Consider the following 55,557-nt stretch of genomic DNA (forward strand, 5'->3'; position numbering starts at 1 on the left):
CTCGGGCGGCATGGTGCGCCGCCTGGAGCTGGCCCAGGCGCTGGTCAGCGCGCCGCGCCTGCTGATACTCGACGAGCCCACGATCGGGCTCGACCCGATCGCGCGCACCGGCGTGTGGGACTACATCATGGCGGTCCGCGCCGCCAGCGGGATGACCGTGCTGGTCACCACGCACTACATGGACGAGGCCGACCAGCACTGCGACCGGGTGGCGCTCATGCACCAGGGGCGGGTGCGCGCGCTCGGCACGCCGCGCCGGCTCACCGACGACCTGCGCGCCAGGCTCGGCCAGGACACCTCCCCGACGCTGGAGGACGTCTTCCGCGACGTCGCCGGCGGCAGCCTCGACGACCCCGGCAAGGGAGGGGAGTTCCGCGATGTCCGGCGTACCCGCAACACCGCAGCCCGCGTCGGCTGACGGGGCGGCGCCCGCGGGAGGGCTCGGGCTGCTGCTCGTCCCGCCGCCGGCCCGGCCCGCCTGGCGCCTGATCCCGGCCAGGGTGGCCGCGATGTGCGTGGTGGAGCTGCAGAAGCTGCGCCACGACCGTACCGAGCTGTACACCCGCGCGATCCAGCCCGCGCTGTGGCTGCTGATCTTCGGCGAGACGTTCACCCGCATCAACGTGATCCCGACCGGCGGCATCCCGTACCGCGACTACCTGGCGCCGGGGATCATCGCGCAGTCCACCATGTTCATCGCCATCTTCTACGGCATCCACATCATCTGGGAGCGCGACTCGGGTGTCCTGACCAAGCTCCTGGTCACGCCGACCCCGCGCGCCGCCCTGGTGGCAGGCAAGGCGTTCGCCGCCGGGGTGAAGGCGATCGTGCAGGCCCTGGTCGTGGTGGCCATCGCCGCGCTGCTGGGCGTGGGGCTGAGCTGGAACCCGCTGCACCTGCTGGGCGTGCTGGCGGCGGTGCTGCTCGGCTCGGCGTTCTTCTCCTGCCTGTCGGTGACGATCGCCGGCGTCGTACGTACGCGCGACCGCATGATGGGCATCGGCCAGGCCATCACGATGCCGCTGTTCTTCGCCTCCAACGCGCTCTATCCGACGCAGTCCATGCCGGGCTGGCTGCAGGCCATCAGCACGATCAACCCGCTCACCTACGAGGTGGACGCGCTGCGCGGCCTGCTGCTGGGCGTGCCCGCGCACCTGCCGCTCGACTTCGCGGTGCTGCTCGTGGCCGCCGCCCTCGGCATCACCGCGGCCTCGGTGCTGCTGGGCCGGCTGGCCCGTTAGACCAGGATCGCAGAGCCCGGCGGCGCGTCGATCACCAGTACGCTGCTTGCGACGAACCCCGGCTCCCGAGGAGGCCTGCCCTGATGACCACCACGTTCGGCGCGATCGGCAGCGGGCGGCGGACCCGGTTCTTCCTGCGGCTGGCCGCGGCGCTGCCCGACCGGCTGCGCGTGAGCGGCGTCGTGACGCGCGGCGAGGAGCGCGGCAGGCAGATCACCGAGGAGTGGGGCGTGCCCGCCTTCCGCTCGGTCGGCGAGCTGCTGCGGCACGAGCGGCCCGACTACGTGACCGCCGCGGTGCCGTGGCCCGCGATGCCGGACGCGATCCGCTCGGTGGTCGAGCACGGCATGCCGGTCCTGGCCGAGACGCCGCCCGCGCCGGACCTGGACGGGCTGCGCGCCCTGTGGGCCGACGTGGGCGCCACCGGCCTGGTGCAGGTGGCCGAGCAGTACCTGCTGATGCCGGGGCACGCGGCGCGGCTGGCGCTCGTCCGCGAGGGCGTGCTCGGCGAGCCGACCTCGGTGCAGGTCTCCTCGACCCACCTGTACCACGCGGTGTCGATGATCCGCGGCCTGCTGGGCATCGGCTTCGAGGCCGCCGAGGTGCGCGCCGGCGCGTTCGAGGCGCCGCTCGCCAACCCGCTGGGGCCGGACGGATGGAGCGGCGACGGCACGCCGCAACGGCTGACCACCACCATCGCCACCGTCGACTTCGGCGGCCGGATGGGCCTGTACGACTTCACCGAGAACCAGTGGTGGAACCCCCTGCGGATGCGCCGCATCGTCGTGCGCGGCTCGATCGGCGAGCTGGTCGACGACCGGGTGGTCCGCCTGCTGGACCCGACGACGCCGGTGGAGTCGCACCTGATCCGCCGCGACACCGGCGTGGACCTCAGCCTGGAGTTCCGCGACCTCAAGCACATCAGCTTCGACGGCCGGGTGCTCTACCGCAACCCGTTCGACGGCTCGGGGCTGTCCGACGACGACCTCGCGGTCGCCGACATCCTGGAGCGTATGGGCGGGTGGGCGCGCCAGGAGGGCCCGGCGCCGTACCCGCTCGCGCAGGCGTGCCAGGACCACCTGATCAGCCTCGCCATCGGCGAGTCGGCCAGGACGGGCGGGCCTGTCACCACCGGCAAGGAGGCGTGGGCGGGGTGACGACGGGCTCCGGTGATCCGTTGAGGAGGCTGATCGCCCGGCTCTGGCACGGGATCCGCGGGTCCGTGCAGTGGCGGCTGCTGTACCTGTCGCAGGCCAAGTTCATGGTCGGGGTGACCGGCGTCGTGCGCGACCGCGCGGGCAACGTGCTGCTGCTGCGGCACCGGTTCTGGCCCGAGCACCGGCAGTGGGGGCTGCCGACGGGCGGGGCGAAGCGGGGCGAGACGTTCGAGCAGACGGTGGTGCGGGAGGTGCGCGAGGAGACCGGGCTGGAGGTGACCGTGGGGGAGCTGGTGCACCTGGGGAGCGGGTTCCGGCTCAGGGTCGAGGTCGCGTACGCGGCCACGTACGCGGGCGGCGGCACCATGCGGCTGAACCCGACGGAGATCCTGGACGCCCGCTGGTGCGCCCCCGATGACCTGCCTGACGGCCTGCTGGAGGCGCACCGCCTGCTGATCGAGACGTCAGGTGGGCAGCGCGGCCGTGGTGGAGAAGGCGGCGTCGAGGTGCGCGGTGTCGTTGAAGCGGCGCAGGATCCACCGGACCTCGGTCAGCACCAGGTGTGACACCGAGGCGTTGTCCGCGCCGAGGAACGCGAACGGCCGCGACCCGGTGGCCGCGGCCAGCGCCTCGGCGATCACTCCCCCGTGGGTGACCACCACGATCCGCTGGTCGGGATGGGCGGCGGCGAGCCGGCCGAGCACCTTGCGCACGCGCTCGGCCAGGGCCTCGGCGGGCTCCGCGCCCGGGATCACGTCCCAGCGCTCCTCGGCGGACATCCGCCGCGCGATCGGGTGCCCCTCGGCGACCATGCGCCGGAACAGCCCGCCCTCCCACTCGCCGAGGTGCACCTCCCGCAGCTCGGGCTCCACCACCGGCGTCAGGCCGAGGCGGGCGGCGAGCGGCGCGGCCGTCTGGGCGGTGCGCCGCAGCGAGCTGACGTAGATCGCGTCGATGCGCTCGGCGGCGAGCCGCCGGGCCACCCGCTCGGCCTGCTCGTGCCCCTCGGGCGCGAGGCCGGGGTCGCCCTGGCCGTCCACCAGCGGGAACGGCCGGTCCGGGCGTGCCGGCTCCGACTCCCCGTGCCGGACCAGCAGAATCTCGGTGGCGCCTGGCGGTGTACGGAACCGGCTCTGCCGGTACTCGACCGGCTCACTGCTCTCAGATCCCACAATTACCGAACATTACTCTACGACTGTGGGAGCCCCCGTCAGCGCTTCGTGCGCGTAGTCCCACAGGCGGTCGGCGGCGGCCCGGTCGACCGACCACGCCGCGACGCCGGTCATGCTCTCCGGGCCGCCCCGCACGACCTCGGCCTCCTGGTTGTCGTGCGTGAAGTACCGGCCGGTCACGCCGTCCATCAGCGGGGAGGCGGCGAGCAGCACGGCGGTGGCCGCGCCCTGCTCCGGCGTGGTGAAGTGGTCGGGGGTCAGCAGGTTGCCCTCGTCGTCCAGCATGCCCGCGCCCCGCAGGAACTCCTCGTCCAGGTGCCGCTGCAGGTTGGTGTGCACGTAGCCGGGCTCGAAGGCGTTCGCGGTGATGCCGTCACCGGCCCAGCGGCGGGCCAGGCCGACCGCGAGCAGCACGTCGGCGGTCTTCGACTGCGCGTAGGCGTCCCACGGGTCGTACGGGCGGCGCTCGAAGTGCGGGTCGTCGAAGTCGACGGGCGCGCGGAGCTGCGCGCCGGAGCTGACCGTGACCACCCGGGCGTCGCCGGCCTGGCGCAGGTGGTCGTGCAGGCCGGTGATCAGCGCGAAGTGCCCGAGGAAGTTCGTCGCCAGCTGCAGCTCCCAGCCGTTGGCGGCGACCTGCCGGGTAGGCAGCGCCATGATCCCGGCGTTCGCCACGATCGCGTGCACGGGCCCGTCCCAGCCGGCCACGAACGCGCGCACCGACCCGAGGTCGCTCAGGTCCAGCGCCCGATCGCCGGGTGCGGGGTTGCGGGTGGCCACCGTGACCTCGGCCCCCGCCGCCCGAAGGGCGCGGGTGGTCTCCAGCCCGATCCCGGAGGCGCCGCCGGTGACGATGATCCGGCGCCCGGTCAGCTCGACCCCGGCGAGAACCTCCGCAGCGGTGGTCTTGGCGTTGAAAGGGGTGGTGATGCGTGTCATGTCCACCACCGTATGCACCCCGATTTGGACTCGGAATACTTGTGAGTCCACTATGGTTGCGTGAACGTCCAGCAAGCTGATCCCCTGGAAGACGTGCTCACCCTCGTCGGCACGACCAGTCACCTGTCCGTCGGGCTGGTCGCCGGCGGCAGGTGGGCGCTGGCGTTCCCGCCGCCCACGGGGGTCAAGTTCAACGCGGTACGCCGCGGCCACTGCGTGCTCACCGTGGACGGAGTGCCGGAGCCGATCGAGCTGGCCGAGGGCGACTGCTTCCTGCTCGTCCGGCCGCGTGCCTTCACCCTGGCCAGCGAGCCGGGGGTGCGGCCCGTCCCGGCCCCTCCGTACTTCGCGGCGGCCACCGACGGGGTGGCCCGCGTGGGGGAGGGCGAGGACGTCGTCTTCGTCGGGGGCCGGTTCGGCTTCGGCGAGCGGGCCCAGGAGCTGCTGCTCGACGTGCTGCCGCCGGTCATCCACGTGCCCGGCCGCACCCCCGAGGCGGCCACTGTACGCTGGGCGCTCGACCTGATCGACGCCGAGCTGCGCGAGCGCCCGCTCGCCGCCACCCTGGTCGCCGAGCACCTCGCGCTCGTCATGCTGATCCACCTCCTGCGCCTGCACCTGATCACCGCCGGGCCCGGTGGCACCTCGGGCTGGCTGGCCGGGCTCACCGACCCGATCGTGGCCCCGGCGCTGCGCGCGGTGCACGCCCGCCCCGCCCACGCCTGGACGGTGTCCGAGCTGGCCGCGGTGGCGGCGGTGTCCCGATCGACGCTGGCCGCCCGGTTCAAGCGGGTGGTGGGGCAGGGGCCGCTGGAGTACCTGACCGGCTGGCGGATCGAGCTGGCGGCCGACCGCCTGCGCCGTGGCGACGAGACGGTGGCGGCGATCGCCTCGCAGGTCGGCTACGGCTCGGTGAGCGCGCTGAGCAACGCGTTCAAGCGGATCACCGGCGTGTCCCCGAGCGACTACCGCCGCTGGAAGTGCGAGGCGTCCCCGAGCCTGGCCTGAACGCACTGCCCGAAGCGGAGCAGGACCATCCTGGAGCCGGGCGCCAGCGGGTCCTCCTAGCCGTGGACGGGGACCTCCGCGGTGTGGTCGGCCCGGGCCGGCAGCAGCAGCGCGGCGATGACCACGGCCACCGACAGCACCGCCCCGATGATGAAGGCCAGGCGCATGCCGTCGAGGCTGGCGAGCGCGTCGGTGACGCCCTCCGCCTTCAGCGCGTCGGCCCGCGCGCTCATCACGGTGACCACGAGCGCGGTGCCGAAGGCCGCCGAGACCTGCTGCAACGTGCTCAGGATGGAGCTGCCGTGGGAGTAGAGGCGCGGCGGAACCGCCCCGAGCCCCAGGGTGAACACGGGGGTGAAGGTCGCGGCGAGGCTCACCATGAGCAGCGCGTGCATGCCGAGCAGCTGCCAGAACGGCGTGGTCATCGAGACCTGGGTGAACCCGGCGAGGGCGAGCATGATCCCGACGGCGCCGGGGACGACCAGCACCCGCCCGCCGAACTTGTCGAACAGGCGCCCCACGGTCGGGCCGAGCAGCCCCATCGCCAGGCCGCCCGGCATCACCAGCAGCCCGGTCTCCAGCGCGCTGAGCGCGCGGACGTTCTGCAGGTACAGCGGCAGCAGGATCATCGAGCCGAGCATCGCCATGAACGCCACCGACATCAGGATCAGCGCGACCGTGTAGGTGCGGTGCCGCAGCGTGCGCAGGTCCAGCAGCGGCACGCCGCGCTTCTGCAGCGACAGCTGCCGCACGACGAAGACGGCGATGGTGATCAGGCCGCCCGCCACGATCGCCGCGGCCAGCCGCACGTCACCGCCCTCGAACCGGCTCAGCCCGTAGACCAGGCCGCCGAACCCGGCCGCCGCGGTGACCACGCTGAACCAGTCGATGGTGCCGGCCTGCGGCTCCCCGACGTTCTTCAGTCGCTTCAGGCCACCCCAGGTGATCAGCGCGGCGATCGGCAGCACCACGGCGAACAGCAACCGCCAGGACCCGAACTGGAGGATCACCCCCGAGACCGTCGGCCCCATCGCCGGCGCCACAGAGATGGCCAGCGTGACGTTGCCCATCACCCGGCCCCGGTCCGACTCGGGCACCACCTGCATCAACGTGGTCATCAGCAGCGGCATCATCACGGCCGTGCCCGACGCCTGGACGATGCGGGCGCCGAGCAGCACCTCGAACGACGGCGCCACGATGGCCAGCGCCGTGCCGAGCAGGAACAGGCCCATCGCGGTGACGTACGCGCCGCGGGTGGAGACCCGCTGCAGGAACCATCCGGTGATGGGGATGACCGCGGCCATGGTCAGCATGAAGGCGGTGGAGAGCCACTGCGCGGTCTGCTCGGTGATGTGCAACGCGCTCATCAGCCGGGGGATCGCGTTGATCATGATCGTCTCGTTGAGAATGACCACGAACGTGGCCAGCACCAGCAGCCGGATCACGGCCGGGGTGCGCCCCGCGACGGCAGTGGGGTCGGCAGGCGGGTCGAGCTGTTTGCTGGGCACGGCACCTCGATCGGGGCTGTCGGACACTATGCGGTCATGGCCGGGCTCGCGGCCCTGTGTCTCGTATGAGGTTGTTGTCATACACAGACTGACCGGCGCCACCGACAAAACTCATCGACGACTCCCAACATTGCGGCAAGAGCTGGGATATGTCACCAGCTTTTCCCCCATGGTGAACGTCGATCCCGCGCCCCCGCGCGTCAACGATCTGTATAGCGGCCGGCCACAGGCCGCGGAAGAGGTGTCGGCGCGACCAGATCTACGATCGCCCGCGGCTTCCGCGCCGCGGGCTGACGCCCCTCATGCCCTCCTTGCCGGCGATCGGCCTCGCGGGCAAGGAGGGACCCATCACCTGAGATCCGAGGCGATGAAACTGTGCTGCCGGAACCGGGCCTCCCTTTCGGCGCGGTCGGTTTCCTCGGGGGTGAGCCAGCGTCGCAGAATGTGCGGAAAAAGGTCGATATCAATGGAGCTGGGGCGATATCCGCCCGGGTCGTCCACTCGCCGATAGCAGACCTGGGGGAGCGCCGAGGCGGTGGTGCCGGAAATCTGCGTGATCAGGCAGCGCGCGGGCCGATCACCGTGCTCGGAATCCGATTCCCATTCCAGCGCGTGTTCGAACCATCTTCCTTTTTCGGGGGAGGTGTCTTCCATCTGTTCATTATCTGCACAGGGCGCGCGGTGACGCACGGTAAACGCCCGATCTCGTATCGTTCCCCACCTTGTGCGGCGCTCAGTGCTCGGCCGGCGCCACGTGCGCGCGCTCTCCCTGCGCCCCGAACAACGTGAGCACCTCCGCCGGCTGGTCGCCGGCGCTGCCGATCCAGTGCGGTATCCGCGTGTCGAACTCCGCGGCCTCTCCCACGCCGAGCTGGAACTCCTGCTCGCCGAGCACGAACCTGACCTGCCCGTTGAGGACGTAGAACCACTCGTAACCCTCATGGGTCTGCGGCTTCGTCGTGGGCGACCGGCCGGCCGGCGGATAGATCACCTTGTACGCCTGGACGCCGCCCGGCCGCCTGGTGAGCGGCACCAGCACCAGCCCGGCGCGCCGCACCGGCCGCAGATGGATGCGCGGGTCACCGGTGGGCGGGGCCGCGACGAGGTCGTCGAGCGGCACGCCGTGCGCCCTGGCCAGCGGGAGCAACTGCTCCAGCGTGGGACGGAGCTTGCCGTTCTCCAGGCGGGACAGGGTGCTGGCGGTGAGGCCGGTCTCGGCGGCCAGCGCCACGAGCGTGGCGCCCCGCGCCCGGCGCAGGGCCCGCAGGCGGGGGCCCACTCCGGCCAGAACGTCTTCCGCAGGATGGTCCATGGCACCGATAATGCGGATCCGCAACTTTTCTTGCAAGCCCGGAACGGTGGCGGTGATGCTGCTGGTACGTGGCCGGGGCCGCCGGCCGTACGAGAAGGGCGACGCAGATGGACACCACCCGACAGGACAACGCCGACGCGGCGCCGGGCGAGGACGCGACGGGCCTCGGTCGCCCGGCGGAGGGCGAGGACGCCGCGGGGTTCTGGGAGCGGCTCTACCGCGCCCGCCCCGCCCTGAACCCGCGCGTCAACCCGCTGCTGGCCGAGACCGCCACCCCCCTGACCCCAGGCGCCGCCCTGGACCTGGGCTGCGGCGCCGGCGGCGACACGCTCTGGCTCGCCGGGCGAGGCTGGCACGTCACCGCCGTGGACATCTCTGCCACCGCCGTCCGACGGCTCAGGCAGCGCGCCGACACCCTCGGCCTCGGGGCCCGGATCACCACCGAGCAGCACGACCTCGCGGACACCTTCCCGGCAGGCGAGTTCGACCTCGTCTCCGCCCAGTACCTGCACACCCCGTTCGCGTTCCCGCGCGACCGCGTCCTGCGCACCGCCGCCCACGCCCTGCGCCCCGGCGGCCTGCTGCTGATCGTCGACCACGGCTCCACCGCCCCCTGGTCCTGGAAGCAGGACCCCGGCGCCCACTTCCCGACCCCCGCCGAGCTCGCCGCCGGCCTCGGCCTCGACCCGGCCCGCTGGCCCGTCCTGTGCGCCGACCTGCCCAGCCGCCAGGCCACGGGGCCCACCGGCGAGACCGCCACCGTCATCGACAACGTCCTGCTCCTCCAGCGAGGCGCCGCATGACCGCCCCGAGCCGCCCGCGCCGACCCACGGACACCGGGCCCCCGCGAACCGGCGCCGGCGAGAAGGCCACCCTGCGGGGCTTTCTCGACTACCTGCGCGAGTCGATCGCCGCCAAGGTCGTCGGCGTGCCGGAGCCGCAGGTCAGGACGGCCGCCGTGCCGTCCGGCACCAGCCTGCTCGGGCTGCTGAAGCACCTGGCGTCCGTCGAGCGGTTCTACCTCCTCGGCGAGGACGCCGGCGACTGGCAGGCGACCATGCGCCCGTCCGCGCACGACACGGTGGACGGCGTGCTCGCCGACTACCGCGCGACGGCCGAGCGCGCGAACCAGGTCATCGACGCCTGCCACGACCTGTCGGCCCCAGCCCCGCGAGCCCCGCGCCCCGGGCCGGCGCCGTCGATGCGCTGGGTGCTGGTGCACCTGATCGAGGAGACCGGCAGGCACGCCGGTCACGCGGACATTCTGCGCGAACAGCTCGACGGCTCCACCGGCCGCTGAACGCCGCCAAATGAGCATTATTCGCAACAAATAGCAGAAATGCTAGAAATCGGCGACAATCAAGTTGAATGTCTTTTCGGCGAAAAGTCGCTGATGCGTAAACTTCCGCTGCGCGCGGGAACGTGACTAATATTGGCGATCCTATGGTGAACCAGCATTCCCGGCGGCACGGCAATTTGCACTCCGAACTGACGACCTTCGTCGGGCGTGCCCGCCTGCTCGCCAACCTCAAACGGCACCTCGGCGGTTCGCGGCTGGTCACCGTCACCGGCATCGGCGGCGTGGGCAAGTCCCGCACCGTGCTGCATCTGGCGCACCAGGTGCGCCCGCACTACCCCGACGGGGTCTGGTTCGCCGATCTGGCCAGCTTGCAGGACGCGGGCATGGTCAAGCACACGATCGCCTACGCGCTGGGCATCGCCGACCAGTCCTCGCGGGCGGAGTCGGAGTCGTTGTCGGAGTGGGTGGGGCGGCGCAACATGCTGCTCATCATCGACAGCTGCGAGCACCTGATCCACAGTTGTGCCGAGCTGGTGCACGAGCTGCTGGAGGCGGCGCCCCACCTGAAGGTGCTGGCCACCAGCCGCCAGTCGCTGCACCTGCCCTACGAGCACGTCGTGCCGGTGCCGCCGCTGCAGGTGCCGGGCGACGACCCGGGCGAGAGCCTGTTCGCCAACGAGTCCGTGCGGCTCTTCGCCGCCAGGGCGGTCGCCGGTGTGCCCGACTTCGCGCTCGACGGGGACAACATCGCGCCGGTGGCCGAGCTGTGCCGCAGGCTCGACGGCATCCCTCTCGCCATCGAGCTGGCGGCGGTGCGGCTGCGGGCGCTGTCGGTGGAGCAGATCCTGGGGCTGCTGGCCGACCGGTTCAGCCTGCTGGCCGGCGCGAGCCGCACGGCGCTGCCCCGCCACCAGACGCTGCGGGCCACGATCAACTGGAGCCACGAGCTGTGCGAGCCGCCCGAGCGGCTGCTGTGGGCGCGGTTGTCGGTCTTCGCGGGCGACTTCCAGCTCGACGCGGCCCGATTCGTCTGCTCCGACGAGCGGCTGCCGCCGGAGCACGTCCCCGCCCTGCTCGGGGAGCTGGTGGAGAAGTCGATCCTGCTCTTCAAGAACGACCGCGACGGCGGGCGCTACCGGCTGATCGACACCCTGGCCGAGTACGGCGCCGAATCGCTCGCCCAGCTCGGCCAGTCCGAGCAGCTACGCCGGCGGCACCTGGAGTACTACCTGAGCCTGGCCCAGCGCAGCGAGGACGCCTGGTCGGGGGCGCGGCAGATCTACTGGTTCGTCCGCATGCGCCAGGAGCGCGAGAACGTCCGCGTCGCGCTGGATCACGCGCTGAAGTCGGCGGGCAGGCAGGTGCTGGCGCTGCGGCTGCTGTCGTCGTTGTGGTTCATGTGGGTGTGCTGCGGTTTCGCCCGCGAGGGCCGCCTGTACCTGGAGCGGGCGCTGGAGGCCAACCCTGCGGTGAGCAGGGAACGGTGCAAGGCGCTGTGGGTGCTGTCCTACGTCAAGTCCGCGCAGGGCGACAGCGCGGGCGCGCTGGCGGCGGCCGAGAGGTGCAACGCCGAGGCGGTCGAGATCGGCGACTGGCGGGCGGTCATCCTGGCCTCGAAGATGCAGGGCACGGCGGCGCTGCTGCAGGGCGACCTGCAGAAGGCCAGCGCGCTGCTGGGCATGGCGATCAAGTTCAACGGCGAGACCAGAGAGCTGAACCCCGGCCTGCTGCCCGCGATCGTCGAGCAGTCGATCGTGCTGACCGCGCAGGGCGAGCTGTCCGAGGCCGAGTCGCTGCTGCAGGACTGCCTGCAGTTGTGCGAGGAGTGCGGCGAGCTGTGGGTCAGCTCGCACGCGCACTGGGTGCTCGCGGACAACAGGCTCGCGACCGAACGGCTCGACGAGGCGCTGTTCAGCGTCAGGCAGAGCCTGCGCATCAAGCGCGACTTCCACGACACGCTGGGCACGCTGCTGGCGCTGGAGACGGCGGCGCGGATCTTCGTGGCGCTGCGGCACCTGCCCGTGGCCGCCCGGCTCCTGGGGGCCTTGCAGGACAACTGGCGCACGGTCGGGTCGCCGCAGATGGGCGCCGGCTGGATGGCGGGTCAGCACGACACGTGCGTGCAGGAGTGCCGGCGGCAGCTGGGCGAGCTGGCCTACAAGGACGCCTTCGAGGAGGGCGCCCGCCTCGACCTCGCCGAGGCGACCGCGCTCGCCCTCGGCGAGCGGGACGTGCTCGACTCCACCGCGCTGGAGATCAGGGTCACCGATGGCGACGACGACGCGTTCGCCAAGGTGGAGGACGCTGTCGTGCAGGTCGCCGGCGCCTTCGGCTTCGAGGTGCCCACGGCCGACCGGGCCCGCGACGACCGCTATGTGATGAGATCTCGGGCCGGCTCCACGGACCGCCCCGTCGATGAGCGGCTGGAGGAGCTGTTCCACGCCCTGCACGACGAGAGCCCGCGAGGCGAGCGGGCCTGGTCCGGCGTCGTCAGAGCCCTCGTCGCGGCCCTGGAGGAGGTGAACCGCGCGGCGGTGCTGGTCGAGCAGACGCTGCTGGTCAAGGTGAACGGCAAGCGGGTGATCAGGCGGCTGTCGGCGGCGGAGCAGGCCTACCTGGACAACCACCGCGTGCTGCTCAACGACCCCGCGGCCCTGCTGCACGAGCTCGACCAACTGGAGGCCGACGGAAGGCCGGTCCCGTTCCGCCGGGCCGTCCACGACGATCGCGAGCTGATGCTGGCGCACCTGGGGGAGCCGGCGGCGCGGGCCCTGGCCGGCCTGGCCGACCGCGACTTCGAGGTCTCCGTCAGCACGCCCCTCTGGGTGCGCAGCGGCCACACCGAGAGCCGGCTGCTCGCGCTGATCGTCAAGCCCCCGCCCGGGAGCGACGAGCGGACGAGCAAGGTCGTGGCCAAGACGTGCCCGCCCGGCCCGCCGTCCCGCGAGCCGGCGCAGCACGACCGGGCGTGGCGGGAGAGCCCCGTGAGGTTCCGCAAGGAGCACCTGGTCCGGCTCAAGCAGTTCTCGCCGCCCATGGAGGGCGGGGGACACGTGCTCCTGATGGACGTCGCCGGTGGCGGCTTCGCCACGACGTGCCAGCTCGCGGAGCTGGAGTCGGCGCAGGAGATCGCCGACGCCTTCGACGCGGTGGCGCACGGGCTGGTCCGCGACTGGAACGCCAGGAGGCGGCCGGAGCTCTGCTCCGATCTGGACTCGGGCGCCTATCTGCGGGGCGAGCTGCGCGGGAAGTTCGACGAGCGGGGCAGGTTGCGCGCCCTGGCGGAGGCGAACGGGCTGCTGCACCCGGATCGGCACTGGATCGCCTTCGGGGACGAACAGCACCCCCAGGTCCTGCCGAACCCGCTCGCCATGGCCGCGGGGCAGGTCGTCGCGCACTACGACGTCCAGCACCTGCGCGGGCTGACCCATGGCGACCTGCACCAGGGCAACATCCTCATCCCGCGCACCCGTGAAGGAGAGCTGCTGCCCCAGCAGTACAGGCTCGTCGATCTGACCACGTTCGACAGGAGCGCGCCCCTGACCCGGGACCGGGCCATGCTCCTGCTCTCCGTCGTCGCCGGGCACCCGCCGCAGGACGCGCACGCCGAGGAGGACCTGTTCGGCCTGATCGTGCTGGGCAAGGGGCGCCACGACCTCTTCGCGGCGCTGACGCGCACGGCCCGCGATCCCGGGGCCCAGCTGGTCGCCGACGGTTTCCGCGACGAGTGGCTGACCCAGCTGCTGCTGTCGCTGCAGGCCGCCGCGCTGCTGCACTGCTCGTTCGGCAACCTGGACGAGCGGCTGCGCTGGTGGTTCTTCCGGCTGGCCGCCCGGTGCGGCGCGGAATACCTCCGGTCCGTCAACGCGTGGCGACCGCCCGCCCGCAGCGTGCCCTTGCTCGCGCTCGCGGACGTGCGCGGCTTTCTGACGCCGCCCGCGCATCCGTGACGGAAATCAGTCGAACGCGCAGGACGGGGTAGAAACCGCCACATCACAAGGTCTACGGTGACCCGCGAAGGAGGCACCATGGCCACCCCCACCAGGCCGGTCACACCCGGCCCCGCCAAGGGAGCGCGAGACGACACGCGACTGGCGCTCCTGTTCATCCTTCCCGCGCTCATCGGCTTCCTGGTCTTCCTGCTCTGGCCGACGCTGCGGGGCATCTACCTCAGCTTCACCAAGTTCAACCTGCTCACCCCCGCCCGCTGGACGGGCCTGGACAACTACGTGCGCATGGCGCAGGACCCGGTGTTCTGGAACGCGCTGGGCGTGACCGTGTACTACGTGGTCGTCAACATCGCCGTCCAGACCGCGCTGGCGCTGGTCATCGCGGTGCTGATGCAGCGGCTGACGCGCCGGACCTGGCTGCGCGGGATGGTGCTGACGCCGTACCTGGTCTCGAACGTGGTCGCGGCGCTGGTCTTCCTGTGGATCCTCGACTACCAGCTCGGCATCGGCAACAAGGTGCTGGAGCTGGCCGGAGTGGGGCGGATCGCGTTCCTGTCCGACTCCGCGTGGGTCATCCCGACCATCGCGCTGATCAACGTCTGGCGGCACGTCGGCTACACCGCGCTGCTCATCTTCGCCGGGCTCCAGACGATCCCCGCCACCCTGTACGAGGCCGGCCGCATGGACGGCGCCAGTGAGCCGCGCATGTTCCGCAGCATCACGCTACCGCTGCTGCGGCCCGTGATGGCGGTGGTGCTGATCATCAGCGTGGTCGGCTCGTTCCAGGTGTTCGACACCGTCGCGATCGCGACCAGGGGCGGGCCTGTCGACTCCTCCAGGGTGCTGCAGTACTACATCTACGAGGCCGCCTTCAACCGCTTCCAGTTCGGCTACGCCTCGGCGATGTCCGTGGCGCTGCTGGTCGTTCTCATGATCATCACGTTCGTGCAGTACCGGCTCACCCGGGCCGGCACCTCCGACCTGGCCGCGGGAGGGTGAGATGGCGACCGTGACGGCGCCCGCCGCGAGCGACGCCCGGCAGACCGGCCCCAAGCCGCCGCCGAAGCCCCGGTTCGGCGTGGGCCGTGCCCTGGGCTGGGCGTTCATGATCCTGGTGATGATCGTCAGCCTGTTCCCGTTCTACTGGATCCTGCGTACCGCGCTGTCCGACAACAACGCGCTCTACGCGGGCGGCGACAGTCTGCTGCCCGTGCAGTTCTCGTGGGGCGGCTTCGAGCGCGTCTTCGGCATCCAGACCGGTCAGGAGGCCATCGACGCGGGCGGCGCCGGGCAGCCGATCGCGTTCTGGCGCTACCTGCTCAACTCCGTGCTGGTCGCCACGATGGTCACCGCCGGGCAGGTGTTCTTCTCCGCGATGGCCGCCTACGCCTTCGCCCGGCTGCGCTGGCGGCACCGCGAGCAGGTCTTCGCCGTCTTCCTGGCCGGCTTGATGATCCCGGCGATCTTCACGTTGCTGCCGAACTTCGTGCTCATCAAGGAGCTCGGCCTGGTGGACACCGTGCTCGGCATCGCGCTGCCCAGCATGCTGATGACGCCGTTCGCGGTGTTCTTCCTGCGGCAGTTCTTCCTCGGCATCTCGCGCGAGGTGGAGGAGGCCGCGATGGTCGAGGGCGCCTCGAAGACGCGGATCTTCTTCCGGCTGATCCTGCCGATCTCGGCGGCGCCGATCTCGACGCTGTCGATCCTGACCTACATCACCTCCTGGAACGAGTACTTCTGGCCGCTCATGGTCAGCTACACCGACAGGTCGCGGGTGCTGACCGTGGCGCTCGGCGTGTTCAAGTCGCAGAAGCCGCAGGCGGGCCCCGACTGGGCGGGCCTGATGGCGGCCACGCTGGTGGCGGCGCTGCCGATGTTGCTGCTGTTCCTCGTCTTCGCCCGCCGCATCGTCAACTCCATCGGCTTCAGCGGGATCAAGTGATGCTCAGACGACTCTTGCTGACCGCGCTCCTGCTGACCACCGCCGCCTGCGGCGGAGTCGGGAGCGGCGGCACCACCGGCACCATCGAGTACTGGCTGTGGGACTCCTCCCAGCAGCCCGGCTACCAGAAGTGCGCGGACGCCTTCCAGCGGCAGAACCCCGGCCTGCGCATCCACATCTCCCAGTACGGCTGGGACGACTACTGGTCCAAGCTGACCGCCAGCTTCATCGCCGACACCGCCCCCGACGTCTTCACCGACCAGCTCGCCAAGTTCCCCCAGTTCGTCGACCTGCAGGTGCTGCGCCCGCTCGACGACCTCGGCCCCACTAGCGACATCAAGGACTCCGACTACCAGGAGGGCCTGGCCGAGCTGTGGAAGGGCAAGGACGGCAAGCGGTACGGCGCCCCCAAGGACTGGGACACCATCGCCGTCTTCTACGACACCGCCGCGGTCAGAGCCGCCGGCATCGACCCGGCCACGCTGGACGAGCTGACCTGGAACCCGCGCGACGGCGGCACCTTCGAGCGGACGATCGCACACCTGACCATCGACCAGAACGGCGTGCGCGGAGACGAGCCCGGCTTCGACAGGACCAGGGTCAAGACGTACGGGCTGGCCGCGAACGGCGGCGGGGGCGACAACTGGGGGCAGACCCAGTGGTCGGCGTTCACCGGCAGCGCGGGCTGGCAGGCCACCGACAAGAACCCCTGGGGCGCCCGCTTCAACCTGGACGACCCGGTCGTGCAGGACACCCTGAACTGGTACTTCGGCCTGGTGCGCAAGGGCTACATGGCCAGCTTCGCCGCCATCGGCGGCAGGAACGCGATCACCCCTGACACGCAGATCCAGTCCGGCATCGCCGCGATGGGCCTGTCGGGCTCGTGGACGATCTCGTCCTTCACCAAGCTCACCGACGCCGCGGGCAGGAAGCTGGACATCGGCGTCGCGCCCACCCCGATCGGCCCGATCGGCAAGCGGGCCTCGATGTTCAACGGCCTGGCCGACTCCATCACGACGTTCTCCAAGCAGCCGGAGAACGCGGCGAAGTGGGTGAAGTTCCTGTCCGGGGAGCAGTGCCAGAACATCATCGGCGAGTCGGGCGTCGTCTTCCCCGCCCGGCCGGCGGGCACCGAGCTGGCCATCCGGTACAACGAGAAGGAGCGGGGCCTGGACGTGTCGGCGTTCACCGACCACATCAGGAACCGCACCACGTTCCCGCTGCCGGTGACCTCCAACGCGGCCGACGTCACCGCGCTGATGACGCCCGCGCTGGAGGCGATCTTCCTCGGTGAGGCCCCGGCCGCCTCACTCACCCGCCTCAACGCGCAACTCAACCAGCTCTTCGAAGTGGCCGGCTGAGAACGCGCTCTCTCAGGTGGATGGTGATGCGGAGAACGCCCGCCGGGGTTGTCGCCCCGGCGGGCGTTCTCATGTCAGGAGCGGGTCCACCGCTGGTTGGCGCCGCCCGAGCAGTCCCAGATCTGCAGCCGGGTGCCGTTGGCCGAGCTGACCCCGGTCGCGTCCAGGCATCTGCCGGACTGCGGGTTGACGATCTGCCCCGTGCCCTCGAACGTCCATCGTTGCGCGCCGGTGCCGTTGCAGTCGTAGAGCTGCACCTGGGCCCCGTTGGCGGTGGCGCCGCCGGTCACGTCCATGCACTTGCCGAGCGCCCGCACGGAGCCGTCGGCGTTCCAGGTCCAGCTCTGCGCGGCGGTGCCGTTGCAGTCCCAGAGCTGGACGGCGGTGCCGTTGGCGGGGTTGGCGCCCGCGACGTCCACGCACTTGCCGCCGTAGCCGGTGATCCGGCCGCCGGTGCCGCTGGTGGGCGGGGCGTAGACGCGCACGTAGTCGACGGTCAGGGCCTGCGGGAACGTGGTGGTGGCGTCGGGGTAGCCCGGCCAGTGGCCGCCCACCGCCACGTTCATGATCATGAAGAACGGGTGGTCGAAGACCCATCGGTTGCCGCCCAGGTCGGCCGGGGTGCGGCGCTGGTACTCCACGCCGTCGACGTACCAGATGATCAGGTTGGGCGACCAGTCCACGGCGAAGGTGTGGAAGGCGTCGGCGAAGGGGCTGCCGATGGTGTAGCCGGCGCCGATGCCGCCGGCACCGGAGTAGCCGGGCCCGTGCAGCGTGCCGTGCACGGTGTTGGGCTCGCGGCCGATGTTCTCCATGATGTCGATCTCGCCGCTGTTGGGCCAGCCGACCGAGCCGAGGTCGTTGCCGAGCATCCAGAACGCCGGCCAGATGCCCTGCCCGCGCGGCAGCTTCATGCGTGCCTCGAAGCGCCCGTAGGCTCGGGTGAAGGTGGCGGAGGTGAGCAGGCGGGCGGAGGTGTACTGGCAGGTGCCGTAGTGGCACTGGTAGCCGGACGGGTTCTCGCGGCGGGCGGTGATCACGAGGTTGCCCGCGCCGTCCATGGCGGCGTTGCGGGTGCTGCTGGTGTAGTACTGCTGCTCGTTGTTGCCCCAGCCGCTGCCGCCGATGTCGAAGCGCCACTTCGACTGGTCGACGGCGCTGCCCGCGGCTCCGTTGAACTCATCGGACCAGACCAGCGGGCCGGGGGCGGGGGCGGCGCTCGCGGTGCCGGCCAGGGGGGCGAGCAGGGCGATGACCGTGGCCAGGGCGGCGCCCAGGGCGAGTAACGGTCGGGGGTGGGGGGTGCGTGCCATGGGGGTTACCTCATCGGGTCCATGGATGGAGATTTACCAGGTACCTTCCGGCAAGGTGATGGGTGCTGTCAAGAGAGCGCTCTCTCGCATTGACGGGGAGGGGCCGCGCTTTTCTACGCGGGGTTTTCTCAAGGGGAGGCGGGATGGCTCTCAAGGGGAGGCGGGGCCCAGGCTCCATCCGGTGATCTTGCCTTTGACGTCTCCGGCGGCCAGCCATGATTCGCCTTCGTCCTCAGTGATCACCACCGAGTAGACGCGCCCGCCGGGCGACCTCAGCGGGTCGCCGACCAGCTTGCCGGAGCGCAGGTCCCACACGCGGACGGTGCCGTCGAAACTGCCCGAGGCGACGACGGCGCGGCCCTTCACCCTGCCCACCGCCAGGCAGGCCACCTCAGCGGTGTGGCCCGAGAACGAGGTCAGCTCCTTGCCGTCCCGCAGATCCCAGACCCGGACGATCCGGTCGGAGCCGCCGCTGATGCCCACCGGCGTGCCGTCCATCACGGCGGTCGCCACGGCGAAGACGTCGTTGCCGTGGTTGCGGAAGGTGGCGCCCTTGGCGCCGGTCTCCAGGCTCCACACCTGCGCGGTGTCGTTGGCCGAGGCGGTCACCGCGTACGGACGGCCGTCGGAGGTGCCGGTGGCGATCCCGAAGATGGGGTCGCCGCCGGGCGCCTTGGGCTGGGGGCCTGCGTTCTTGCCCGTCGCGGGGTCCCACACGTGCAGCTTCCCGGCCGCGTCGCCGCTGACCAGGACCGTCCTGCCGGACACCTGGGCGGGGGCGAGCGCGTACACCATCGCCTGATGGCCCTTGTAGACGGGGCCGAGCGGCTCGTCGCCCTGCGCGGCCGAGGCGAGCACCCCGCCGTTCTGCAGCCGTCTGAACGTGGCCGCCTTGCCGTCCACCTCGCCGACGTCGATGGCGGCGTCCTTCTGCTCGCCGTCACGGGAGTTCCTGAGCGTGGCGAGCTCCGCAGGCGGCGTGCCGAACTTCCACGCCTTGGCCACGCCCTTGGTGCTGCCCGCCAGCACCACGCGCTGCCCCTCGTGCGTGGTCACCACCACGGTGTTGACCTCGCCGCCGAGGGCCACCTCGCCCAGGCGTTCGCCGTACGGGCGGGCGGTGGCGGGGGTGGGGGGCTGTGACGTCGGGCCCTGCGTCGTGCTGGTCGTGGCCGGAGGGCGGGCCGTCGTCGGCGGGGTGGTCTCGCCCGTGCGCAGGGCCACCACGATCACGCTGATGAGCACCGCGACGGAGGTGGCCGCGCCCACCACCAGGAGCCTGGACCGTCTGCGGCCCTCCGGCGGCGCCTCACCGGCGGACGGGGGCGTGAGGGACGAGGCCGTCCAGGCGTTCGCCGGGCCGGGCTGGGAAGCGCCGGCGGCGGGGAAGGCTCCGCTGTGCGGAGAGCCGGGCGCGGGAATTCCGGACGATGGTGCCGAGGTGTGCGGCGCCGAGGTGTGCGGCGCTGACGTGTGCGGGGCTGCTCCTGGAGTGGCCGCGGTGTGCGGGGGCGCGGATGGGCGGGCGGCGGAGCCTGCTGCGCCGATGGGCCTGGTCACCGTGGTCTGGTCGTGGCCGATGAGCAGGTTCAAGGCCTCGTCCGCCGTCGGGCGTTCCTGCGGCGTCTTGGCCAGGCAGCGGATGAGCAGGCCGCGCAGCGGCTCGGGCACGCCGTCCAGATCCGGCTGGGCGTGCAGGATGCGGTACATCACCGCGGGCATGGTGTCGCGCCCGAAGGAGGGACGGCCGGTGGCGGCGAACCCCACGGTCACCGCCCAGCTGAACACGTCGGACGCGGGCTGCGCGGGCTCACCGGCGATGACCTCCGGCGCCATGTAAGCGGGGGTGCCCACGGAGCCGCCGGTGACGGTCATGTCGATCGCGCGCGCGATCCCGAAGTCGATCACCCGGGGGCCGTCGGAGCCCAGCAGCACGTTCGACGGCTTGAAGTCGCGGTGCACGACCCCGGCCCGGTGGATGGCCGCCAGCGCGGTGGCCGTGCTCACGGCGATGCGGTCGAGCGCCCCCTTCGACCGGGGCCCGTTCTGGCGCACGGAGTCGTCCAGCGACGGGCCGTCGATGAACTCCGAGACGATGTAGGGCCTGTCGCCGTCCACCGCCACGTCCAGCACCCGCGCCGTGCAGAACGCCGCCACCCGCATGGCCGCGTCGACCTCGCGCAGGAAGCGCTCGCGTGCCTCGGTCATCCCCGCCAGCCTGGCGTGCAGGACCTTGATCGCCACCTGCTCGCCGGATGGGTCCTCGGCCAGATAGACCACGCCCTGCCCGCCCTCGCCGAGGCCGCCGATGATGCGGTAGTCACCCAACCGGGTCGGCTCGCCGGTGTTCAGGGGGCGGAACATGGTTCTCGACGATACACGTTCGGCAGATCAACGGCGATCCCGCACGTACGCGGTGAAATCGCCGGGAATGTGGCGCTGCCACGGGGTTGATACGGCACCCGTGCCCGCGCCCCCGCATCCCGCTCTGTGTGCGCGGCTTCTGGGTGCGGGCTCTGCCTGCACGGCCGTGTGCGTGTGGGGTTCAGTGCAGGCGGGCGAACCAGCGGTCGTGGGCGGCCCAGGAGTCGGCGCCCGTGAAGCCGGCGGCCAGGGCGACGCGCTCGACGTCGGGCGCCGAGACGGTCGCCCAGCCGAACCACTGCCCGGCCAGCCGCCCCCTGCGCAGCCGGAGCCGATCCACCCGGCTGCGGGTCCCGGGCGGCGCGACCTCGGCCAGGACGGTGCCACCGGGCCGGAGCAGGTGCCGGACCCGGTGCAGCAGCGCCGCGGGGTTGCCGCCGATGCCGATGTTGCCGTCCGCGAGCAGCGCGGTGGCCCAGCGGCCGCTGTAGGGGAGGTCGTCGAAGACGTCCCGGAGCAGGGCGAACCCTCCGGCCCGGCGGGTCAGGGCGACGGCGCGCGGGGTGATGTCGATGCCCAGCGAGCGGATCCCGCGCCGCGTCAACGCCACCGTGAGCCGCCCGGGGCCGGAGCCGACGTCCAGCGTGGGGCTGGCACAACGGCTCAGCAACTCCTCGTCGCCCTCGATCGGCTCGAACCAGCGCGACGCCTCCAACGGCACGCGGGTGCCGTCCACGTACTCGATCTCGACGCTCTCCCCGGCGAGGGCGTCGGCGTACAGCTCGCCGATCATCGGCCCAGCTCCCGCAGCGCGGCGGCGAAGCACGAGCCGGGTGCCGCGGCGGCGACGGCGGTGGCGTCGGCGGCGGTGTCGACGTCGATCAGCTCGGGCAGGTGGTGGACGGTCAGGCCGGCGCGTTCGAGCCGGTCGAGCTGCTGCTTGCCGGTCTCGGGATGCGACATCGGCACCCCCAGGAGCAGCGCCGGATCCGGCCGCCGCAGGCCGAGCAGCCAGAAACCGCCGTCGGCGGCCGGGCCGTACACAGCGTCGTGCCGCTCCAGCGCCTGCCCCGCCTCGCGCAGCAACGCGGGCGTGACCTGCGGGGTGTCCATGCCGATCAGCACGACGGGGTCCGGCCGCAGCCGGTGGGCGTCGGCGAAGGCCGCCGCCAGGCGTTCGTCGAGACCCGCCCCGCGCTGCGGGATCACCACGAACCCGTCGGGCAGCCAGCGGCCGGGCAGCCCGTCCAGGGCGAGCACCCGCTGGGTGGCGGGCGCCGCGGCCACGGCGCGCACGCTGTCACGCAGCGCCGCCTCCGCGAGCGCGGCGGCCTCGACCCTGCTGTACGGCGGGGTCAGCCGCGTCTTGACCCGCCCGGGCCGCGGTTCCTTGGCGATGACCAGGAGCTGGTGGTTCAGTGTGCTCAGTCCTTAGGGGAGGCGGGCGGCAGGTGGACTGCCTGCCCGGTGCGGGAGCCGCGCCGCCCAGCCGGCCAGGACGGCGAGGGCGGCCGCCGTGTAGAACAGGGGGCCGAGGTCGGCGGCGAGGTAGGCGACCGCGCCTGCCAGGGCCGTGCCCAGCCACTCCCACCGGCCGTCCACGGCGGCCAGCGCGACGACCAGCAGCGCGTACCAGGAGTAGCCGGGGGTGAACAGCAGCAGGAGCGAGCCGCTGACCAGCAGCGCGCCCTGCCAGGGGCGGTCGGGGTCGCCGAAGCGGAGGACGAGGAGGGCTACCAGGCAGAGCAGGACGATCGCGGCGTACGGGGCCCATGCGTCCGGTACGACCAGGCGCAGGACCGCGTACCGGGCGCCGCCGCCGTCGTAGCGTTCCTCTTTGAGGTAGCCCGGGAGGTAGCCCAGCACGGAGCTGCCCGAGGTCAGGACGTAGGGGAGGTAGGACAGCGCCATCGCGAGCGTGGCCGGCACCAGGGTGATGGCGACGCGGCGCCACGCCACCCCACCGTGAGCCCGCTGAGCGTCAGCCGCCCGGCCGTCGGTCTCCTGGCCGTCGGCTGCCTGGCCGTCAGCCGTCTGGCGGTTCGACAGCCCGCCGGACAGCACGCCCGCCAAGGCGCCGGGCAGCGCCGCCGCGGGTAGCAGCTTGGCCGCCACGGCCGCCCCGAGCAACACGCCGCTCAAGACGCCCGTGCGTACGTTGCCCGCCCGAGCGGAGCGCGTCCCGGCCATGAACGCCAGCACCACCAGCAGCACACCCAGCATGTCCACGTGCGCGTTGTTCACCGCCTCCACCGGCACCGCAGGGCACCACGCCCAGTACACCGCCCGCCGCACCCCCGCGATCCGGCACACCGCCATCAGCGCGACAACGGCCATCACCCACCCACCGACCTGCAGCGCCAGGTGCCGCACCCCGTCCGGTGAGAGCCAGTGCACCAGCAGGAAGTACCACTGAGCCACCGGCGGATAGATCGTCGGCTCGGTGGGCCGGTTGATGCGGGTGCAGCCGCCGTCCGGGAGGGGATAGAGCCCGGCGCAGCCGGCGGGGAAGAGCCAATCGTCACGCAGCCCCGCCAGCGCGGGGTCGGACGGCGGCCGATCGTAGGGGGACAGGCCCGCCGCCTGCACCCGCCCGTCCCACACGTACCTGAAGGAGTCGGTGCTGGTGCTCGGCGGCGCCGCCAGCCCCGTCGCGGCCAGTACGATCCCGCCGGCGACGACCAGCGCGCCGAGCCGGCGCTCCGGCACCCGCCGGGCCGCCACCAAGGCGGCGGCGAACAGGGCCCAAGCCAGCAGGTACCAGCCCACGCCCGCAGGCCCGGCCACCGTCCTGACCAGGACGGCCGCCAGAGCGAGGAGAAGCCCGCCGACGGCGAGCACGCTGCGGCTCACAGGCGGCAGCCTCGCACGCCGGAGCCTCGCCGGGGCCGCCGTGCCCGCCGCCGTTCCGGCTCCGTAAGAACCCTTACGAACCGCGAACGTCCCTTCGGGGCGGCAGGGACGGCGGGTTAGCGTCGGCGGCGTGAGAGTGATGGTCACCGGCTCGGCCGGTTTCATCGGCGGGCACGTCGCCGACGCCCTGCGAGCGGCAGGGCACGACGTCGTCGGCCTGGACGTGCGGCACCGCACCGACGCCCGTGACACCGGGGACGTGCGCCACGGCACCGACGCCGGCAGTGCCGAGGACGTGCGGCACCGCGCCGACGCCGGCGACGCCCACGACAGGTGGCACACCGCCGACGTCCGCGACGCCACCGCCCTGGACGAGCTGCTCCCCGGCGTGGACATGGTCGTGCACCAGGCAGCCAAGGTGGGCCTAGGAGTGAACGTCTCCGACCTCCCCGACTACACCTCCGTCAACGCCCACGGCACCGCCGTCCTCCTGGCAGCCATGGCCAGGCACACGATCGCCCATCTGATCCTGGCCTCCTCGATGGTCATCTACGGCGAGGGCCGCTACACCTGCACCGCCCACGGACCGACCAGACCAGCCCCCCGCTCCGTACAAGACCTGGAGAACGGCCGGTTCGACCCCGCCTGCCCGCGCTGCGGCGAGCCGCTCACCCACGCGGTGATAGAGGAGGACGCCCGTCCGGACCCGCGCAACGCCTACGCCTCCACCAAGCTCGCCCAGGAACACCTGGCCGCCAACTGGGCCAGGGAGACGGGCGGCCGGGTGGCGGCGCTGCGCTACCACAACGTGTACGGGCCCCGCATGCCGCGCGACACCCCCTACGCCGGAGTGGCGGCGATCTTCCGCTCCGCGCTGGAGGCGGGCAGGGCGCCGGCGGTGTTCGAGGACGGCAGGCAGCTGCGCGACTTCGTGCACGTGCGCGACGTGGCCAGGGCGAACCTCGCCGCCCTGTCGGCGCCCGTCCGGCCCGGCGAGCTGCGGGCCTGGAACATCGCCTCCGGCACCCCGCACACCGTGGGCGACCTGGCCGAGGCGCTGGCCTCGGAACGAGGCGGCCCCAGCCCCCGGGTCACGGGGGAGTACCGGCTGGGCGACGTCCGGCACATCGTCGCCTCGCCCGGACGGGCCGCGGCCGAGCTGGGCTTCCGCGCCGAGATCGGGTTCGAGGCAGGGATGAAGGAGTTCGCCCGGTCATGACGATCGACGTGATCCTGCCGTGCCTGAATGAGGAGGCCGCGCTGGGCTGGGTGCTCGGCCGCATGCCCGACGGCTACCGTCCCCTCGTGGTGGACAACGGCTCCACCGACCGATCGGCGCAGCGAGCCCGCGATCTCGGGGCCGAGGTGGTGCACGAGCCCAGGCGCGGCTTCGGCGCCGCCTGTCACGCGGGGCTGCTGGCCTCCTCGGCCGAGCTGGTCTGCTTCATGGACGCCGACGCCTCGCTCGACCCCGCCGAGCTGCCCCGGGTGGCCTCGCCGGTGCTCGACGGGCGCGCCGACCTCGTGCTCGGGCGGCGCGTCCCGACGGCCGCCGGTGCCTGGCCGCCGCACGCCCGGCTGGGCAACGCCGTGCTGGCCGCGATCCTGCGCCGGCGTACGGGCGCGCCGCTGCACGACCTCGGCCCCATGCGGGCGGCCGGCCGCGCCGCGCTGCTGGCGCTGGAGCTGACCGACCGCCGTTTCGGCTACCCGCTGGAGATGGCGCTGCGCGCCGCCGCCGCGGGGTGGCGGATCGCCGAGACCGACGTCGGCTACCTGCCCAGGACGGGACGTTCCAAGGTCACCGGCACCGTACGCGGAACGCTGCGTGCCGTCGCCGACATGCGCCGCGTCATGCACTCGTGAGCCGGGGCCACGGTCAGGAGCCGGTCAGCGCGCCGCGCAGCTTGTTCCGCGAGTCGACGTCGAGCTTGGTGAACACCTTGCGCAGGTGCCATTCGACCGTGCGCGGGCTGATGAACAGCTCGGCCCCGATCTGGGAGTTCGTCTTCCCGTCGGCGGCGAGCCGGGCGATCTGGGCCTCCTGTGCCGTGAGGGACTCGCGTACCTCCAGCGTGCGCTTGCGTACGGTCTCGCCGGTGGCCAGGAGCTCGCGCCGGGCCCGCTCGGCGAAGGCCTTGGCGCCGAAGCGGTTCAGCAGCTCGTAGGCGGTGCGCAGCTGCTCGCGTGCCTCGGCGCGCCGGTTCTCGCGGCGCAGCCACTCGCCGTACACGAGGTGGGTGCGGGCGAGGTGGACGGCGACGCGGCTGCGCTGGAGGTGCTCGATGGCCTCGCGGTAGAGCAGGTCGGCGGCCCGGCCCTCGCTGAGCAGCGCTCTGGAGCGGGCGAGCACGCCGAGTGCCCAGCTCGTGCCGCCGGCCTCGGCCCGCTCCGTCAGGCGGCGCAGCGCGGCCTCGCCCGCTTGCCCGGCCTCGCCCGCTTGCCCGGCCTCGCCCGCTTGCCCGGCCTCGTCGCGGGCGGCGGCCTCGACCAGCTCGAAGAGGGCGAACCCGTAGACCCCCGGGTCCTCGTACTCGCACGCGCGCCGCGCGCTGTCCAGGGCGGTCGCGTACTCGCCGAGGCCGTTGTGGAGCAGCGCGTTCAGGTAGTGGCCCAGGCCGATCGCGCGTCCCTCGCCCCAGGAGGTCGCGTCCCCGACGTTGGCCCGGATCACCTCCGGCGCGTCGGGGTTCTCGCCACGCCAGGCCAGGAGCAGGAGGGAGGCGTAGGCGAGGGGCGAGTTGCGGGTCGCCTCCGTGATCGCGTCGGACTCCTCGACCAGCCCCGCCGCCACGTCGAACTCGCCCGCGTGCACGTGCGCGGCGGCGCGGTAGGTCAGGGCCAGGGGCAGGAAGTTGAGCGCGCCGGACTGGCGGGCCGTGCGGACGGCGTGCGTGGTCAGCTCGTGCCACGTCTCGTCGTCCCACATGTCGCCGGCGACCAGCCAGGTCAGCCAGAGCCAGCGCATGACGTCGTCCCCGTGCTCGCACGCGTCGCGCCGGAACGCCTGCAGCGCCGGCCTCAGCAGGGGCGCGCCGGCGACGTGGCCCTCGGCGAACCGGGTCGCCAGGCCGTCGAGCAGCACGTCCGCCAGCCGGGGCGGGAGCGGCCCCGGCGGTGCGGCGGCGGCCGCCCGCGCCACCTGCGCCATGACGCCGGGCGCGTTGAGCCGGCCTCCGAAGACCGCCGATCCGATGGCCTCCAGGTACGCCTCGCGCGCCTGCCCCGGGTCCACCCGTTTCAGCGCCTTGGCCGCGTCGAGCAGCAGCGGCAGGGCCTCGCCGCCGCGCCGGCGCGCGAAGACGATCTGGGCGCGCAGCCGGGCCAGCCGCGCCCGCTGGAGCTCGTCCAGCGGGCCCAGCTCCGCGGCGGCGAGCAGCTCGCGCGCCGTGTCAGGGGCCCCGGCCTCGAAGGTGGCCTGCGCCGCGGCCAGCGCCCGCGCCCCGCGCGTGCCCGGGTCGGGCGTCAGCTCGGTCGCCCGCCGCAGGAACGCCGCCGCCGCCGCGATCCCGCCGCGCGCCTGGGCCCGGTCGGCCGAGCGTTCCAGCTCGCCGGCCACGGCCTCGTCGGGCGCGGCCGCCGCGTGCGCGCGATGCCAGGCGCGGCGGTCGGGGTCGGACTCCGGGTCGGTCGCCTCGGCCAGCGCGCGATGCACGTTCTGGCGTTCCGCCTGATCAGCCGCCCGGTACGCCGCCGAGCGCACCAGCGGATGCCGGAACCGCGTCCGCGTCCCGAACTCGATCAGCCCCGCCGCCTCGGCCGCCGCGCCGGCGTCCGGGCTGAGACCGAGCCGCTCGGCCACCCGCCTGAGCAGCGAGATGTCTCCCACCGGCTCGGCGGCGGCCACCAGCAGCAGCCGTTGCGTCGCGTCGGGCAGCGCCTCGATGCGCCGCAGGAAGTGCTGCTCGATCTGGCTGGCCAGCGGCCGGGCGTCCGGCCGCCCGAAGCCGCCGGCCAGATCGGCCGCCGTCAGCCCGCGCGGCAGCTCCAGCAGCGCCAGCGGGTTGCCGCGCGTCTCGGCGACGATCCGGTCCCTGACCCGCTCGTCCAGCCGTCCGGGCACGACCGAGTCCAGCAGCGCGCGGGCGTCGTCGTCGCGCAGGCCCCTGACGCACAGCTCCCGCAGCCCCCGGAACTGGTCGTCGGCCGGGCCCTGCGCCGACGCGCGCACCGCGAACACCAGCGCCACCCGCTCGGCGAGCAGCCGGCGCGCGACGAAGGCCAGCGTCTGCGCGGAGACCTGGTCGAGCCACTGGGCGTCGTCCACCACGCAGACCAGCGGCTGCTGCTCCGCGGCCTCGGCCAGCAGGCTGAGCACCGCCAGCCCGACGAGGAACCGGTCGGGCACGTTGCCCGCGCTGAGGCCGAACGCGATGGCCAGCGCGTCGCGCTGCGGGCCCGGCAGGCCGTCGAGATGCCCCATGATCGGCATGCACAGCTGGTGCAGCCCGGCGAACGCCAGCTCCATCTCGGACTCGACACCGGCGGCCCGCAGGACCTGGCACCCCGCCGCCTGCGTGACCAGATAGTCGATCAGCGCGGACTTGCCGACGCCCGCCTCGCCGCGCAGCACCAGCACCTGGCTCTCACCCGCCTTGGCCCCCGCCAGCAGCCGCTCCAGCGCCTCGCACTCGCCACGCCTGCCACGCAATCTGAGGCGAGGAACGCCGCTCGACATTCACCACCCCGCGCCGGTCGAGTGAGCCAGACCCTGACCAATTCGGGTCGTCCTCATTATGCACCGGGGACCCGCGGTACGGACAAACCGGTTACGGGGGTACGAGGCGCGTCCTCGCTGGTCCTCGACCTGGGAACGCGCTCCGGGCGGCGCGCTACTGCGGGGTGGATCTTCCTGGGTAGGGTTGGAGCCCTCAACCGGCATCGCATGGGCGATCGAGGCCTGCCGGCGCTTGCGCGGCAGGCGAAGGAGTGGTTGTGATGGAGCTTTCCGGTGTGGGCGTGTGGAGTCACCACCTGCGTTTCGGTGACCCGGCCGAGGCCGCCGACGCGGCCGCGGAGCTCGACGAGCTGGGCTACAGCGCCCTGTGGATGCCGGACGCCGGCGGGCCGGTCTTCGAGGCCGTGACGAACCTGCTGACGGCGACCGACCAGATCGTCGTGGCGACGGGCATCCTCAACCTCTGGATGCACGACCCGGCGGGCGTCGCCGCCTCCTACGCGTCGGTGACCGAGACCTACCCCGGCCGCTTCCTCATGGGCGTCGGCGTGAGTCACGCGGTGGCGGTCAACAACGAGCAGGAGCCGGCCCGCTACCGCCGGCCGCTGGCGGCGATGTCGGCCTTCCTCGACCAGCTCGACGGCGCTGAGCAGCCGGTCCCGGCCGAGGGCCGGGTGCTGGCCGCGCTCGGCCCCCGGATGCTCGACCTGGCCGCCAAGCGGGCGCGCGGCGCTCACCCCTACCTCGTCACCACCGAGCACACCAGGCGCGCCAGGCAGGCGCTGGGCGACGGCCCGCTCCTGCTGCCGGAGCAGACGGTGATCCTCTGCACGGGCCGGGAGGAGGCGCGCGCGATCGGCGACGGCTGGCTGCGCGCCTACCTGGCCCTGCCCAACTACGCCAACAACCTGCTGCGGCTCGGCTACGCGCAGGAGGAGCTGGACTCGGTGAGCGATCGCCTGTTCGACGACGTGCTCGCCTGGGGGGATGAGGAGGCGATCCTGCGCCGGCTGGACGAGCACCGCGCGGCCGGGGCCGACCACGTGTGCGTGCAGGTGATCACCGCCGACTCCACGGCCATGCCCCGGCAGGAGTGGCGCACCCTGGCCGCCGCGCTGCGCTAGCCGTCTGCCCAGCAGGTCTGGCCGTCCCGCACGGCCAGGCACCCTGCCCGTTAACCCTTCCGTCAGGCGCGGTTCACACATTATTCCCAGCTTCGTGCTGTCAGATGTGTGCCGACGAAGGGAGGGTCATGCTGAGAAGGTTCCGCAAGGCAGCCGTTTCCGCAGGCGGCGGCGGTGCTCAGCCCGTCTCCGGCACCGAGGCGAGCGGTGAGCTGGGCCACCGGCTGCGAGCGCCGAGCAAGCTGCACGCCTTCAACCGCTACGAGATCAAGTACCTCGTGGACGTGGCGGAGGCCGCCGAGCTGCGGGCGGAGATCGAGCAGCGGCTGGATCGCGACCGGCACAGCGGCGACACCGGCTACGGCATCTGGAGCGTCTACTACGACACCCGGCAGCTCCGCTTCTACTGGGAGAAGATCGAAGGGCTGAAGTTCCGCAGGAAGCTGCGGGTGCGCCACTACGGCGACCGGTTCACCGTGGGCGCGGACACGCCGGTGTTCGTCGAGATCAAGCAGCGGGTCAACCGGGTGACGCAGAAGCGTCGGGTCCGCCTGCCGTACGGTGCCGCGCTGCGCCTGTGCGACGGGCGGCAGCTCGTCGAGCACGAGCCCGGGCAGCGCGCCTTCCTGGAGGAGGTGCTCGACCTGATCGTGCGCCTGGACCTGCGGGCCGTCGCGATGACCGGCTACCAGCGGCACGCCTACGTGGGCCGCGACGCCGACGTGGGCCTGCGCGTCACCTTCGACCACCGCGTCCGGGGCCGGGACCGCGACTTCCACCTGGGGGCCGAGGCGGAGAACCGGCTCATCGTGCCCGCCCGCAAGGCGATCGTGGAGGTCAAGGCGAACGAGCGGGTGCCGTACTGGCTGACCGACCTGACCGCCAAGCGGAACCTGCAGGTGGTGCGGGTCTCCAAGTACTGCCAGAGCGTCGAGGCGCACGGGCTGGCCCCGCGCTCGATCTTCCACGTCCCCGACCACGACCTCGACCCCGACCGGTCGATCATTCTCTCGGAGGCCTGACCCCCATGGACTTCTCCTTCCAGGACCTGTCCGGCACGTTCAGCGTGGCCGACATCGCGATCGCGATGTCCCTGTCGTTCGTGCTGAGCGCGATGATCGGCTGGGTGTACCGGGCGACGCACCGCAACGTCTCCTACAGCCAGTCGTACGTGCAGACGCTGGTCGTCCTCGGCATGCTGATCTCGCTCATCATGCTGGTCGTCGGCTCGAACATCGCCCGCGCGTTCGCCCTGGTCGGCGCCCTGTCGGTGGTGCGCTTCCGCAACGCCATCAAGGAGACCCGCGACGTCGGGTTCATCTTCCTGGTGATGGGCGTCGGCATGGCCGTCGGCACCCGCTTCTACCTGCTGGCCGTCGTGGCGGCCGTGGCGATCTCGCTGATCGTCGTGGTCATGCACCGGTTCAACTGGTTCGCGCTGAACGTTCGCCGCCAGGTGGTCAAGGTGCAGGTGCCTTCGGACGACGACTACACCCACGCCATCCAGGACGTGCTGGTGCGGCACACCGACGAGTTCGAGCTGGTCAGCATGGAGTCGATCAGGGCGGGCGCGCTGATGGAGCTGACGTACACCGTGAAGATCAAGAAGGGCAGCGAGCCCGCGGACGTCATCTCCGGCCTGCGTGAGCGCAACCACGGCCAGTCGGTCACCGTCCTGACCGGGTACGACCAGACCGATCTGTAGCGCCATGACGTCTCTCAAGCACCGCATCCCGGTCAAGCTCCGGCACAACTGGAAGCTCGTCGCGCTGTGCGTGGCGTTCCTGGCGGCGTGCTGGGGCGTGTTCGGCAGCGGGACCATCCGCCCGTACGTCACCAGCGCCCAGGCCGCCGAGGCCGGCACCGTCGTCACGAACCTGACCGGCACCAAGGACCTGTTCGACGCCTCCGTGGCGCACGACGTGAAGATCACCTTCACCGACGCCGCCTATGAGGACATGCTGAGCGAGTACTTCAAGGATGGCGAGAAGGAGTACGTCGAGGCCGACCTGACCGTCGACGGGACCCGGATCCCGAGCGTGGGCGTCCGGCTCAAGGGGAACTCGACGCTGATGGGGCTGACCTGGAAGGGGCAGTCCCGCCAGCGCGGCGGCCCGGCCGGTGGTGGTGGCGGGCGGCGTCCGGAAGGACTTCCCGAGGGCTTCCAGCCGCCCGAGGGCTTCCAGCCGCCTGAAGGCTTCCAGCCGCCCGGCGATGGGCAAGCGCAGAACGCTCGCGGTGGCGGGCCGGGAGGCTTCGGTGCCCAGCTCAAGGGCGAGGAGCCGGAGAACCTGCCGTGGCTGATCAGCTTCGACGAGTTCGTGGAGGGCCGCCGCTACCAGGGTCACAGCCAGGTGGCCGTCCGCCCGGCCTCGACCGGCTCGACGGCGATGCTGAACGAGGCACTCGGCATCGCCCTGGTCGGCGCGTCCGGCGAGCCCACCCAGCGCTCGACCTACAGCTCCTTCACCGTCAACGGCCGCTCCTCCGCCCCGCGCCTGCTGGTGGAGTACCTGGACGAGGGGTACGCCGAGGGGCTCGGCGACGGCGTGCTGTACAAGTCGCTGGCCTCCGGCACCTTCACCTACAAGGGCGAGGACCAGACCCAGTACACCACCGACTTCAAGCAGATCAACAAGGTCGGCGGCAAGGACCTGCAGCCGGTCATCGACCTGGTCAAATGGGTGAACGAAGCCTCCGGCGCGGAGTTCACCGAGGGCTTGCCCGACCGGCTGGACGTGGAGTCGTTCGCCCGCTACCTGGTCCTGCAGAACCTGATGGTCAACTTCGACGACATGGCGGGACCCGGCAAGAACTACTACCTGTGGTACGACCTGGACACCAAGAAGTTCAAGGTCATCACCTGGGACCTCAACCTCGCGTTCAGCGGCAACGCCGAGAGCGGCGTGCACGACACCATCGGCATGGGCTTCGGCCGGGGCCGCCCCCAGCAGACCGGGCAGCCGCCGCAGAACGCCGCCCCGCCCGGCGGCGACGGGCAGGAACGCCAGGGCGGCGGCATGATGCGGATGGGCCATCCCTTGAAGGAGAAGTTCCTGGCCGACGCCACCTTCAAGAAGGTGTACGAGGAGCAGTACCGCGCCCTGTACACCGACCTGCTGGGTGACGGCACCGCCACGGGGCTGGTCGATCGGCTCGTGGCGGCGTACAAGCTGAACGAGCAGGTGGACCCCGCCAAGATCGAGGAGGAGGCGAAGACCCTGCGGACCTTCCTGCGGACCCGCACCGAGACCCTGGGCGCCGACAAGGTGATCGGCGGCGCGTAGCGGGTACGGCCGTGAGCGCTCACGGCCGCACCCGCGCGGGGAACCCGGTCCAGCGCAGCTCCGCCGGAAGGTGGCTCATGTCGTTGAACATCACGATCGTGGGCGGCAGCCCCGTGCGGTACTCGATGACCGTCAGCGCGCTGTTGGCGCTGTTCAGGCCGAGCCAACGGGACGGCGGCGCGTCCAGCGCGTGCCGCACCAGCCACGCGATCTGGTAGGCGTGCGTCACGAGGACCTCGTGCGTGTCGGACGCGTCCGCCCCGGGGATCGTCGCGAACCGGGTGACCAGGGCCGCGGCGAGCCGGGCGCCGGAGGCCGCCTCGGTCTCGTCGTAGCCGTCGAAGAAGCCGGCCCAGGACGGCGGGGTCTCGGCCGGGGCGGGGACGTACGGCACGTGGTCGGTCAGCTCGGCCGCCTCGGTCACGGGCACGTCCGGCAGGTGACGGGCCAGCTCGTGCGCGCTGGCCACGGCGCGCGGCAGCGGGGAGTGCCGGACGGCGTCGACCGGCACGCCGGCCAGCCGCTCGCCCAGCAGGCCGGCCTGCCGCCGCCCGGGGTCGGTGAGCTCGCCGAACGCGTCGGCCGCGCCGTGGCGGGCCAGGTAGAGGTGTCGCGTCGCCATGGTCAGCTGGGGCCGCTGCCCGCTCCTTCCGAGATGGGATGATCGGTCACCGTGATGGTGCCGGTGGTGCCGTCGATGGTGATGAGCGTGTCGTCGTGGAGCCTGCTGGTCGCGTCCCGGATGCCGAGAACGGCGGGGATGGCATGCTCGCGGGCCACGATCGCCGCGTGCGAGAGCACGCCTCCGACCTCGGTGACGACTCCGCCGGCGATGCGCAGCAGCGGTGTCCAGGCGGGGTCGGTGAAGGGGCAGACGAGGATGTCGCCCGGGCGCACGCGCGGGAAGTCACGGGGGCCGCGCACGATCCTCACGGTGCCGGTCACCCTTCCGTGGCTGCCGGGTGTCCCGGTGAGCGCGGCCGGGACGTCCGGGGCGAAGGAGGGCTGCGGGAGTGCCGCCGCGGTGGCCGAGGTGTGCGAAGGCGGCGGGGGTGCGACGGTGATCGGCCGGGCCTGCAGGAGCCAGACGTGCCCGCCCGCGATCGCCCACTCGATGTCCTGCGGCCCGCCGAGCAGCGCGGCGACCTCCTCGCCCAGCCCGGCCAGGCGCAGGGCGGTCGCGTCGTCGATCGCGGGCCGGTCCCGGGAGCCGGCGGGCACGTCGCTCAGCACGAGCCGCTCGCCGCGCCGGTCGAGGCGAATGCGTTTGTCCGCGACGGTGCGGGTGAGCGAGCCGTCCGCGGCGACGCGGTAGGAGTCGGGGGTGACCGTGCCCCCGACGACGCTGGGCCCGAGCCCCCACGACGCCTCGATCCGGGTCACGTCGCCGGGGCCCGCCGGGGTGAACATCACCCCCGACACCTCGGCGTCCACCTGGAGCTGCACGATGACGGCCATCGCGGAGCCGCCCACGGCACGCGGCGAGAACAGCGAGGCCCAGCAGGCCCGCACGGCCTGCGCGACCGCGCCGACGCCGCGCACGGCGAGGAAGCTCTCGTACCGGCCGGCCGCCGACGCCTGACCCGTGTCCTCGTCCGCCGCCGACGATCGCACCGCCACGGGGAAATCGCTCAGCTCGCCGGCCCCGCATCCGAGCGCGCCCAGCCCGCGTCCGAGCGCGTCGAGCAGGCCGGCGTCCGGTGGGCGGGCCTCGATCGCCCGCCGCGCCACCTCAGCCCCGTCCGGCTCCCCGCCGATCCGCTCGAGCCCCAGCTCCCGCACGGCACCCCGGTAAACGCCGAACGGCACGACGAACCCGTCAGGAACCGGCAGACCCGCACGAAGCAACACCCCCAGCGCGCCCGCCTTCCCCCCGCACGTGCCGCCGACAGCTTCCATCAGAGGTACGATCATCCGCCTCCGCCCTCAACATTTTGTTGACAACATTTTCTTGATTCTTCATCATGGATCACATGCCACGCAAGCACCCAGCTCAGCACCCGAACGCCGACCACACCCAGGCCGACCGTGAGCGGAGCGCCCAGGAGCGGCTGCTGAGGCTGGGCGCGGGCGCGCTCGGCCCCCGCCCCTGGCGGCCCGCACCCGTCCCGCCGTCGGCGGTGGACCTTGTGCAGTTCGCGGTCTGGCGCAACGCCGACCTGAGCCCGGACGACATCCTGAGCGCGCTCACCCTGCTGCCCGCCGCCCGCGCCGAGGTGGCAGGGCTGGAGTCCGCGCTGCTGTTCATGGCCCGCGGTGCCGGGCTGACCTGGGCGCAGATGGCCCAGGTGCTGGGCTTCAACTCGCCGCAGGCGTGCCAGCAGCACTACACCCGCCTGACGGCCCGGCAGGACTCCGGCTCATGACGTACGACTCCGCGCCCGACCTCCTGGCCCTGCACGCCGTGCGGATCACCGGCTTCGCCGAGACCCCGGTGCTCGCCCGGCGCTACGGGCTCGACCCGGCCGAGACGAAGGAGCTGCTGCTCGACGCCGAGGCGTACGGCTGGGTCGAGCACACCGCCATCGCCGGCACCGGCGGCTGGACACTGACCGAGCGGGGCAAGGCCGAGAACGAGCGCCGGCTGGCGGCAGAGCTCGGCCTGGCAGGCGGCACCGAAGAGGTCCGCGCCGTCCACCGAGAGTTCCTCCCGCTGAACGCCCTCCTGCTACGGGCCTGCACCGACTGGCAGCTCCGGCCCGCCGCCGGCGATCGGCTCGCCGTCAACGACCACTCCGACCAGGCCTGGGACGACCGTGTCCTGCGTGAGCTGGCGGCCATCGGCGAGGCGCTCGTGCCACTGGCGGATCGGCTGGTAAGTGTCCTGACGCGGTTCGGTGGCTACGACACCCGCTTCGCCACGGCGCTGGCGCGTGCCCGGGCCGGGGACGGCGCCTGGGTGGACCGCACCGACGCCGACTCCTGCCATCGGGTCTGGTTCGAGCTGCACGAGGACCTCATCGCGACGCTCGGCCTCGACCGGCACGCGGAAGCCTGACCCGAGCCACTCCCCGCATTTTCAGGTTATAGCAGATCCGTGCCCCTCATGAGGCGCAAAAAATTGCTCCATACTGCCCGTTGCGAATCGGCCCGACGAACGATGGAGCAGCGATTTGGGCTACGTGATGGCTTTCGAGCGGATCGACGCGACCAACGTCCCCGAGGTCGGAGGGAAGGGGGCGAGCCTGGGCGAGCTGGCCCGGATCGACGGCATCCGCGTGCCGGACGGCTTCTGCGTCACGACGCACGCCTTCGAGCGGATCGTGGCGCCGTCGATCGACGCCCTGCTCGACCGGCTGTCGCGGGTGCGGCCGGACGACCGCGCGGAGATCCGCACGCTGAGCGCCGAGATCCGCCGCGCCGTCGAGGGCGTCGCCGTGCCGGAGGAGCTCGCGGCGGAGATCGGCCGGGAGCTCGCCCGGCTCGGGGAGCACGCCGCCTACGCCGTACGCTCCAGCGCGACGGCCGAGGACCTGCCCACCGCGTCCTTCGCCGGCCAGCAGGACTCCTACCTGAACGTCGCCGGGCCACCGGCGATCCTCCGGCACGTCCGGCGGTGCTGGGCCTCGCTGTTCACCGAGCGGGCGGTGACCTACCGCGCCCGCAACGGCTTCGACCACCGCAAGGTGCGGATGGCCGTGGTCGTCCAGCGGATGGTCCACCCGGACGCGGCCGGGGTGCTCTTCACCGCGGACCCCGTGACCTCCAACAGGAAGGTCGCCACCGTGGAGGCCGCCTGGGGGCTCGGCGAGGCGCTGGTCGCCGGCCGGGCCGCCGGGGACGTCTACACGGTGCGCGACGACCAGGTCGTCACCACTGAGGTCGCCGACAAGCAGCGGCTCGTCCAGGCGGCGCCGGGCGGCGGCACCGAGGACGCGCCGGTCGAGCCGGGGCGCCGGACGCGGCCAGTGCTCACCGACGCCCAGGTCCTGCGGCTGGTCAGGCTGGGCCGGCGGGCCGAGGCGCACTTCGGCCGGCCCCAGGACGTCGAATGGTGCCTGACCGGCGACGACTTCCACCTCGTCCAGAGCCGGCCGATCACCACCCTGTTCCCCGTCCCGGAGACCGGCGACCAGGACAACCACGTCTTCGTCTCCGTCGGCCACCAGCAGATGATGACCGACGCGATGAAGCCGCTGGGGCTCTCCTTCTGGCAGCGGACGACGCCCCGGCGGATGCACGAGGCGGGCGGCCGGTTGTTCGTGGACGTCGCGCCCATGCTGGCGACGGCCGCGGGCCGCGCGAACCTCATCGGGACGCTCGGCAAGTACGATCCGCTGGTCCGCGACGCGCTGCAGACCGTCCTCGACCGCGGCGACCTCATCCGCCCGCTGCCGGACGAGGCTCCCGCCCCGGCGCACCAGCCACCGGCTGCGATCGAGACCGACCCGGCCATCGTCACCCGGCTCATCGAGCAGAACCAGGCGTCCGTCGCCGTCCTGCGGCGCGAGATCCAGGGCCTGTCCGGGACGGCGCTGCTCGACTTCGTCGTGGCCGACCTCGCCGAGCTGAAGCGCGTCCTGTTCGACCCGCTGAGCTCGCAGGTGATCGTGGCGGCGATGGAGGCGACCTCGTGGCTCAACGAGCGGCTGGAGGAGTGGCTGGGGGAGAAGAACGCGGCCGACGCCCTCACCCAGTCCGTCCCGCACAACGTCACGTCGGAGATGGGGCTGGCGCTCCTGGAGGTCGCCGACGTCGTCCGGCCGCACGCGGACGTCGTCGCGTACCTGCACAGCGTCGCGGAGGAAGGCAGGCAGGGCGCCGCGTTTCTGGACGAGCTCGCCGAGCTGCCCGGCGGCCGGGAGGCCCGCGACGCCATCCGGCGCTTCCTCGACCGGTACGGCATGCGCTGCGCCGGCGAGATCGACCTCACCAGGACGCGCTGGAGCGAGAACCCCGCCACGCTCGTCCCCACGATCCTGACGAACGTCAGGAACTTCGAGCCGGGCGCCGGCGAGCGGCACTTCGAGCAGGGCCGCCAGGAGGCGCTGCGCAAGGAGCAGGAGCTGCTCACCCGCCTGCGCGCCCTGCCCCACGGCGAGCGGAAGGCCGAGGAGACCAAGCGGATGATCGACCGCGTGCGCACCTTCGCCGGCTACCGCGAGTACCCCAAGTACGGCATGATCAGCCGCTACTTCGTCTACAAGCAGGCGTTGCTGGAGGAGGCCGACCGCCTCGTCAGGTCCGGCGTCCTGCGCGAGCGGACGGACATCTTCTTCCTCCGGCTGTCCGAGCTGCGGGAGGTCGTGCGCACCGGCGTGGCGGACGCCGCACTCGTGCGGGAGCGGCGCGCGGCGTTCCGGTCGTACGAGACGCTCACCCCGCCCCGCGTCCTCACCTCGGAAGGCGAGGTGCTCAACGGCCGGTACCGGCTGCCCGGCCTCCCGCCCGGCGCGCTGCCCGGCCTGCCGGTCTCGGCCGGGACGGTCGAGGGCCGGGCCCGGGTCGTGACGGACATGGCGCGGGCCGACCTGGAGGCGGGCGACATCCTGGTCACCACCTACACCGACCCGAGCTGGACCCCGCTGTTCGTCACCGCCGCCGCCCTGGTGACGGAGGTGGGCGGCTTCATGACGCACGGGGCGGTGATCGCCCGGGAGTACGGCCTGCCGGCCGTCGTGGGGGTGGGGCGGGCCACCCGCCTGATCCGGGACGGCCAGCGGATCCGCGTCCACGGCACCGGCGGGTACGTCGAGCTGCTCGACGGCGGCGACGCGGCATGACCGCTGAGCCGGCGGGCTCACCACGGGTCACGCTTCACCCGCACGCGAGCCGGGCGTCCAGCGTGCGCATGCCGTGCTCGTGCGCGATCGTGCGGAACAGCTCACGGGCCTCCTCCCAGACGGCCCTGGCCGCGCGGTGGTCGCCGGCGGCGCGGTGGGCGTCGCCGAGCGCGAGCAGCGTCCGCGCCAGGTAGGGGATCGAGCCGCGCGTCCGCCACACCCGGACCGAGCGTTCGAGGGTGGCGACGGCGGAGGGCAGGTCCCCTTCGGCCAGGTCCAGCTGCCCGAGCACGCTGAGCGAGTCGGCGAGATAGTGGCCGAAGTTGCCGGCCTCGCTGTGGGCGCGCGTCAGCTCGGCGGTCGCCCTGGCCCGCTCGTCCCCGACGGCGGCGAACAGCTTGGAGAGGTAGAGCAGCGAGAACGTCTCCAGGTAGCGGTAGTTCAGCCGCCGCGCCATGCTCAGCGATCTCTCCAGCAGCTCCTGGCCGCCCGCGACGTCGCCGCAGAAGAACTTCGCCGTGCCGAGGAACTGGGTGATCGTCGTGGTGTAGTGCACGTTGCCGAGCGCCTCGGCCACCTTCGTCGCCTGCTCCAGGACCTGGAGCGCCGCCTGCGGGTCGTCCTCGCCGTGGATGATCGCCAGCACGTGGTAGGCGCGCGCCTGGCCGCCGAGGTAGCCCGCGCCGGCCGCCGTCCGCAGGGCGCGCTCGGCCAGGGCGAGCGCCTGCGCGCCGCCGTTCCCGTGAGCCGTCATGCTCCAGGCCAGGGTGGCCAGGGCGTCGGCCATGCCGACCGGATCGCCCAGCTCGGTGAACAGGTCGAGGAGCTGCGAGGCGCCGGCCCGCATCCGGATCATCGCCGGCCCGGGGCCCGCCGGTGAGCTCCAGGTGGTGACCTCCAGGAGGCCGCGCATCAGCACGGCCTCGCCGCGCCGGTCGCCGGTCTCGCGGCAGAGCGCGAGCGCCTGTTCGTGCATGCGCTGCCAGCCGTCGTACAGGCCGCGCACGTTCAGGTAGGTCTCGGTGGATCCCGCGAGGTCCCACGCGAGCTCGGTCAGGCGCGCCTCGCACGCCTGGGCGACCCCCGCCATCAGCGCGGCGTGCTCCGCGCCGAACCAGGCCATCGGGTCGGCCAGCAGCGGGCCCGAGTCCGCCGCCGGCAGCCGCCAGCGCGGCGCGGAGCCGTGCATGAGCGCGTAGCAGGGGCCGGGGACGCGCTCCGCCGCCACCTCCGCCAGTGCCAGCCACGCGCCCAGGGCCCGCTGGAGCGCGGCCTGGCGGTCGGGCTCCGGGTCCTCGCGCTGCGCGCGTTCGCGGGCGTACAAGCGGAGCAGGTCGTGGAAGCGGTAGCGGAGCCTGCCCGTCTCGTCCGTCCGGGTGAGGGTCAGCAGGTGGGCGTCGAGCAGGGTCTCGATCTCGCGTTCCGCCTGCCGTACGGGCACGTCCAGGAGGGCCGCCACCGTCCAGGAGGCGAAGTCGGGCGCGTCGAGCAGCCCCGCCAGCCGGAAGGCCCGCCGCGCGCCGGTGGGCAGCAGCCGGTAGCTCATCTCGAAGCCCGCGCGGACGTCGAGGTCGCCCGCCACCAGCTCGTCCAGCCGGTGCCGCTCCTCGCCGAGGACGCCGGCGAGGTGAGCCAGGCTCCACTGTCTTCTGCCGAGGAGCCTGGCCGCCGAGATGCGGACCGCCAGCGGCACCCGGCCGCACAGCCGGGTGATCTCCAGCGCCGCGTCCGGGTCGTCCTGGACGCGCTCGTCGCCGACGATCCTGCCCAGCAGGTCCATGGCCTGGCCCGACGGCAGGACGTCGAGCTCCAGCAGGCTCGCCCCCTCCAGACCGACCAGCCGGACCCGCCCGGTGAGGAGCACCGCCGTGCCCGAGGCGCCGGGCAGGAGCGGCCGCACCTGCTTCTCCCCGGCGACGTTGTCGAGCAGGATGAGGATCCGGCGGCCGGCCAGGCAGCTCCGGTAGAGCGCCACGCGTTCTTCCAGGGACTCGGGGATGCCGGTCGGGCTGACGCCCAGGGCGAACAGGAACCGGCTGAGCACGTCCTCCGGGCGGGCGGGGTCGGCGGAGGCGCCGCGCAGGTCCGCGTAGAGCTGGCCGCCGGGGAACCGGTCCGCGATCCGGTGGGCGACGTGCACGGCGAGCGTGGTCTTGCCCAGGCCGCCCAGTCCCGCGACGCCGGCCATGGCGACGGTGCCCGGCCTCGGCCGGGTGAGGGCCTCGGTGAGGGCCGCCACCTCGTCGTCCCTGCCGGTGAAGTCGGCGATGTCCGGCGGCAGCTCGGCGGGGGTGGGAGCCGCCCTGGGCTCCGGCGCCGGGGCCCTGACCTGGGCGGGCGCAGGCGCGGGTGGGGCCTTCCCGCCCGGCCGGATGCCCACCTCGTCCGGCAGGCGCGCGGCGTGTTCACGGCCGGCCCGCGCGGGGGCGCCCGTGATCGTCGCCGTGGCGTGGGGCACGAGGTCGAGCGAGGGGTCCTGCGTGAGGATGCGCTGGTGCAGGTCGTGCAGCTCGCCTGCCGGGTCCAGGCCGGTCTCCTCGATCAGGGTCCTGCGGGCGCGCGCGTACTCGGCGAGCGCGTCGGCCCGCCGGCCGCAGCGGTACAGCGCCAGCATCAGCTGCGCGCGCAGCCGCTCCCGTAACGGGTACTCGCCGGTGAGCGCGGTCAGCTCGCCCAGCAGCCCGGCGTGCCGCCCCATGCTCAGGTCCACGGCGATCCGCGACTGCAGGACCGACAGGCGGACCTCGTCCAGCCGGGACGCCTCCGCGGCCAGCATCGGCACGTCGGTCATGCCGGCGAACGCGGGGCCGCGCCACAGGCTCAGCGCCTCGTGCAGGCGGTGGGTGGCCTGCTCCGGCTCGCCGGCGGCCGCCACCGCCTGCCCCGCGCCGGCCAGGGCCTCGAACCTCGCCGCGTCCAGCTCGTCGCCGGCCACCGGAATCAGGTAACCGGCACCCTGCCGCACCACGAGCGCGGGGTCGCCCAGGCGCCGCCGCAGCCGGTGCACGTAGGTCTGCACGTTCTTGGTGGCGCTCTTCGGCGGGGAGTCACCCCAAAGCGCCACGACGAGCTGATCTTCAGAAACCGGGTAGCCCGCCTGGCACAGCAGAACCGCCAGCAGCACCCGGGCCTTCGGCGTGCCCAGCTCGAGCTGCTCTCCTGCGCGCCACACCGTCAGCGGACCAAGTATCCCGAACTCCATCGCGCCCCCTCGGCTGGAGGAACTGTAGAACGGGACGGCCGGTCTCGCCGGTGCACCGGGTGACGAAACGATTGCGAATCTTGGTGGCGGGCGTATTCCCGTCGTATTCCAGGGTGCTGCCGGTGCGTGCCACGATCACTCAGCGGCCGCCTGCCATCTCCGTCCGAGAGAGAAGAGGAACGTTGCACCCCCTCAAAGTGGTCACCGCCGGCGTCGCCGCCGCGCTGACGAGCGTCCTGCTCGCCCCGCCCGCCCTGGCGGCGAGCTTCCAGCGGGACGTCGGCGACGGGATCGTCCGCTACGCCGATCCCACCGACGAGCTGTGCGTCCGGGCGGACGACACCACCGGGACGGCCTGGGTCGAGGTGACCCTGACCCGGCCGGGTGTGATCGGGCAGCCCGTCGTCATCAGGGACGACAACGTCCGGCACCCGGGCGCCACCTGCGTGGTGCTCACCGCCTTCGAGGACACCGCCTTCCGGGCCGAGTACGAGAGCTACTGGAGCGGGCGCGGCACCGTCCTGCGCGGGGCGTTCCCGTTCGAGTCCTGACGCTCGCCCGCTCCGCTGACAGTGAAGGATTTCTCATGCGCAAACTGGTGAGGACCGCCCCGGTGGCCACGGTCGCCGGGCGGGGCAACTACCTGGCCGGTTGCGGGCTGGTGGAGAACCTGCTGCGTGGGGGCCTGACCCTGGACGCGGTGATGACCTGCAGGGCCTCGGACGAGTTCCACTGAGCCCTCACTGAGCCCTCACTGGGCCGCTCGCGGGCGCAGGCGGCGCGCGAGGATGGCTTTGGTCCCCTTCGGGAGTGCCGCGTTGCGCCGCGGTGAGGGAAATCCACTCCACCGGCACCGCGCGTCACGTCAGGTCACGCCACGCGTATGGGACCGTCTGGTCATGAAAAATCCCGATGAGGAGGACCAGCCCTCCTCCGCTGACGGCCCCGATCCACCTCCGGGCGATATCGCCGGAGAAATCGGGCGAACGGTCCGAGCCGCCCTGACAAGCCGAACCCGGACCGCCCGGTTGTGCTGGATACTCGCCTTTCTCGGGGCGGGCATCGCCGTACCGCTGCTGACCTGCCTGGTCGTTGCCATGCTGATCGTCGGCGGCCGGTAGTCACAGCCTCCCAGGAGTGCTTACGCAGTGCCATGTCACGGTGCAACTCCATGACACTCCTGGGGGGCTGTCTCTACCTGCGGAGGCAAAACCGCACCCTGTCGCGGACATTCCGCTACCCGCTCGGCCGTGACCGAAATTCCCGCACCCCACCGCCGCCTGGCGGCATCGCGCCGAGCTCCAGTTCGAGCAGCAGGCGATGCGACGGGTCGTCCTGCTGGCCAGGAGGGTCCTCGGAGCCGAGCGTGTACCGGAGTGGCTGCCCGCGCCACCCGGCGCCACCACCGTGACGGCCGCCCTGCCCGCACTCGCCGCCTGCGCGGGCATCGCGCGGTGGACGCCGCCCGACCTGGCCGGCACCTGCTGCGGCACCGTCTGGCACAGCAAGGGCCACCGGGCCGCGCACGCCCACGCCGCCCGCGACCTCGTGCGGCGGCTGTGGGCCTGGTCCGACGGTGGCAGATTGCCCGTCGTGGTGGACGCCGCCTCCCGCACGCTCGGCATCGCCCGCGAGTCGCCGTCCGTCCTGACCATCGGCCTCGGCCTGTCGTACGGGCCCATGCCGGACATGTACGCCGAGATGTTGTCCGTCTCGGTGCGCTCCTCCGGCGTGGCCATCGGCTACGCGCTCGGCGCCATCCGCCCGCCACGGCGGTCAAGGAGCCCGAGGGCGCCGGCCTGAGGCTGACCCAGCAGCCGATCGCCTGACGACGCCCGCTCCGGCACCTCCAGGGCCGGTGCCGTCACTGAGATCGGCGGATCACGGCGGATCACGGCGTGGTGCGGGCGGCGTCGCGGAGGGCGGCCCTGGCTCTGGCCGCCATGGCCTCGTCCACCATGTCGCCCTCGAAGACGATCGCGCCCGCTCCGTCCGCCTGGGCCTGCTCCACGGCGGCGATCAGCCGCTGGTAGCGGGCGAGCTCCTCGGGGCCCGGGGAGAAGACCTCGTTGATGACGGGCACGTGGGAGGGGTGAACGGCGATCATGCCTTCGTAGCCGAGAGCGCGGTTCTGCTCGGCGAAGGCCCGCAGCCCGTCGAGGTCGGTGAGGTCCGTCCACAGCCCCGCGACAGGGCAGGGCACCGCCGCGGCACGGGCGTCGAGCAGGACGCGGGCGCGCAGGGCCAGCGTCTCGGCGCCGGACGGGCTCCAGCGGTAGCCGATGGCCCGCTCGACGTCGCCGCCCCTGCCGGTGATCGCGCCCAGGTAGGCGACGCGCGGGGCGGCGCGGGCCACCTGGTACGCCTCGCGCAGCGCCGTGGCGGTCTCCAGCAGCGGCACCAGGCCGATGTGCCCGTCCGGCAGGCCCTGCTCGCGTTCGCACCAGCTCAGCAGGCGGTCGGCCAGCCGCACGTCGGCGGGCCCGTGCACCTTGGGCAGGACCACCGCGGTGAGGCGCGGGTGGGCGACGGCGCGCAGGTCCTCGGCGCCCGCCCAGCCGTCGAGCGGGTTGATCCGGACGAGCAGCGCCAGGCCGCCGCTCGCGCTCGCGACGGCGTCGGCCACGCGGGCGCGGGCGGCGGCCTTCCCCGCCGGGGGGACGGCGTCCTCGAGATCGAGGATGGCGGCGTCGGCCCCGGCGGCCTCGGCCTTGGCCAGCCAGCCGACCTTGGTGCCGGGGACGAACAGCAGCGAGCGCAGCGGCGGGCGTTCAGACGACACCGCGCTGCTCCAGCTCCGTGAGCTCCTCGGCGCCGAGACCGAGCCACTCGCGGTAGACGAGCGCGTTGTCCTGGCCCAGGGCGGGGCCGGTGCGCCAGATGTGGCCGGGCGCCTGGCGGAAGTGCGGGAGCGCGGCCTGCATGCGGACGCGCCCGAGGTCGGGGTCGTCCACGGTGACGATGTCGCCGCGTTCGGCGTAGACGGGATCGGCGACGATGTCGGCAGCGGTGAAGACGCGTGAGGCGACCACCTCGGCCTCGGCGAACGCGCGCAGGCATGCCTCGGTGCCGCGGGCCGCCACCCAGGCGCGCAGCTCGGCGTCCAGCCGCTCCCGGCCGGCGAGCTGCTGGGCGGTGGTGGCGTACTCCTGTTCGGGCAGGCCCAGGAGGCGGACGACATTCAGCACCGACCTCAGCGTGGCGGAGGTGACGGTGATCCAGTCGCCGTCGGCCGACAGGTAGGTGTTGATGACGGCGGCAGGGGCGACGGCGAGCTGGTTGCCGGACCTGCCGGGGACGACGCCGAGCTGGTCGTGGGCGATGACCTGCCATTCGACGAGCCGGAACAGCGGCTCGAACAGGGCCAGGTCGATCCACTCCCCGTCGAACGACGGGTCGCCCGCGCGGCGGTGCAGGGCGGCGAGCACGGCGTAGGCGCCCATCAGGCCGGTGACGGCGTCCCCGTGGGAGAAGCCGGTGTGCACGGGCGGGCCGTCGGGGAACCCGGTCAGGTGCACCACGCCGCTGCGGGCTTCACCGACCTTGCCGAAGCCGGGGGCGTCGTCCTGCGCTCCGAAGCCGCTGATCTGCAGCAGGACGGCCGCGGGGTTGATCCGGTGCACGCTGTCCCAGTCGAGCCCCCAGGCGCGCAGCCGCGACGCGCGCAGCGTGACGATGACGACGTCGGCCCAGGCCACGAGCCGCTGGGCGACCTGGCGGCCGTCGGGGTCGTGCAGGTCGAGCGTGACGGAGCGCTTGTTACGTCCGGCGACCTTGAACCACAACGGCACGCCGTCACGGGTGGGCCCCATCGCGCGGGCGGCGTCCCCGCCGCCGGGCGGCTCGACGTGGACGACGTCCGCCCCCTGGTCGGCGAGCAGCGAACCGGCCAGCGGCCCGGCCACCACGTGCGCGAACTCCACCACCTTCAACCCGCGCAACTGCCCGCGCTGTTCAACGGCCACGCATGAACTCCTTCACCGTGCTCGACTTCGGCCTGCTCGACTTCGGCCTGCTCGACTTCGGCCTGCTCGGCTTCGGCCTGCTCGACGGAGCTTCATCGTGCCCGGGCGCGACGATGCGGGTCCAGCACGAGCGCTGGATAAATTCATGCGCTCACCGCATCAATGAGTGATCCAGGCCGCGCCCTCCGGCACCTCCCGTCCCTCGGTACGGGCTTCGTCCAGCAGGTCGAGGAACGCGGCGGCGGCGGGCGGCAGGGTGCGCCTCGCCCGTACCACGATGTCCAGCCGGCGCTCGACGGCGGGACCGGCCAGCGTGCGGTGCACCACGTGCCCGGGCCCCAGCAGGGGCAGCACGAGGGCGGGCAGGGCCGACACGCCGAGCCCGGCGGCGACCAGCCCGCCCACCGTCGCCACGTTGCCGGCCTCCGCCGCGGGCGCCACCACCGCCCCGGCCTGCTCGAACGCGGCGTCGGTGAGCCGGCGCACGCTCGACTCGGGGCCGACGGCCAGGAACGGCTGGGCCGCCAGGTCCTCCCAGGTGACCTCGTCGCGGTCGGCGAGCGGATGGCTCTCCGGCAGCACGGCGCGGAACCGGTCGCGGATCAGCGGGCGGTGCTCCAGCCGGTCGGAGGCGGCGCCGACGGTGGTGACGGCGAAGTCGGCGTCACCGTTCAGCACCCTGCCGAGCACGGCCCGCTCCAGGCCGTCCATGATGCGCACGCTCACGCCCGGCCGCCGCCCCCGGAAGGCGGAGATCAGCCGGGGCAGCAGCACGGCCGCGACCGACGGGAGGGTCGCCATGGCGACCACGCCGGACTCGCCCAGCAGGTAGCGCCGCAACTGCTTCATCCCTGACCGGTGGGCGTCGACGATCTGCTCGGCCACGCGCAGCGTCTCGTGGCCCGCCGCGGTGAGCTGCACGTTGCGGGTGTCGCGCTCCAGCAGTCGCACGCCGAGCACCCGTTCCAGGTCGGACACGGCGCGGCTCAACGTCGACTGGGAGACGCGCAGGCGCGCGGCGGCGGCGGTGAATCCGCCGGCCCGGGCCACGGCGACATAGGCGGCGAGTTGCCGCAGGCTGGTGTCCACGATCCACCACTGTTGCGGATAGCGCATGGATAAATCCACCTTTGATGGTGGACGCGAAACGGCGCCGCTCAGAAACTGGCCCGTAACCTCCCGCCCGGCGAAAGGCGCCCGATGATCGCGACACTCGGCTTTCTCACCATCGGTCTGTTCCTGGTGCTGACCATGACCAGGCGCGTCTCGGTCCTCACGGCGCTCGTGCTGGTCCCCGTGGCCACGGCACTCGTGGGCGGCTTCGCCGCCGGGATGGGCCCGATGATCCTCGAAGGGCTGGGGAAGGTCGCCCCCACGGGCATCATGATCGCTTTCGCGGTCCTGTACTTCAGCCTGATGATCGACAGTGGCTTGTTCGACCCGCTGATCAGGGGCGTCCTGCGCCTGGCCAAGGACGATCCGCTGCGCATCGCCGTCGGCACGGCCGTCCTGACCATGTGCGTGGCCCTCGACGGCGACGGCGCCTCCACCTTCCTCATCACCGTCTCGGCCCTGCTGCCCGTCTACCAGCGGCTCGGCATGAGCCCGCTGGTGCTCACCGGCGTCGTCGCCCTGGGCGCGGGCGTGCTGAACATGGTGCCCTGGGGCGGCCCCACCGCCCGCGCGATGGCGGTGCTGAAGCTGGACGCCTCACAGGTGTTCGCCCCGGTGCTGCCCGCCATGGCCGCCGGCATCGCCTGGGTGCTGGTCGCGGCGTATCTGATCGGGCTGCGCGAACGCCGCCGCCTGGGCACGGTCTCCGGGCCCCCGCGTGCCGAGCCCCAGCCGGTACGCGGCGACGGGCCCGGCACGCCGCTCGCCCCCGAGCGCGGGAACGCGGCCCTGACCGCGTTCAACCTCGTGCTGACCGTCGTGCTGCTGGTCGCGCTGGTCCTGCAGGTGATGCCGTTGCCGGTGCTGTTCGTGCTCGGCTTCGCGATCGCCGCCGTCGTCAATTTGCCCACCTGGGAGAAGCAGCAGGCGCTGCTCGACAAGCACGCCAGGAGCGTCGTCCTGGTCACCACCATGATCTTCGCGGCCGGCGTCTTCACCGGCATACTGAACGGCACCAAGATGATCGACGAGATGGCCACCGCGTTCGTCGGCGTCATCCCCGACTCCTTCGGCGGCCACCTGCCGCTGCTCGTGGCGATCACCAGCATGCCGCTCAGCCTCGTCTTCACCCCCGACGCCTACTACTTCGGCGTCCTGCCCGTGCTGGCGCAGACCGCCGCGGGCTTCGGCGTCGACTCCGCCGAGATCGCCCGGGCGGCCATCCTCGGCCAGATGACCACCGGCTTCCCGCTCAGCCCGCTCACCGCCGCGACGTTCATCCTCGTCGGCATGAGCGGGGTGCAGCTCGGGCGGCACCAGCGCTTCATCTTCGGCTGGGCGTTCGCCACCACCGTCGTGATGACCGTCGTCGCCCTGGTCACCGGTGCCATCTCATGGTGAGAGCGGCATGACGTACGCGCACACCCGCGTCAGGCTCCGGGACGACGGGCCCGGTTGGTCTCGCGGACGACCGCCCAGGCGTCCGCGACCGGCCCCAGATGTCGCAGCTTGTCGGGGTTGATCACCGCCCGGATCGTCTGGACCCGCCCGCCCAGAATGTCGAGCGTCAAGGTGTTGACGACCCTGCCGTCCCGGTCGCGGAAGATCGCGCCCGGCTGGCCGTTCACCTGGTGCGGCTCCACGACGCCGCCGATCCGTACGAACGGCCTGACGAACGCGGCCAGCATCCGGGCCACGTTCTCCGCCCCGAAGACCCCCTTGCCCCACAACGGCGCCTTGCCTCCGCTGTCACCCACCATCCGCACGTCGGCGGCCAGCAGCTCCCGCAGCCCGGCCACGTCCCCCTCCCTGAAGGCCTCGAAGAACCGCCCGGCCAGCTCCTCACGCTCCCGGCGATCCGCCTCGAACCGGGCGCGGCCCGCGTCCATGTGACGCCGCGCCCGCACCGCGAGCTGCCGGCACGCCGCCTGCGAACGCCCCACCGCCGACGCGACCTCCCCGAACCCGAACCCGAACACCTCCCGCAGCACGAAAACGGCACGCTCCAGCGGGCTGAGCCGCTCCAGCAGCAACAGGGCCGCCATCGACACCGAGTCGGCCAGCTCCGCCGACCGCTCGGGATCCTCGTACGGGTCGGCCAGCAACGGCTCGGGGAACCACTGCCCGGCATACTCCTCCCGCCGCACCCGCGCCGAACGCAGCACGTCGATCGCGATCCGCGACACCATGGCCGACAGGAACGCCTTGGCCGACGCGGGCCGGGTCGCGCACGCCTGGTATCGCAGCCACGTCTCCTGCACCGCGTCCTCGGCCTCGACCACACTGCCCAGGATCCGGTAGGCGATGGAGAACAGCAGCGGCCGCAGCTCCTCGAACTCCTCGGCCCGGCTCATGCGCGCTCCGCCTGCACCCGCACCACCATCACCCTCTCCGGCCTCACTGTTGGTCCGCGTTACCCGAGACGAGACAGCGGCCGGATCTGTGACATGGCGGGCGTGCCGTACGGAGCCCGCACTCACCGCGCCGCGAAGGCGCGTCGGCGGGACACGAGCACGCCGAGGCCGATCATCCCGGCGGCCAGGAGGAGGTGCGGCCAGTGGGCGAGCGATTGGGGTGGCCTGCTGCGGGTACGGGTGGGGACTTGGCGGAAGCCTGACGCCGGCAGGCGGCCCTGGTGCCGCGCCTTCCGTATCCGCCCAACTGACGTATCCGCCCGACTGAGAGGACGCAGAGATGACGCAGGACCGTGACGATCAGGAAGCCCGCGTGGCGGGACGTGAGCCCGGCTCCCCTGAGGGGATGAGCGCGCACGACGTGGACCGGCGGAGCGATCTGGCTCGCTGGGTCAGCGGCGTGCACGCCTTCCCCGCCGACCGGGCGACGCTGGTGGAGCGCGCGCAGTCGCAGTCGGCCCCGCAGGGGGTGCTGTCCGCGCTGCGTTCGCTGCCGGACCGCACTTTCGCCAACGTGGAGGACATCGCGCACGAGCTGGGCATCGGTGGTGATGGGCAGCACGACTGACCGGTGAGCCCGCCGCCGTCGCCCCAGAGGGGCCGGGACGGCATGGTCGCACCGTCAGGGGGTAGCCGCTGTCGTATCTCCCAGATGCGCGAGGCTCCCGGTGGCCGCCGGGCCAAGCGGGTCGGGGCCCTGCACGGGATCGGCAACGTGCTCGTGCTCGTGCTCGTGCTGTTCGCGGGCAGCTGGCTGCTGCGGACCGGCACCGACTGGGTTCCCACCGTCCCGGCCCTGGTCCTGAGCTTCGCCGGGGTGCTCGTGGGCGGGGTGGCCGGCTGGCTGGGCGGGGAGCTGGTGGACCGCCTCGGCGTCGGGGTGGACGAGGGCGCGAACGTCAACGCCCCCAGCTCGCTGTCCGGCGGGCCCGCCACCCGCTGAACACCGCCGGCCGTCATGGGGTCTCGGTGAGGAGCCCTTGTTCGAGCACCGCGTCGAGTTGCAGCTCGCGGTAGCCCGCCGTGTCGAACAGCACCGTCAGCCGGTCCTCGCCGCGCTGGACGACCTCGCCCGCCCCCCAGGTGCGATGCTCCACCCTGGCGTGCGGGAGGAACGGCCCCGTCTCCTCCCGCTGCCGGTCGGCGGTGCCCGCCAGGCAGGTGTCGCAGTTCCCGCAGGGCTCGGCGAGCTGCTCGCCGAAGTAGCCGAGCAGGAAGCGGCGCCGGCAGTCGTCGGTCTCGGCGTAGTGGCGCATCATCTCCAGCCGCGTACGCTCGACGTCACGGCGGCGCTCGGCCAGCTCCCTGGCCAGATCCGCGACGGCCTCCGGGTCGGGCGCGCCGGGCACCGGCTCGATCCGCCGCGGGCCCAGCCGTACCGCACCGGCTCGCTCCAGCAGGTCGAGCAGCAGCGTCAGGCGGCGCGGCGACAATCCGGTGCGCGCGCGCAGCGTCTTGCGGTCGGCGCCCGCGCCGGCCTCGGCGATCGCCCGCGCCAGCCCGGTCAAGGTCTCCAGGTCCGGTACGGCCGCGGTGAAGTAGCGCTGCAGGCCCAGGTCCTCGGGACGGTAGAACAGCACCGCCCTGGCGGGCTCGCCGTCCCGGCCCGCCCGGCCGATCTCCTGGTAGTAGGCGTCCGGTGAGCCGGGCACCTCGGCGTGGAGGACGAACCGCACGTCCGGCTTGTCGATGCCCATGCCGAACGCGCTCGTGGCGACCACGACGTCCAGGTCACCGGCCATGAACCTGCCGTGGACGTCGTCGCGCTCCGAGCGGCGCAACCCGGCGTGGTAGGCCGCGGCGCGCACGCCCTCGCCGGTGAGCAGCTCGCTCAGGCGGCCCGTCTGCCTGCGTACCGCCGTGTAGACGATGCCCGGCCCCGTCTCCTCGCCCACCGCCGCGACGATCTCGGGGGCGGGGTCGTCCAGCATCCGGCGTACCGCGAGCGAGATGTTCGGCCGGTCGAAGCCCTGGACGATCTCCAGGGGGTAGCGCAGGCCCAGCCGTTCGGCGATCTCCACCCGCACCGGCGGGGCCGCGGTGGCCGTCAGGGCCGCGATCGGCGGGCGGCCCAGCGCCTCGGCCACCGCCCCGAGCCGCAGGTAGTCGGGGCGGAAGTCGTGCCCCCACGAGGAGATCAGGTGGGCCTCGTCCACCACCAGGAGGGAGGGCCGGGCGGCGGCCAGGTCGCGGACGACGTCCGGCCTGGCCAGCTGCTCCGGCGCGCAGAACAGGAATTCCGTCTTCCCGGCCCGCAACGACTCGAAGGTCGTCCTCCGCTCGCCGGCCGAGGTGCCGGCGTTCAGGCTCACCGCCTCCTCGTCGCGCTCGCGCAGCGCTTCGACCTGGTCACGTTGCAGGGCGATCAGCGGGGAGACCACCACGGTGGGGCCGGGCAGGAGCAGCGCGGGCACCTGATAGATCGCCGACTTGCCGCCGCCGGTCGGCATCACCACCAGCGCGTCCCGGCCCTGCGCCAGGGCGGTCATCGCGGCCAGCTGGCCGGGCCGCAGGTCGGTCAGGCCGAGCGCCTGCCGCGCCACCCGTTCGCACTCAGCGCCCACCTCGCTCATGCTCAGCGGCCGTCTCCGGACCCCGGCTCGGCCAGCCGGCGGTGCGCCTGGGCCTTGGCCTTCTCGGGCAGCACCTTGGCGGCCCCGGCCATCGCCCTGTTCTTCAGCGACCCGGCCACCACGTGGTCCTCGCCGTCCATGAGCGCCTCGTACGCCTGCGCGGCCACCTGCGCCGGGTCGTCCTTCTTCCCGCTGCCGACCCGGGTGTCCCGCATCCCCGCCCGCTCGAAGAACGCGGTGTCCGTCGGCCCCGGCATCAGCGCGGTCACCGTCACCCCGCTGTCCTTGAGCTCGTCGCGCAGCGCCTCGGAGAACGACAGCAGGAACGCCTTCGACGCCGCGTAGGTCGCCTCGAACGGTCCCGGCTGCGTGGCGGCGATGGACGAGGTGAACAGCACCCGCCCCCGCCGGCGTGCCGCCATGTCGCGGACGCAGAGCTTGGCCAGGTGCACGGAGGAGCGCACGTTCAGGTCCACCACCCGCAGGTCGCCGGCCAGGTCGGTCTCGGCGAAGGCCCCGCCCGCGCCGACGCCCGCGTTGATCGCCACCACCTCCAGCCGTCGGCCGCCGGCCGTGGCCCGCGCGTAGAGGCGCTCGACGCCGGCCTCGCCGGTGAGGTCGGCCTGCACGGCCTCGACCGACGCCCCGAGCTGCCGCAGCCGGCGCGCCGCGTCGTCGATGCCCGCGTCCTCGGCGTTGACGACCAGGTCGAAGCCGTGCTCGGCGAACTGCCTGGCCAGCTCGTAGCCGATGCCGCTGGACGCCCCGGTCACCAGCGCGAGCGGCCGGCCCTCGTCGTCGCTCATGATGACGATTCCTCTCCTCGGTGTCGACCTGACCCCGCTGCCCCCGATGGGAACGGTCAAGCGTGGACTCCCCGCGATCGAACGGGGTAGGCGTGCAAGCCCGGACCAGAAAGGAAAGGAGCGTCATCGTGCATCCCTCCCACGAGCCGATCCTCAGCGAGGTACGCGCCGGTATGAAGGTCGTCGACCGTGACGGCAAGGAGCTCGGCAAGGTGGAGTTCGTCAAGATGGGCGACCCGCAGGCCGTGACCACCGAGGGCCAGGCGACCGAGGACCGCCCCGGTCTGGTGCCGGCCCTGGCCGCGGTGTTCCACGACGCCGAGCCCGACCTGCCGCCCGCGCTGGCGGCGCGGCTGGTGCGGACCGGTTTCGTCAAGGTGGACGCCAAGGGGCTGTTCGCCCGCGACCTGTACGTGGCCGCCGATCAGGTGGCGGGGGTCGAGGGGGATCACGTGCGCCTGAGAGTCGACTCCGGATCGCTCGCGGAGGAAGGCTGAGCGGATCGCCCCGCCTCCGCCACTCATGAGCCTTCGATCCGCCGCTCAGGCAGCTGTCAGCGGTCGCCGGCGCGCGTCACCAGGATGCCGTCGTCATCGCTGAACAGCTCGGCGCCCGGGTGGAAGGTGACTGCGCCGAAGGTGACCGGGACATCGCGTTCGCCCGTGCCTTGCTTGCCGCTCTTGCGGGGGTTGGAGCCGAGCGCCTTGATCCCCAGGTCCAGCTCCCGCAGCGCGGCGACGTCGCGGACGGCGCCGTTGATGACGACGCCGGCCCAGCCGTTCGAGACGGCCAGGCCGGCGATGAGGTCGCCCATGAGCGCGGTGTGCAGGGAGCCGCCGCCGTCCACGACCAGGACCCGGCTCTCGCCCGGCTCGCCGAGGACGGACTTGAGCAGGGCGTTGTCCTCGTGGCAGCGGACCGTGACGATCCGGCCGGCGAAGGCGGGTCGGCCGCCGTACTGGCGTAGTTGCAGGTCGCAGGAGTCGAGCTGGTCGCCGCGCTCGTCGTACAGGTCGGCGGTGACGATGGTCATGGTGAGCCTTTCTACGGATCGACGGGAAGCCGCCGGGCGGCCACGCCGGCCCAGCCGAGGCTGAGCGCGGTCACGAACAGGACGCCGCCGGCGCCGAGGCCGGCGGCCATGAGGCCGGCCGCGCCGGGGATGACGAGCTGGCCGGTACGGTTGCCGACCAGGCGCAGCGACATGGCCCGGCCGCGCATGCCCGCGGGGGCCGACTCGGCCAGCCACGACATGGTCAGCGGCTGGCCGGCGCCGAGGCCGAGGCCCACGACGACGAGCAGCGCGGCCAGCAGCCACACGGGCATGGGCAGCGGGGTGAGCAGCATGGCGACGGCCGCGCCGAGCGTGCTGACGACCAGCAGCCTGCGCCGGCCCACCGCGCGGGCCAGGCGGCCGAGGAAGAGGCGCGAGGTCATGGACGCCAGGCCGCGCAGCGTGAGCAGCAGCCCCACCACGCCCGCGCTCAGGCCCAGCTCGGTGCCGAGCGCGGGCAGGTAGGCCAGCGTGATGTCCACCGCGGCCAGCACCACGCAGCTGGTCAGCAGCGCGTGCGCGAGCCCGGGCAGGCGCAGCAGCGCCCGCAGGTCACCGTCCCGCGCCTCGGCGCGGCCGCTCCGATGGCTCGGCAGCAGCGCCGACAGGGCGAGCAGCAGCACGGCCAGGCCGCAGGTGGCGGCGAAGATGCGGCCGGTGTCGGGGATGGCGCCGGCGCCGCCGAACGCGGCGATCAGCAGCGGGCCCGCGGCCTGGCCGAGGGAGGCGGCGAAGGTGTAGTGGCCGAAGGCGGTGTCGTGGCGGCCGGGTTCGGTGGTGTTGGCGACCAGCGCCTGCTGGGCGATGACGCTGCCCAGGTGGCCGGTGCCGAGCAGGATGCCGGCCGCGACCAGCCCGGCCACGGTGTGGCCGAGCGTGGTGAAGGCGAGGGCCGAGGCGGCCAGCGTCAGCGCCCCTGCGACGGCGATGCGGCGCTCGCCGTAGCGGTCGGCGGCGTGCCCGGCGGGCAGGGCCAGCAGCAGCGGCGCGAGCGCGAAGCTGGCGCCGAGCACCCCGAGCAGGGCGGGCGGCACGCCGAGCTCGATCGCCCGGTAGGACATGGTGGGACGCAGGACGAACGTGATGACCTGGGCGCCGGCCGAGTGGGCCAGCAGGACGGCGTGCCGATGCCACACGTCAGACATCGGCCTCGGGCTGGTGCTTGCGCAGCCGCCAGGCGGCCTGGGCGCCGAGGCTGGTGTCGATGTGCTCGCGCATGACGGCGGCGGCGGCCTCGGCGTCGCCGGCGACCACATAGTCGAGGAGAGCCTCGTGCTCGGCGGCCTTGCGGTCGCGGGCGGCCTGGTCGCGCTCGACCTCCAGCGCCAGGCGGCGGTAGCGGTCGGCCTTGTCCCACAGCCCGTCGAGGGTCTGGATGAGCAGGTCGTTGTGCGAGGCGTGGTAGAGGGCGGTGTGGAACTTGCGGTGGGCGACGAGCTGCTCGTAGGCGGGGTTGCCCGGCAGCGGCGTCAGCCCTTCGCAGGCGGCGCGCATGGCGGCGATGTCGGCCTTGGTGCGGCGCTGCGCGGCCAGCGCGACGGCGAGCGGGTCGAGGGAGCGGCGCAGCTCCAGCAGGTCGCGGGCCTCCTCGGCGGCCAGGGGCGCCACCCGCGCGTCGCGATGGGCGTCCAGCTCGACCAGCCCCTCGCTCTTGAGGCGGCGCAGCGCCTCGCGCAGGGGAGTGGTGCTGATGCCGATGTCGCGGGCCAGCTGCGCCTGCGCGATGACGGAGCCGGGCAGCAGGCTCCCGGACAGGATCAGTTCCTTGACACGGAGGTAGGCGAAGTCCGCCTTGGTGGTGTAGAGCTCGGCCGCTGATTCGCTCATCGCCGTCCTGTCTCGTCGCCCCGATGACCGTTATAACCTACACCCTCTCCTCGGCGCGCTCGCAGAGAACTTCGGAAACGGTTAAGCGAAGAGGAACACCAAAGCGAAAGGCTATAAGGCATCAAGAGGGCCTTCCGTGTCACTTGCGGGTGCGGAAGGTTGACGTCACAGGTTATAACCGAGCAGAGCGTTCGGCATCGGCATGGGCATCCTCCCGCTGCAGTTCCTCCCGGGCCATGGCCCCGACGAGCTCGGCCTGACCGGGCACGGATTCCGGGGACCGCTATCGGTCGCGCCCCCCGAGGCTGGCCTGATCGGCGGCGGTACGACCGGCGACCCAGCCCTCCCGATCCCAGGCCGTGCGCATCCGG

At 72.8% G+C, this 55,557-nt stretch carries 53 protein-coding genes (2 of these 53 cut by a window edge); 29 read left to right on the forward strand and 24 right to left on the reverse strand.

The window, feature by feature from the left end:
- From LCN96_RS15065 to LCN96_RS15080, 4 genes are all read left to right on the forward strand, one after another.
- Positions 1-418, forward strand: the end of a protein-coding gene (locus LCN96_RS15065) for an ABC transporter ATP-binding protein (protein ID WP_225273247.1). Its footprint begins 545 nt before the window's first position; the window shows 418 of its 963 coding nt (coding positions 546-963); the start codon falls outside the window, past its left edge; it ends in the stop codon at positions 416-418.
- Complete coding sequence (locus LCN96_RS15070) at positions 378-1,241, forward strand: ABC transporter permease (RefSeq protein ID WP_225273248.1); 864 nt, start codon at positions 378-380, stop codon at positions 1,239-1,241. The genes LCN96_RS15065 and LCN96_RS15070 overlap by 41 nt, the downstream gene beginning before the upstream one ends.
- Positions 1,242-1,324: 83 nt before the next feature.
- Positions 1,325-2,398, forward strand: coding sequence for a Gfo/Idh/MocA family protein (locus LCN96_RS15075; RefSeq protein WP_225273249.1), 1,074 nt, complete (start codon positions 1,325-1,327; stop codon positions 2,396-2,398).
- A complete protein-coding gene (locus LCN96_RS15080; protein WP_225273250.1) occupies positions 2,386-2,964 on the forward strand; it encodes an NUDIX hydrolase in 579 nt (192 codons plus the stop codon). The genes LCN96_RS15075 and LCN96_RS15080 overlap by 13 nt, the downstream gene beginning before the upstream one ends.
- Here the strand turns inward: LCN96_RS15080 and LCN96_RS15085 are convergent.
- Both LCN96_RS15085 and LCN96_RS15090 read right to left on the reverse strand, forming a co-directional pair.
- The gene (locus LCN96_RS15085) at positions 2,863-3,570 is read right to left on the reverse strand and encodes a histidine phosphatase family protein (RefSeq protein ID WP_225273251.1); all 708 of its coding nucleotides are present in this window, start codon (positions 3,568-3,570) and stop codon (positions 2,863-2,865) included. The genes LCN96_RS15080 and LCN96_RS15085 overlap by 102 nt on opposite strands.
- A 12-nt stretch (positions 3,571-3,582) precedes the next feature.
- A complete protein-coding gene (locus LCN96_RS15090) occupies positions 3,583-4,509 on the reverse strand; it encodes an SDR family NAD(P)-dependent oxidoreductase (RefSeq protein ID WP_225273252.1) in 927 nt (308 codons plus the stop codon).
- Between the two features lie 60 nt (positions 4,510-4,569).
- Between LCN96_RS15090 and LCN96_RS15095 the strand changes: the two genes are divergently transcribed.
- A complete protein-coding gene (locus tag LCN96_RS15095; protein ID WP_225273253.1) occupies positions 4,570-5,517 on the forward strand; it encodes an AraC family transcriptional regulator in 948 nt (315 codons plus the stop codon).
- A gap of 56 nt (positions 5,518-5,573) precedes the next feature.
- Here LCN96_RS15095 and LCN96_RS15100 read toward each other — a convergent pair whose 3' ends face one another.
- The 3 genes from LCN96_RS15100 to LCN96_RS15110 form a co-directional block, all read right to left on the reverse strand.
- A complete protein-coding gene (locus LCN96_RS15100) occupies positions 5,574-7,025 on the reverse strand; it encodes an MDR family MFS transporter (RefSeq protein WP_225273254.1) in 1,452 nt (483 codons plus the stop codon).
- 348 nt (positions 7,026-7,373) lie between these two features.
- Complete coding sequence (locus LCN96_RS15105) at positions 7,374-7,679, reverse strand: hypothetical protein (RefSeq protein WP_225273255.1); 306 nt, start codon at positions 7,677-7,679, stop codon at positions 7,374-7,376.
- A gap of 79 nt (positions 7,680-7,758) precedes the next feature.
- Positions 7,759-8,337: a helix-turn-helix domain-containing protein gene (locus LCN96_RS15110; RefSeq protein WP_225273256.1), complete on the reverse strand. Its 579-nt coding sequence runs from the start codon at positions 8,335-8,337 to the stop codon at positions 7,759-7,761.
- A gap of 107 nt (positions 8,338-8,444) precedes the next feature.
- Here LCN96_RS15110 and LCN96_RS15115 point away from each other — a divergent pair, with 107 nt between their 5' ends.
- The 6 genes from LCN96_RS15115 to LCN96_RS15140 all read left to right on the forward strand — a co-directional run bounded on the left by LCN96_RS15115 (position 8,445) and on the right by LCN96_RS15140 (position 16,890).
- Complete coding sequence (locus LCN96_RS15115) at positions 8,445-9,140, forward strand: SAM-dependent methyltransferase (RefSeq protein ID WP_225273257.1); 696 nt, start codon at positions 8,445-8,447, stop codon at positions 9,138-9,140.
- Positions 9,137-9,637 carry a DinB family protein gene (locus LCN96_RS15120; RefSeq protein WP_225273258.1) on the forward strand — a complete coding sequence of 167 codons (501 nt, stop codon included), beginning with the start codon at positions 9,137-9,139 and terminating at the stop codon, positions 9,635-9,637. The genes LCN96_RS15115 and LCN96_RS15120 overlap by 4 nt, the downstream gene beginning before the upstream one ends.
- Before the next feature lie 143 nt (positions 9,638-9,780).
- Positions 9,781-13,587: an ATP-binding protein gene (locus LCN96_RS15125; protein ID WP_225273259.1), complete on the forward strand. Its 3,807-nt coding sequence runs from the start codon at positions 9,781-9,783 to the stop codon at positions 13,585-13,587.
- A gap of 78 nt (positions 13,588-13,665) precedes the next feature.
- Positions 13,666-14,586 carry a carbohydrate ABC transporter permease gene (locus LCN96_RS15130; protein WP_225273260.1) on the forward strand — a complete coding sequence of 307 codons (921 nt, stop codon included), beginning with the start codon at positions 13,666-13,668 and terminating at the stop codon, positions 14,584-14,586.
- Position 14,587: 1 nt separating this feature from the next.
- Positions 14,588-15,529: a carbohydrate ABC transporter permease gene (locus tag LCN96_RS15135; protein WP_225273261.1), complete on the forward strand. Its 942-nt coding sequence runs from the start codon at positions 14,588-14,590 to the stop codon at positions 15,527-15,529.
- A complete protein-coding gene (locus LCN96_RS15140) occupies positions 15,529-16,890 on the forward strand; it encodes an ABC transporter substrate-binding protein (protein ID WP_225273262.1) in 1,362 nt (453 codons plus the stop codon). The genes LCN96_RS15135 and LCN96_RS15140 overlap by 1 nt, the downstream gene beginning before the upstream one ends.
- 74 nt (positions 16,891-16,964) lie before the next feature.
- Here LCN96_RS15140 and LCN96_RS15145 read toward each other — a convergent pair whose 3' ends face one another.
- From LCN96_RS15145 to LCN96_RS15165, 5 genes are all read right to left on the reverse strand, one after another.
- Positions 16,965-18,203, reverse strand: coding sequence for a glycoside hydrolase family 16 protein (locus LCN96_RS15145; protein WP_225273263.1), 1,239 nt, complete (start codon positions 18,201-18,203; stop codon positions 16,965-16,967).
- 150 nt (positions 18,204-18,353) lie between these two features.
- Complete coding sequence (locus LCN96_RS15150) at positions 18,354-20,567, reverse strand: serine/threonine-protein kinase (protein WP_225273264.1); 2,214 nt, start codon at positions 20,565-20,567, stop codon at positions 18,354-18,356.
- Between the two features lie 181 nt (positions 20,568-20,748).
- Entirely contained in the window at positions 20,749-21,360 is a 612-nt protein-coding gene (locus LCN96_RS15155) for a class I SAM-dependent methyltransferase (protein ID WP_225273265.1), read from the reverse strand.
- Complete coding sequence (locus tag LCN96_RS15160) at positions 21,357-21,995, reverse strand: TIGR04282 family arsenosugar biosynthesis glycosyltransferase (RefSeq protein ID WP_318528363.1); 639 nt, start codon at positions 21,993-21,995, stop codon at positions 21,357-21,359. Before LCN96_RS15160 ends, LCN96_RS15155 begins: the two co-directional genes overlap by 4 nt.
- Positions 21,996-21,998: 3 nt before the next feature.
- Positions 21,999-23,420, reverse strand: coding sequence for a glycosyltransferase 87 family protein (locus tag LCN96_RS15165; protein WP_225273266.1), 1,422 nt, complete (start codon positions 23,418-23,420; stop codon positions 21,999-22,001).
- Positions 23,421-23,559: 139 nt separating this feature from the next.
- Between LCN96_RS15165 and LCN96_RS15170 the strand changes: the two genes are divergently transcribed.
- The gene (locus tag LCN96_RS15170) at positions 23,560-24,639 is read left to right on the forward strand and encodes an NAD-dependent epimerase/dehydratase family protein (protein ID WP_449867114.1); all 1,080 of its coding nucleotides are present in this window, start codon (positions 23,560-23,562) and stop codon (positions 24,637-24,639) included.
- The gene (locus LCN96_RS15175; RefSeq protein WP_225273268.1) at positions 24,636-25,286 is read left to right on the forward strand and encodes a glycosyltransferase family 2 protein; all 651 of its coding nucleotides are present in this window, start codon (positions 24,636-24,638) and stop codon (positions 25,284-25,286) included. Before LCN96_RS15170 ends, LCN96_RS15175 begins: the two co-directional genes overlap by 4 nt.
- Positions 25,287-25,299: 13 nt before the next feature.
- Here LCN96_RS15175 and LCN96_RS15180 read toward each other — a convergent pair whose 3' ends face one another.
- The gene (locus LCN96_RS15180) at positions 25,300-28,071 is read right to left on the reverse strand and encodes an ATP-binding protein (protein ID WP_263657482.1); all 2,772 of its coding nucleotides are present in this window, start codon (positions 28,069-28,071) and stop codon (positions 25,300-25,302) included.
- Positions 28,072-28,358: 287 nt separating this feature from the next.
- Here LCN96_RS15180 and LCN96_RS15185 point away from each other — a divergent pair, with 287 nt between their 5' ends.
- The 4 genes from LCN96_RS15185 (at position 28,359) to LCN96_RS15200 (ending at position 32,509) form a co-directional block, all read left to right on the forward strand.
- Positions 28,359-29,222 (forward strand): LLM class F420-dependent oxidoreductase, encoded by an 864-nt coding sequence (locus LCN96_RS15185; protein ID WP_225273270.1) that lies wholly within the window; start codon positions 28,359-28,361, stop codon positions 29,220-29,222.
- A 128-nt stretch (positions 29,223-29,350) separates the two neighbouring features.
- On the forward strand, positions 29,351-30,244 hold the full coding sequence (locus LCN96_RS15190; RefSeq protein ID WP_225273271.1) for a polyphosphate polymerase domain-containing protein: 894 nt from the start codon (positions 29,351-29,353) through the stop codon (positions 30,242-30,244).
- A 5-nt stretch (positions 30,245-30,249) separates the two neighbouring features.
- Complete coding sequence (locus LCN96_RS15195; RefSeq protein ID WP_225273272.1) at positions 30,250-30,927, forward strand: DUF4956 domain-containing protein; 678 nt, start codon at positions 30,250-30,252, stop codon at positions 30,925-30,927.
- Between the two features lie 4 nt (positions 30,928-30,931).
- Positions 30,932-32,509, forward strand: coding sequence for a CotH kinase family protein (locus tag LCN96_RS15200; RefSeq protein ID WP_225273273.1), 1,578 nt, complete (start codon positions 30,932-30,934; stop codon positions 32,507-32,509).
- A 19-nt stretch (positions 32,510-32,528) separates the two neighbouring features.
- Here LCN96_RS15200 and LCN96_RS15205 read toward each other — a convergent pair whose 3' ends face one another.
- Both LCN96_RS15205 and LCN96_RS15210 read right to left on the reverse strand, forming a co-directional pair.
- The gene (locus LCN96_RS15205) at positions 32,529-33,131 is read right to left on the reverse strand and encodes a histidine phosphatase family protein (RefSeq protein WP_225273274.1); all 603 of its coding nucleotides are present in this window, start codon (positions 33,129-33,131) and stop codon (positions 32,529-32,531) included.
- 2 nt (positions 33,132-33,133) lie between these two features.
- Positions 33,134-34,408 carry a PEP/pyruvate-binding domain-containing protein gene (locus tag LCN96_RS15210; protein ID WP_225273275.1) on the reverse strand — a complete coding sequence of 425 codons (1,275 nt, stop codon included), beginning with the start codon at positions 34,406-34,408 and terminating at the stop codon, positions 33,134-33,136.
- A gap of 74 nt (positions 34,409-34,482) precedes the next feature.
- Between LCN96_RS15210 and LCN96_RS15215 the strand changes: the two genes are divergently transcribed.
- The 3 genes from LCN96_RS15215 to rph all read left to right on the forward strand — a co-directional run bounded on the left by LCN96_RS15215 (position 34,483) and on the right by rph (position 38,232).
- Positions 34,483-34,875 (forward strand): DNA-binding protein, encoded by a 393-nt coding sequence (locus LCN96_RS15215; RefSeq protein ID WP_225273276.1) that lies wholly within the window; start codon positions 34,483-34,485, stop codon positions 34,873-34,875.
- Positions 34,872-35,507, forward strand: coding sequence for a transcriptional regulator (locus tag LCN96_RS15220; protein ID WP_225273277.1), 636 nt, complete (start codon positions 34,872-34,874; stop codon positions 35,505-35,507). The genes LCN96_RS15215 and LCN96_RS15220 overlap by 4 nt, the downstream gene beginning before the upstream one ends.
- Before the next feature lie 124 nt (positions 35,508-35,631).
- Positions 35,632-38,232 carry a rifamycin-inactivating phosphotransferase gene (gene rph / locus LCN96_RS15225; protein WP_225275984.1) on the forward strand — a complete coding sequence of 867 codons (2,601 nt, stop codon included), beginning with the start codon at positions 35,632-35,634 and terminating at the stop codon, positions 38,230-38,232.
- 34 nt (positions 38,233-38,266) lie between these two features.
- Here rph and LCN96_RS15230 read toward each other — a convergent pair whose 3' ends face one another.
- Positions 38,267-41,434, reverse strand: coding sequence for an AfsR/SARP family transcriptional regulator (locus tag LCN96_RS15230; RefSeq protein ID WP_225273278.1), 3,168 nt, complete (start codon positions 41,432-41,434; stop codon positions 38,267-38,269).
- Between the two features lie 182 nt (positions 41,435-41,616).
- Between LCN96_RS15230 and LCN96_RS15235 the strand changes: the two genes are divergently transcribed.
- The 4 genes from LCN96_RS15235 (at position 41,617) to LCN96_RS15250 (ending at position 43,237) form a co-directional block, all read left to right on the forward strand.
- Positions 41,617-41,985, forward strand: coding sequence for a hypothetical protein (locus tag LCN96_RS15235; protein ID WP_225273279.1), 369 nt, complete (start codon positions 41,617-41,619; stop codon positions 41,983-41,985).
- A gap of 35 nt (positions 41,986-42,020) precedes the next feature.
- Positions 42,021-42,170, forward strand: a complete 150-nt coding sequence (locus LCN96_RS15240; RefSeq protein ID WP_225273280.1) for a hypothetical protein — start codon at positions 42,021-42,023, stop codon at positions 42,168-42,170.
- Between the two features lie 163 nt (positions 42,171-42,333).
- Complete coding sequence (locus LCN96_RS15245; RefSeq protein WP_225273281.1) at positions 42,334-42,555, forward strand: hypothetical protein; 222 nt, start codon at positions 42,334-42,336, stop codon at positions 42,553-42,555.
- A 199-nt stretch (positions 42,556-42,754) separates the two neighbouring features.
- Positions 42,755-43,237 (forward strand): hypothetical protein, encoded by a 483-nt coding sequence (locus LCN96_RS15250; RefSeq protein WP_225276304.1) that lies wholly within the window; start codon positions 42,755-42,757, stop codon positions 43,235-43,237.
- Positions 43,238-43,325: 88 nt separating this feature from the next.
- Here LCN96_RS15250 and LCN96_RS15255 read toward each other — a convergent pair whose 3' ends face one another.
- Positions 43,326-44,216 carry an HpcH/HpaI aldolase/citrate lyase family protein gene (locus tag LCN96_RS15255; protein WP_225273282.1) on the reverse strand — a complete coding sequence of 297 codons (891 nt, stop codon included), beginning with the start codon at positions 44,214-44,216 and terminating at the stop codon, positions 43,326-43,328.
- A complete protein-coding gene (locus LCN96_RS15260; RefSeq protein WP_225273283.1) occupies positions 44,206-45,399 on the reverse strand; it encodes a CaiB/BaiF CoA transferase family protein in 1,194 nt (397 codons plus the stop codon). Before LCN96_RS15260 ends, LCN96_RS15255 begins: the two co-directional genes overlap by 11 nt.
- Before the next feature lie 2 nt (positions 45,400-45,401).
- Here LCN96_RS15260 and LCN96_RS15265 point away from each other — a divergent pair, with 2 nt between their 5' ends.
- Complete coding sequence (locus LCN96_RS15265) at positions 45,402-45,569, forward strand: hypothetical protein (RefSeq protein ID WP_225273284.1); 168 nt, start codon at positions 45,402-45,404, stop codon at positions 45,567-45,569.
- Here the strand turns inward: LCN96_RS15265 and LCN96_RS15270 are convergent.
- Complete coding sequence (locus LCN96_RS15270) at positions 45,559-46,515, reverse strand: LysR family transcriptional regulator (protein ID WP_263657483.1); 957 nt, start codon at positions 46,513-46,515, stop codon at positions 45,559-45,561. The genes LCN96_RS15265 and LCN96_RS15270 overlap by 11 nt on opposite strands.
- A gap of 84 nt (positions 46,516-46,599) precedes the next feature.
- Here LCN96_RS15270 and LCN96_RS15280 point away from each other — a divergent pair, with 84 nt between their 5' ends.
- The gene (locus LCN96_RS15280; protein ID WP_225273285.1) at positions 46,600-47,913 is read left to right on the forward strand and encodes a CitMHS family transporter; all 1,314 of its coding nucleotides are present in this window, start codon (positions 46,600-46,602) and stop codon (positions 47,911-47,913) included.
- Between the two features lie 29 nt (positions 47,914-47,942).
- On the opposite strand, the gene LCN96_RS15285 is transcribed toward LCN96_RS15280, so the two are convergent.
- On the reverse strand, positions 47,943-48,866 hold the full coding sequence (locus LCN96_RS15285; RefSeq protein ID WP_225273286.1) for an RNA polymerase sigma-70 factor: 924 nt from the start codon (positions 48,864-48,866) through the stop codon (positions 47,943-47,945).
- 340 nt (positions 48,867-49,206) lie between these two features.
- Here LCN96_RS15285 and LCN96_RS15290 point away from each other — a divergent pair, with 340 nt between their 5' ends.
- The gene (locus LCN96_RS15290) at positions 49,207-49,494 is read left to right on the forward strand and encodes a DUF2795 domain-containing protein (protein ID WP_225273287.1); all 288 of its coding nucleotides are present in this window, start codon (positions 49,207-49,209) and stop codon (positions 49,492-49,494) included.
- Between the two features lie 84 nt (positions 49,495-49,578).
- Positions 49,579-49,869 (forward strand): DUF2231 domain-containing protein, encoded by a 291-nt coding sequence (locus LCN96_RS15295; RefSeq protein WP_225273288.1) that lies wholly within the window; start codon positions 49,579-49,581, stop codon positions 49,867-49,869.
- Between the two features lie 13 nt (positions 49,870-49,882).
- Here the strand turns inward: LCN96_RS15295 and LCN96_RS15300 are convergent, their stop codons facing one another.
- Positions 49,883-51,499: a RecQ family ATP-dependent DNA helicase gene (locus LCN96_RS15300; protein ID WP_311132296.1), complete on the reverse strand. Its 1,617-nt coding sequence runs from the start codon at positions 51,497-51,499 to the stop codon at positions 49,883-49,885.
- A 2-nt stretch (positions 51,500-51,501) separates the two neighbouring features.
- On the reverse strand, positions 51,502-52,305 hold the full coding sequence (locus LCN96_RS15305; RefSeq protein ID WP_225273290.1) for an SDR family NAD(P)-dependent oxidoreductase: 804 nt from the start codon (positions 52,303-52,305) through the stop codon (positions 51,502-51,504).
- Positions 52,306-52,433: 128 nt separating this feature from the next.
- Here LCN96_RS15305 and LCN96_RS15310 point away from each other — a divergent pair, with 128 nt between their 5' ends.
- Complete coding sequence (locus tag LCN96_RS15310; protein ID WP_225273291.1) at positions 52,434-52,802, forward strand: hypothetical protein; 369 nt, start codon at positions 52,434-52,436, stop codon at positions 52,800-52,802.
- 56 nt (positions 52,803-52,858) lie between these two features.
- Here the strand turns inward: LCN96_RS15310 and rraA are convergent, their stop codons facing one another.
- The 4 genes from rraA to LCN96_RS15330 form a co-directional block, all read right to left on the reverse strand.
- On the reverse strand, positions 52,859-53,338 hold the full coding sequence (gene rraA, locus LCN96_RS15315) for a ribonuclease E activity regulator RraA (protein ID WP_225273292.1): 480 nt from the start codon (positions 53,336-53,338) through the stop codon (positions 52,859-52,861).
- 11 nt (positions 53,339-53,349) lie between these two features.
- The gene (locus tag LCN96_RS15320; RefSeq protein WP_225273293.1) at positions 53,350-54,504 is read right to left on the reverse strand and encodes an MFS transporter; all 1,155 of its coding nucleotides are present in this window, start codon (positions 54,502-54,504) and stop codon (positions 53,350-53,352) included.
- Positions 54,497-55,186: a GntR family transcriptional regulator gene (locus LCN96_RS15325; protein ID WP_225273294.1), complete on the reverse strand. Its 690-nt coding sequence runs from the start codon at positions 55,184-55,186 to the stop codon at positions 54,497-54,499. The genes LCN96_RS15320 and LCN96_RS15325 overlap by 8 nt, the downstream gene beginning before the upstream one ends.
- Before the next feature lie 283 nt (positions 55,187-55,469).
- On the reverse strand, positions 55,470-55,557 hold the 3' portion of the coding sequence (locus LCN96_RS15330) for a DUF2786 domain-containing protein (protein ID WP_225273295.1). The gene runs 1,097 nt beyond the window's last position; only the last 88 of its 1,185 coding nucleotides appear in the window; the start codon falls outside the window, past its right edge; it ends in the stop codon at positions 55,470-55,472.

Origin of the sequence: Nonomuraea gerenzanensis, assembly GCF_020215645.1 — a bacterium.
Lineage (GTDB): Bacteria > Actinomycetota > Actinomycetes > Streptosporangiales > Streptosporangiaceae > Nonomuraea > Nonomuraea gerenzanensis.

Coding starts and splice junctions, on each gene's coding strand:
- LCN96_RS15070 (WP_225273248.1), top strand. CDS start 378: ATGTCCGGCGTACCCGCAACACCGCAGCCCGCGTCGGCTGACGGGGCG.
- LCN96_RS15075 (WP_225273249.1), top strand. CDS start 1,325: ATGACCACCACGTTCGGCGCGATCGGCAGCGGGCGGCGGACCCGGTTC.
- LCN96_RS15090 (WP_225273252.1), bottom strand. CDS start 4,509: ATGACACGCATCACCACCCCTTTCAACGCCAAGACCACCGCTGCGGAG.
- LCN96_RS15105 (WP_225273255.1), bottom strand. CDS start 7,679: ATGGAAGACACCTCCCCCGAAAAAGGAAGATGGTTCGAACACGCGCTG.
- LCN96_RS15110 (WP_225273256.1), bottom strand. CDS start 8,337: ATGGACCATCCTGCGGAAGACGTTCTGGCCGGAGTGGGCCCCCGCCTG.
- LCN96_RS15115 (WP_225273257.1), top strand. CDS start 8,445: ATGGACACCACCCGACAGGACAACGCCGACGCGGCGCCGGGCGAGGAC.
- LCN96_RS15120 (WP_225273258.1), top strand. CDS start 9,137: ATGACCGCCCCGAGCCGCCCGCGCCGACCCACGGACACCGGGCCCCCG.
- LCN96_RS15125 (WP_225273259.1), top strand. CDS start 9,781: ATGGTGAACCAGCATTCCCGGCGGCACGGCAATTTGCACTCCGAACTG.
- LCN96_RS15130 (WP_225273260.1), top strand. CDS start 13,666: ATGGCCACCCCCACCAGGCCGGTCACACCCGGCCCCGCCAAGGGAGCG.
- LCN96_RS15135 (WP_225273261.1), top strand. CDS start 14,588: ATGGCGACCGTGACGGCGCCCGCCGCGAGCGACGCCCGGCAGACCGGC.
- LCN96_RS15140 (WP_225273262.1), top strand. CDS start 15,529: ATGCTCAGACGACTCTTGCTGACCGCGCTCCTGCTGACCACCGCCGCC.
- LCN96_RS15145 (WP_225273263.1), bottom strand. CDS start 18,203: ATGGCACGCACCCCCCACCCCCGACCGTTACTCGCCCTGGGCGCCGCC.
- LCN96_RS15150 (WP_225273264.1), bottom strand. CDS start 20,567: ATGTTCCGCCCCCTGAACACCGGCGAGCCGACCCGGTTGGGTGACTAC.
- LCN96_RS15155 (WP_225273265.1), bottom strand. CDS start 21,360: ATGATCGGCGAGCTGTACGCCGACGCCCTCGCCGGGGAGAGCGTCGAG.
- LCN96_RS15170 (WP_449867114.1), top strand. CDS start 23,560: ATGGTCACCGGCTCGGCCGGTTTCATCGGCGGGCACGTCGCCGACGCC.
- LCN96_RS15175 (WP_225273268.1), top strand. CDS start 24,636: ATGACGATCGACGTGATCCTGCCGTGCCTGAATGAGGAGGCCGCGCTG.
- LCN96_RS15185 (WP_225273270.1), top strand. CDS start 28,359: ATGGAGCTTTCCGGTGTGGGCGTGTGGAGTCACCACCTGCGTTTCGGT.
- LCN96_RS15190 (WP_225273271.1), top strand. CDS start 29,351: ATGCTGAGAAGGTTCCGCAAGGCAGCCGTTTCCGCAGGCGGCGGCGGT.
- LCN96_RS15195 (WP_225273272.1), top strand. CDS start 30,250: ATGGACTTCTCCTTCCAGGACCTGTCCGGCACGTTCAGCGTGGCCGAC.
- LCN96_RS15200 (WP_225273273.1), top strand. CDS start 30,932: ATGACGTCTCTCAAGCACCGCATCCCGGTCAAGCTCCGGCACAACTGG.
- LCN96_RS15205 (WP_225273274.1), bottom strand. CDS start 33,131: ATGGCGACGCGACACCTCTACCTGGCCCGCCACGGCGCGGCCGACGCG.
- LCN96_RS15210 (WP_225273275.1), bottom strand. CDS start 34,408: ATGGAAGCTGTCGGCGGCACGTGCGGGGGGAAGGCGGGCGCGCTGGGG.
- LCN96_RS15215 (WP_225273276.1), top strand. CDS start 34,483: ATGCCACGCAAGCACCCAGCTCAGCACCCGAACGCCGACCACACCCAG.
- LCN96_RS15220 (WP_225273277.1), top strand. CDS start 34,872: ATGACGTACGACTCCGCGCCCGACCTCCTGGCCCTGCACGCCGTGCGG.
- LCN96_RS15230 (WP_225273278.1), bottom strand. CDS start 41,434: ATGGAGTTCGGGATACTTGGTCCGCTGACGGTGTGGCGCGCAGGAGAG.
- LCN96_RS15240 (WP_225273280.1), top strand. CDS start 42,021: ATGCGCAAACTGGTGAGGACCGCCCCGGTGGCCACGGTCGCCGGGCGG.
- LCN96_RS15245 (WP_225273281.1), top strand. CDS start 42,334: ATGAAAAATCCCGATGAGGAGGACCAGCCCTCCTCCGCTGACGGCCCC.
- LCN96_RS15250 (WP_225276304.1), top strand. CDS start 42,755: ATGCGACGGGTCGTCCTGCTGGCCAGGAGGGTCCTCGGAGCCGAGCGT.
- LCN96_RS15265 (WP_225273284.1), top strand. CDS start 45,402: ATGAACTCCTTCACCGTGCTCGACTTCGGCCTGCTCGACTTCGGCCTG.
- LCN96_RS15270 (WP_263657483.1), bottom strand. CDS start 46,515: ATGCGCTATCCGCAACAGTGGTGGATCGTGGACACCAGCCTGCGGCAA.
- LCN96_RS15280 (WP_225273285.1), top strand. CDS start 46,600: ATGATCGCGACACTCGGCTTTCTCACCATCGGTCTGTTCCTGGTGCTG.
- LCN96_RS15285 (WP_225273286.1), bottom strand. CDS start 48,866: ATGAGCCGGGCCGAGGAGTTCGAGGAGCTGCGGCCGCTGCTGTTCTCC.
- LCN96_RS15290 (WP_225273287.1), top strand. CDS start 49,207: ATGACGCAGGACCGTGACGATCAGGAAGCCCGCGTGGCGGGACGTGAG.
- LCN96_RS15295 (WP_225273288.1), top strand. CDS start 49,579: ATGCGCGAGGCTCCCGGTGGCCGCCGGGCCAAGCGGGTCGGGGCCCTG.
- LCN96_RS15300 (WP_311132296.1), bottom strand. CDS start 51,499: ATGAGCGAGGTGGGCGCTGAGTGCGAACGGGTGGCGCGGCAGGCGCTC.
- LCN96_RS15305 (WP_225273290.1), bottom strand. CDS start 52,305: ATGAGCGACGACGAGGGCCGGCCGCTCGCGCTGGTGACCGGGGCGTCC.
- rraA (WP_225273292.1), bottom strand. CDS start 53,338: ATGACCATCGTCACCGCCGACCTGTACGACGAGCGCGGCGACCAGCTC.
- LCN96_RS15320 (WP_225273293.1), bottom strand. CDS start 54,504: ATGTCTGACGTGTGGCATCGGCACGCCGTCCTGCTGGCCCACTCGGCC.
- LCN96_RS15325 (WP_225273294.1), bottom strand. CDS start 55,186: ATGAGCGAATCAGCGGCCGAGCTCTACACCACCAAGGCGGACTTCGCC.